The organism is Niabella beijingensis, from assembly GCF_020034665.1.
GTDB lineage: Bacteria > Bacteroidota > Bacteroidia > Chitinophagales > Chitinophagaceae > Niabella > Niabella beijingensis.
In genome coordinates this window covers 1088027-1145697 of sequence record NZ_JAIQDI010000001.1, presented here as the reverse complement: position 1 = coordinate 1145697, position 57671 = coordinate 1088027, and the positions used below count along the sequence as shown (strand labels likewise).

The 57671-nt window shown below is 46.7% G+C and carries 40 protein-coding genes (2 of these 40 running past the window's edge); 23 read left to right on the top strand and 17 right to left on the bottom strand.

The window, feature by feature from the left end; genetic code table 11:
• Positions 1-312 carry the final stretch of a hypothetical protein gene (locus tag K7B07_RS04785; protein WP_223707909.1) on the top strand. The gene continues 3177 nt to the left of window position 1, outside the view, so the window shows 312 of its 3489 coding nt (coding positions 3178-3489); its start codon lies off the left edge, out of view; its stop codon occupies positions 310-312.
• Here the strand turns inward: K7B07_RS04785 and K7B07_RS04780 are convergent.
• The 3 genes from K7B07_RS04780 to K7B07_RS04770 all read right to left on the bottom strand — a co-directional run bounded on the left by K7B07_RS04780 (position 309) and on the right by K7B07_RS04770 (position 2704).
• Complete coding sequence (locus tag K7B07_RS04780) at positions 309-758, bottom strand: cytochrome d ubiquinol oxidase subunit II (protein ID WP_223707907.1); 450 nt, start codon at positions 756-758, stop codon at positions 309-311. The genes K7B07_RS04785 and K7B07_RS04780 overlap by 4 nt on opposite strands.
• A 143-nt stretch (positions 759-901) precedes the next feature.
• Complete coding sequence (locus tag K7B07_RS04775) at positions 902-1783, bottom strand: TraB/GumN family protein (RefSeq protein ID WP_223707905.1); 882 nt, start codon at positions 1781-1783, stop codon at positions 902-904.
• A gap of 84 nt (positions 1784-1867) precedes the next feature.
• A complete protein-coding gene (locus tag K7B07_RS04770; protein ID WP_223707903.1) occupies positions 1868-2704 on the bottom strand; it encodes a DUF6515 family protein in 837 nt (278 codons plus the stop codon).
• Between the two features lie 86 nt (positions 2705-2790).
• Between K7B07_RS04770 and K7B07_RS04765 the strand changes: the two genes are divergently transcribed.
• Positions 2791-3279, top strand: coding sequence for a DUF1801 domain-containing protein (locus K7B07_RS04765; RefSeq protein WP_223707901.1), 489 nt, complete (start codon positions 2791-2793; stop codon positions 3277-3279).
• A gap of 40 nt (positions 3280-3319) precedes the next feature.
• Here K7B07_RS04765 and K7B07_RS04760 read toward each other — a convergent pair whose 3' ends face one another.
• From K7B07_RS04760 to K7B07_RS04740, 5 genes are all read right to left on the bottom strand, one after another.
• Entirely contained in the window at positions 3320-3886 is a 567-nt protein-coding gene (locus K7B07_RS04760; RefSeq protein WP_223707899.1) for a hypothetical protein, read from the bottom strand.
• A gap of 30 nt (positions 3887-3916) precedes the next feature.
• A complete protein-coding gene (locus tag K7B07_RS04755; protein WP_223707897.1) occupies positions 3917-4144 on the bottom strand; it encodes a hypothetical protein in 228 nt (75 codons plus the stop codon).
• A gap of 133 nt (positions 4145-4277) precedes the next feature.
• Positions 4278-4583 (bottom strand): hypothetical protein, encoded by a 306-nt coding sequence (locus tag K7B07_RS04750; protein WP_223707896.1) that lies wholly within the window; start codon positions 4581-4583, stop codon positions 4278-4280.
• A 97-nt stretch (positions 4584-4680) separates the two neighbouring features.
• Positions 4681-6483 carry an ABC transporter ATP-binding protein gene (locus K7B07_RS04745; RefSeq protein ID WP_223707894.1) on the bottom strand — a complete coding sequence of 601 codons (1803 nt, stop codon included), beginning with the start codon at positions 6481-6483 and terminating at the stop codon, positions 4681-4683.
• Between the two features lie 196 nt (positions 6484-6679).
• Positions 6680-7855 carry an acetyl-CoA C-acyltransferase gene (locus tag K7B07_RS04740; RefSeq protein WP_223707892.1) on the bottom strand — a complete coding sequence of 392 codons (1176 nt, stop codon included), beginning with the start codon at positions 7853-7855 and terminating at the stop codon, positions 6680-6682.
• A 194-nt stretch (positions 7856-8049) separates the two neighbouring features.
• Here K7B07_RS04740 and K7B07_RS04735 point away from each other — a divergent pair, with 194 nt between their 5' ends.
• From K7B07_RS04735 to K7B07_RS04700, 8 genes are all read left to right on the top strand, one after another.
• Positions 8050-8799: a DeoR/GlpR family DNA-binding transcription regulator gene (locus K7B07_RS04735; RefSeq protein ID WP_223707890.1), complete on the top strand. Its 750-nt coding sequence runs from the start codon at positions 8050-8052 to the stop codon at positions 8797-8799.
• A gap of 35 nt (positions 8800-8834) precedes the next feature.
• Positions 8835-12260 carry a SusC/RagA family TonB-linked outer membrane protein gene (locus K7B07_RS04730; RefSeq protein WP_223707888.1) on the top strand — a complete coding sequence of 1142 codons (3426 nt, stop codon included), beginning with the start codon at positions 8835-8837 and terminating at the stop codon, positions 12258-12260.
• An 11-nt stretch (positions 12261-12271) separates the two neighbouring features.
• Positions 12272-14101 carry a RagB/SusD family nutrient uptake outer membrane protein gene (locus tag K7B07_RS04725; protein ID WP_223707887.1) on the top strand — a complete coding sequence of 610 codons (1830 nt, stop codon included), beginning with the start codon at positions 12272-12274 and terminating at the stop codon, positions 14099-14101.
• 713 nt (positions 14102-14814) lie between these two features.
• The gene (locus K7B07_RS04720; RefSeq protein ID WP_223707885.1) at positions 14815-17976 is read left to right on the top strand and encodes a SusC/RagA family TonB-linked outer membrane protein; all 3162 of its coding nucleotides are present in this window, start codon (positions 14815-14817) and stop codon (positions 17974-17976) included.
• 20 nt (positions 17977-17996) lie between these two features.
• Complete coding sequence (locus tag K7B07_RS04715) at positions 17997-19988, top strand: SusD/RagB family nutrient-binding outer membrane lipoprotein (protein WP_223707883.1); 1992 nt, start codon at positions 17997-17999, stop codon at positions 19986-19988.
• 473 nt (positions 19989-20461) lie between these two features.
• The gene (locus K7B07_RS04710; RefSeq protein WP_223707882.1) at positions 20462-23581 is read left to right on the top strand and encodes a SusC/RagA family TonB-linked outer membrane protein; all 3120 of its coding nucleotides are present in this window, start codon (positions 20462-20464) and stop codon (positions 23579-23581) included.
• A gap of 18 nt (positions 23582-23599) precedes the next feature.
• Positions 23600-25321: a SusD/RagB family nutrient-binding outer membrane lipoprotein gene (locus K7B07_RS04705; RefSeq protein WP_338041142.1), complete on the top strand. Its 1722-nt coding sequence runs from the start codon at positions 23600-23602 to the stop codon at positions 25319-25321.
• Positions 25322-25375: 54 nt separating this feature from the next.
• The gene (locus K7B07_RS04700; protein ID WP_223707880.1) at positions 25376-26143 is read left to right on the top strand and encodes a DUF4397 domain-containing protein; all 768 of its coding nucleotides are present in this window, start codon (positions 25376-25378) and stop codon (positions 26141-26143) included.
• A 123-nt stretch (positions 26144-26266) separates the two neighbouring features.
• Here K7B07_RS04700 and K7B07_RS04695 read toward each other — a convergent pair whose 3' ends face one another.
• Positions 26267-26698, bottom strand: coding sequence for a hypothetical protein (locus tag K7B07_RS04695; RefSeq protein WP_223707879.1), 432 nt, complete (start codon positions 26696-26698; stop codon positions 26267-26269).
• A 200-nt stretch (positions 26699-26898) separates the two neighbouring features.
• Positions 26899-29745, bottom strand: a complete 2847-nt coding sequence (locus K7B07_RS04690; protein ID WP_223707877.1) for a DEAD/DEAH box helicase — start codon at positions 29743-29745, stop codon at positions 26899-26901.
• A gap of 200 nt (positions 29746-29945) precedes the next feature.
• On the opposite strand from K7B07_RS04690, the gene K7B07_RS04685 reads away from it, so the two are divergent.
• From K7B07_RS04685 to K7B07_RS04665, 5 genes are all read left to right on the top strand, one after another.
• Positions 29946-30695 (top strand): DeoR/GlpR family DNA-binding transcription regulator, encoded by a 750-nt coding sequence (locus K7B07_RS04685; protein WP_223707875.1) that lies wholly within the window; start codon positions 29946-29948, stop codon positions 30693-30695.
• 20 nt (positions 30696-30715) lie between these two features.
• On the top strand, positions 30716-34132 hold the full coding sequence (locus K7B07_RS04680; RefSeq protein WP_223707874.1) for a SusC/RagA family TonB-linked outer membrane protein: 3417 nt from the start codon (positions 30716-30718) through the stop codon (positions 34130-34132).
• 33 nt (positions 34133-34165) lie between these two features.
• A complete protein-coding gene (locus K7B07_RS04675) occupies positions 34166-35968 on the top strand; it encodes a RagB/SusD family nutrient uptake outer membrane protein (protein WP_223707872.1) in 1803 nt (600 codons plus the stop codon).
• Positions 35969-36000: 32 nt separating this feature from the next.
• On the top strand, positions 36001-37440 hold the full coding sequence (locus K7B07_RS04670) for a DUF4623 domain-containing protein (protein ID WP_223707870.1): 1440 nt from the start codon (positions 36001-36003) through the stop codon (positions 37438-37440).
• 66 nt (positions 37441-37506) lie between these two features.
• Positions 37507-38952, top strand: a complete 1446-nt coding sequence (locus tag K7B07_RS04665) for a glycoside hydrolase family 10-like protein (RefSeq protein WP_223707869.1) — start codon at positions 37507-37509, stop codon at positions 38950-38952.
• A gap of 134 nt (positions 38953-39086) precedes the next feature.
• On the opposite strand, the gene K7B07_RS04660 is transcribed toward K7B07_RS04665, so the two are convergent.
• From K7B07_RS04660 to K7B07_RS04650, 3 genes are read right to left on the bottom strand one after another with little or no spacing between them, the layout of a single operon-like run.
• Complete coding sequence (locus K7B07_RS04660) at positions 39087-40196, bottom strand: carboxylate-amine ligase (protein ID WP_223707868.1); 1110 nt, start codon at positions 40194-40196, stop codon at positions 39087-39089.
• Positions 40197-40249: 53 nt separating this feature from the next.
• Complete coding sequence (locus K7B07_RS04655; protein WP_223707867.1) at positions 40250-41197, bottom strand: ATP-grasp domain-containing protein; 948 nt, start codon at positions 41195-41197, stop codon at positions 40250-40252.
• Positions 41194-41340 carry a hypothetical protein gene (locus tag K7B07_RS04650; RefSeq protein ID WP_223707866.1) on the bottom strand — a complete coding sequence of 49 codons (147 nt, stop codon included), beginning with the start codon at positions 41338-41340 and terminating at the stop codon, positions 41194-41196. The genes K7B07_RS04655 and K7B07_RS04650 overlap by 4 nt, the downstream gene beginning before the upstream one ends.
• A 174-nt stretch (positions 41341-41514) precedes the next feature.
• On the opposite strand from K7B07_RS04650, the gene K7B07_RS04645 reads away from it, so the two are divergent.
• From K7B07_RS04645 to K7B07_RS04620, 6 genes are all read left to right on the top strand, one after another.
• Positions 41515-42324 carry an alpha/beta hydrolase gene (locus K7B07_RS04645; protein WP_223707865.1) on the top strand — a complete coding sequence of 270 codons (810 nt, stop codon included), beginning with the start codon at positions 41515-41517 and terminating at the stop codon, positions 42322-42324.
• 94 nt (positions 42325-42418) lie between these two features.
• Positions 42419-44482 (top strand): thioredoxin domain-containing protein, encoded by a 2064-nt coding sequence (locus K7B07_RS04640; protein ID WP_223707864.1) that lies wholly within the window; start codon positions 42419-42421, stop codon positions 44480-44482.
• Positions 44469-45035, top strand: coding sequence for a DUF1543 domain-containing protein (locus tag K7B07_RS04635; RefSeq protein ID WP_223707862.1), 567 nt, complete (start codon positions 44469-44471; stop codon positions 45033-45035). Before K7B07_RS04640 ends, K7B07_RS04635 begins: the two co-directional genes overlap by 14 nt.
• A 161-nt stretch (positions 45036-45196) precedes the next feature.
• Positions 45197-48544 (top strand): vitamin B12-dependent ribonucleotide reductase, encoded by a 3348-nt coding sequence (locus K7B07_RS04630; RefSeq protein ID WP_223707860.1) that lies wholly within the window; start codon positions 45197-45199, stop codon positions 48542-48544.
• Positions 48545-48711: 167 nt separating this feature from the next.
• Positions 48712-51663, top strand: coding sequence for a sensor histidine kinase (locus K7B07_RS04625; protein ID WP_223707858.1), 2952 nt, complete (start codon positions 48712-48714; stop codon positions 51661-51663).
• 26 nt (positions 51664-51689) lie between these two features.
• Positions 51690-52310, top strand: coding sequence for a response regulator (locus tag K7B07_RS04620; RefSeq protein WP_223707856.1), 621 nt, complete (start codon positions 51690-51692; stop codon positions 52308-52310).
• Positions 52311-52408: 98 nt separating this feature from the next.
• Here the strand turns inward: K7B07_RS04620 and K7B07_RS04615 are convergent, their stop codons facing one another.
• From K7B07_RS04615 to K7B07_RS04605, 3 genes are read right to left on the bottom strand one after another with little or no spacing between them, the layout of a single operon-like run.
• Positions 52409-53317: a DUF4097 family beta strand repeat-containing protein gene (locus K7B07_RS04615; RefSeq protein ID WP_223707855.1), complete on the bottom strand. Its 909-nt coding sequence runs from the start codon at positions 53315-53317 to the stop codon at positions 52409-52411.
• Positions 53292-54020 carry an anti-sigma factor gene (locus K7B07_RS04610; protein ID WP_223707853.1) on the bottom strand — a complete coding sequence of 243 codons (729 nt, stop codon included), beginning with the start codon at positions 54018-54020 and terminating at the stop codon, positions 53292-53294. The genes K7B07_RS04615 and K7B07_RS04610 overlap by 26 nt, the downstream gene beginning before the upstream one ends.
• Entirely contained in the window at positions 54010-54567 is a 558-nt protein-coding gene (locus tag K7B07_RS04605) for an RNA polymerase sigma factor (RefSeq protein WP_223707851.1), read from the bottom strand. The genes K7B07_RS04610 and K7B07_RS04605 overlap by 11 nt, the downstream gene beginning before the upstream one ends.
• Before the next feature lie 226 nt (positions 54568-54793).
• On the opposite strand from K7B07_RS04605, the gene K7B07_RS04600 reads away from it, so the two are divergent.
• Positions 54794-56104 (top strand): sensor histidine kinase, encoded by a 1311-nt coding sequence (locus K7B07_RS04600; protein WP_223707850.1) that lies wholly within the window; start codon positions 54794-54796, stop codon positions 56102-56104.
• A gap of 46 nt (positions 56105-56150) precedes the next feature.
• On the opposite strand, the gene K7B07_RS04595 is transcribed toward K7B07_RS04600, so the two are convergent.
• Positions 56151-56372 carry a PspC domain-containing protein gene (locus K7B07_RS04595; RefSeq protein WP_223707849.1) on the bottom strand — a complete coding sequence of 74 codons (222 nt, stop codon included), beginning with the start codon at positions 56370-56372 and terminating at the stop codon, positions 56151-56153.
• Positions 56373-56708: 336 nt separating this feature from the next.
• On the opposite strand from K7B07_RS04595, the gene K7B07_RS04590 reads away from it, so the two are divergent.
• Positions 56709-57671: the start of an aconitate hydratase gene (locus tag K7B07_RS04590; protein ID WP_223707848.1), read on the top strand. It continues 1314 nt past the right edge of the window; 963 of the gene's 2277 nt are visible here — the first part of the coding sequence; it begins with the start codon at positions 56709-56711; its stop codon lies off the right edge, out of view.

Genomic DNA, 57671 nt, shown 5'->3' with positions numbered 1-57671 from the left:
GATTATGGCGGCGAAAAAGCAGTCTCCAATGCCCTAACAGCAGAAACAAAATATAACATTCTGCAAAGCGCTGCAGTTACTGCCCGCTTTACGCTGGATAATCTGAATTATCAGTCTGCAGCATCAAACACCACAACGGTCAGCTATATCATGCTCGACGGATTGCTGCCAGGTAAGAACTATCTCTGGAACATCATGCTTACCAAACGGCTGATGAGCAACCTGGAACTGAACTTCCAATACGATGGTCGAAAGCCGGGTACCACCAAAACCATCCATACCGGAAAAGCTTCGCTGACCGCGATTTTTTAAAGTTCTTCTGTCGTCGCCGGCAGATCTGCAATGCCCGACGGCGGTGTAGTGGTAAGAAAAAACAGGTCGCTGATGCAAAAGCCAATCCAATAGAGGTAGACACCCAGGTGAAAACGTTCACCCAGCCACCGATGTGAGAGCGCGTTGCGGAAATCGGAATAGGTCAGGTACAGGCCTACCAGGAACAAGAACAGGAAGAACGTCAGCAACAGCACACGTCTGCTTCCTTTGAATTTTTTGTCGATCCAGTACAACAGCAGGGTCACAACTACAAAGAGTATCAGACATACCAGCGCCGCCTGCCACCAGGTTTTAAAAAAGCGGTAGTTTTTGTAAAACGTATTGACACCGACACGGCCTACAAAAGAAATTCCGGATGTCAGTATCCCGGACAGCAGCGAAAAGAGGAGCAATAACCCGGAGAGAAGGTAATAGTTTCGTTTCATAAATTTTTTAATATCCTGTAAACCCGTTTAGGGCGGCTGTGCAGCATTATTGTTTTTATCCGGGGAACTATAATGTGGTGATTATGCGTGGCGCCCGGAATGCACCATTGCAGGATCTGCACAAAGTTCTATAAAAAAAATGATCAGTCAAAAACAGGCGTAACGGTATAGCCTTGTTTTTTCAGCAGGGCGATCAGACCATCGGTACCGCCGAGGTGTCCGGCGCCAACGGCGAACAGTGTGGCTGATTGCTGCATTTTTCCGGGCAGCAGCTTTATCCAGTTGTGATTACGTTCTTTTAGCAGCAGGCTTTGCTGATCAGTGCTTATAAACCGGGGATCGCTCATTAATGTGTTTAACCGGGGCAGGTCTTCCGATCGATACACGCCCACCAGGTCCTTCATGAAATAGGGCGCTTCCCTGATGCCTTTCAATGTCGTCAATAATTCGTCGATCGTGTTCATGGAGCGGATCATATTGATCTGGAATTCGATGGATTCCAGGTGATCGATGCGCAGGGAATCGTCTACAGCCAGGTTATAGAGTTCTTTTTCCATCATTTTTACATTGGCCCTGTCATCGCAGTTAAAGGCCTTTATTGTTAAAATGGACGTAACGCCAAAGGGAGACATATGATTCAATACATCCAGCGTGAGCTGGTTCTCTTTAAACAGACTATCGAGTGCGGTCAGTTGTTCCGGCCGGGCCTGTTTCAGAATACCGGGTACGGGTTGCACCAGCTCCATCAGTTTTTCAGATCCTTCCATGTTGGCAATATCTGCTTCAAAAGTTACCGTATGTACCTGACTGAGTGCTTTTTTAATCTTGGGTGTTATTTCAAAATCTTCCCCGCAAACCATATGCATGGTGCCCAGCAGGTAGGAGGGCGCTGAAAGGTTATTACCGCTGATCTTCCAAAGCATTGAGCGGGCTTCCTGCGCGTTTAGAAAAGTGGCAGAGAGCGTTAACGCTGTAAGCATAAACAAGAGGCCACTTCTGGCAATAAAATATTTAAATCGGTTCATACGGTTTTATATTTTAATGAAAGGCCGGTGCACATCAAAAAAGCGGCCACAAAGGGACCGCCTTTATATTTGCAATTGCCAGAACTATTTTGAACGTACCACTTCATACAACAGCTTCCCTTCTATAGTTACTTCCTTATAGTAGGTCCCTGCCGGTGAACGGTACTGTTTTTTTCCATCTACTGTAACGGCCTGCGAATTTTTGGGCAACTGATCAAACTGATCGCCTACCTGCGGGTGGTTGTAATAAGCATTGCCGGTTGTAGTATCATCCGTATCGCCGGCTGCATCTGCTGCATCATAGGGAGCCTCCGCATCTGTTTCATCGCCGTCATTATTTTCATAATCCCCGGGATAAGCGTTGTCACTACGTGTTGCACTGGCCGCATCGCCGGTATTTAGCTCACCATTTCTTCCCACTACTACGTAAATACGGTCGCCGTTATCATCAAGATCCGGTTTATAATAAGTACCATTGTATTCGTAGTAAGTAGTTCCGTCAATTTTGCGCATACGTGCTCCGTTAGGCAGCCGTTCTGAAGTTGCTCCAAGCGGAGGGGCCACTACTTCATATCTGCCCTTATCGCGTTCCGTATAATAGGTATTGTTTCTGTAGTAGTAAGGCACGCCGCCATAATAAACCCTCCGTGATCCGGGAGGAAGGGCATAGATCGTGGCTCCGATCGGCGGAAGGGCGATACCTACTGAAACACCCACATTTGGTCCGTAGCCGTACCGGTAATAAGGCGCCGGCCAGCCAAAAACCCCACCGATACCCACAGAAACCCGAGGTGCGCGGTGGTAGTGGTAGCTTCTGTAAACACGCTGCGGGTAGCGCCGGTATTGCCCAAAACTGTCAATAGCCAGCAAAAGACTGGCACCCAGCAGGAACATGCCAAATTTTATAAAATTGCTGTTCATTTTTTTATTTATATTTATAAGACGACAGAACCGCGTAAAATGGTGGCAGCGGCGGCTGTTATTGTGTAAAAAAAAATGCTAAAAAATTGGCTGTTCAAAAACAGGAAATCAAAACCGTTGCGGCCTACCTGGAACAGGTGCCCGAACCGTACCGGCTGGCGCTGCAACGGCTGCGGGAGGTGATCCTGGCGCACTTGCCAAAAGGATATGCAGAGGTCATCAGCTATGGAATGATCGGCTATGTGGTGCCACATGCAATTTATCCGGACGGGTACCACTGCACGCCTGCATTGCCATTGCCCTTTATGAACATTGCCTCCCAGAAAAGCGGACTGGTACTTTATCATATGGGCTTATATGCTGACGCAGGTTTAATACATTGGTTCGTAACCGAATACGAACGTGTGACAGGAAAAAAGCCGGATATGGGCAAAAGCTGTATCCGGTTTAAAAAACCGGACCAGCTGCCGTTTGAGCTGATCGGTGTACTTGCGGGAAAAATGCCGGTGGATGACTGGATCCGGCTGTATGAGAAAAACCTGCTACCAAAAAGCCGCAGGTCCTCAAAAATATGACCTGCGGCTGAAAAGGATCTATCCTTCGTTATTGATCGATCTACCTTCTGGAAGAACGGCTGTTGCTGCTGCCAGACCGGCCCTGATTATAACTGCCCCTTGATGAAGCGGGCGGTGCCTGCCGGATGCTCCGGGCAGGCGGACTGTAGGAACGCTGCGGTGTTGTAGTACGTGAGCGCACCTCAGTAGAGCGGGAGTTCGAATTGCTGTTACTCCGTGATCTTGCCTGGGCCGAACGGGAATTCGAATTTGTATTGCTGTTTCGCTGGCGGTAATATTCTGCATTGCTCCGGCTGTTGTTAACGCGGTAATCCCTGTTATTCGGGGTTCTCCTTTTGTCATCATACCTGCGGCGGTCATCGCGTCTGTAATACCTGCTATTCCTGTTATTCCGGTAATAGCGGCTGTTATTGTAATAACCATTGCCATAATAACCGTAGTATCCCGGGGAGTAGTAATAGTAATTGGGGTAATACCCATAATATCCGTCGTCATAATAGCCATTGGATGGATAATAGGCATCCGCACAGGAGCTCAGACCGGCAACGAGAACGATTAAAACACCGGCAACCAGCATACGGTTTTTTTTAAATAGCTGTAGTTTCATTGCCTTGTTTGTTTAAGAATTATAAAAAAATTAATACCTGTAATAACGTTTATTATGTCCCGGCGCAAAGTCTCTTGCCGATTTTGCACCATAGTATTTTTTTGCCTGTCCCGGGGGCATCCTTTTGTAGCCGGATTGCCGGTAGTAATTATTCGGGTAGTAAACATCGCTGCAGGAACTCAGACCTATTGCGAAGAGTACGGCAATGAACAAAAACAGGATCCCGGACCTGCCCCATTTTAAGTTATACATTTTCATATTTACGGATTTAAACGGGTAGTATTCAAACTTTGTACCAAACAGTCAGGCCACCTGGAAAGGTGGCGACTGATAAATCAATTTTAAACCTTATGAATCACTCTCTTATCTTTTTTACTGTTTATTCTGATCCTTAGTGCCGGTGGCTTTTATGGTGCCTGTGCGCACTGTATCTGTATGATTTGTGATGATGATACTTTTTTGCAATTCCCGGAGGTAGGTGCCGTACACGATGATAACGGCTGTACCTGTAGGACGGATAGGTACTGTAGTACCCGTAGGTAGCAGGATAGTACACTACCCGCGCCGGACGGCTGTAATAATGTCCTTTTTTGTAATACGTATAATGCCTTTTTTCATAACGGGAGTGCTGCGCGTTCGACTGTGTAACGCCTACCACCAGGATTATAAATGCCAACAGGGCCAGTTTCACTTTCATAACAATTTCAATTAGGGTTATTGATTAAAATGTTTTCATTTATAGGACGCTAATGTGCGACTAACGTCTGTTAATGAAAGGTAAATGTTTGAAACTGCTAGTTAAGCGATTGGGCGATCCTGGAGATATTAAGACTGCGTGCGGAAGCGTTGAATATTTCGCGATAGGTTCCGTTCAATCCGATGAGCTGCTCATGTGTGCCGGATTCGACCACATGTCCCTGCTTCAGTACATAGATCATATCGGCATCAATGATCTGTGAAATGGAATGAGAGATGATGACAACGGTCCGGTTCTTTTTAATGGCATCCAGGCTGTTCTTTATCTGTTCGGTTGCAATGGCATCCAGGCTTGCCGTAGGCTCATCCAGGAAAATGACCGGCGGATCTTTTAAGAAAAGGCGGGCGATGGCGATGCGTTGCTGCTGTCCGCCGCTGAGCAGCTGTGCATCGCTGTTGTACTGAAGCGGAAGCTCCATGATCTGATCGTGCAGGTAAGCTTTTTGAGCAGCAGCAATGATCTCTTCTTTTGTAGCATTCATTTTTCCGTACCGGATATTGTCTTCGATCGAGCCTTTGAATATATGGTTCTTTTGCAGTACCAGGCCGATCTCCCCGCGTAATATCGTATTGTCGTAGTCGTTCAGACCGACTCCATCCAGGACGATGGTACCATTGTCGGGAACATAAAACTTATTGAGCAGGTTGAGTATGGTGCTTTTGCCGGCACCGCTCAGCCCTACCAGTGCCGTGGTTTTACCGCCTTCGATTTTCAGGGTGATATCATGCAGTGCTTTTGTGCCGTTCGGATAGGTGAAGTTTACCTGCTGCATTTCAAAGTCACCCTTTACCACTTCTTCCGTATAGGATCCGGATTGTTCGGTAGCTTCTTCTGCATCCAGGATCTGGAAATAGGCTTCTGCATAAACAAAGGCATCATTTACCTCGTCGTAGATGCGGTGCAGCTGGCGGATCGGGGCAGACACATTATTGAACAGCATGATGTGCAGCATAATGGCGCCGATGCTGATCTGGTGGTCCAGTACCAGGTAGGTGGTAAGGATAATGATGAGCACCACCCCGATCTGTTCGATAAAAGACTTTATACCATCGTAACGAAAATTTGTTTTACGGGTATATAGCTGGTCCTGGGTAAGCTGATCCTGGATCTCCAGCTGTTTCTTTTCTTCGTAGGGTTCACGGGCAAAGCTTTTGATAACGGTGATCGATTCGATCAGGTTCAGCAGTCCGTTGTTCTTATTCTCCCTGCCGCGCCGCAACTGCCGGCGCACTCCCTGCAGTTTTTTTGCCTGCCGGCTGCTTACGTAAAAATAAGCAGGCAGGATAACCGTAGCTACCACGCCTACCGAAACATTGGCCATATACATGATCACCAGTGCCAGCAACGCATTGGAGAACAGGGGCAGGATGTCGATGAAGAAGTTCTGAACCAGGCGGGTAAGACTTTCCACGCCGCGATCGATCCTTGTTTGCAGTCTGCCGGACTGGTTTTCGGGGGCCGCATAGAAGGCCATCCCGTAGGAAAGTATCTTTTCAATAGCCGCTTCCGAAAGGCGGTTACTGACATTGATCCGTATTTTTTCGCCGTAAAATTTTTGTCCGAACTGGATAAAGATATTGACCAGCTCTTTGGTAAAGAGGATGATGGAGATATACAGCAGCAGCCGCATTCCTTCCTGCATCGGGTCCGGTACCTGCAGCAGGGTATCTACATGATCTACTGTATACTTGAGAATGAGCGGGTTTACCTGGGCGGCAAGCGACCCGATCAGTGTGAGTCCCAGTGTGCCCAGGATCATCGTCCGGTATGGCTTTACAAACGGCCAGAGCTGTTTTACAATATTTACCAGATTGAGTGTTTTTGTAAAGGGTTTGGACATGGTTGAAATGTGAAAAGTGAATGGTGAGTAGTACCCGTTTGACAGGAGCCTGCTTTGTTCCGGAGCCGGCTGCTGCCCTTTGCACTGAAGATGAACGGAGCGCCGCAACACTGCTGCCCTTTGCACTGCTGTCCGGTCAATAAAAATCCGGTTTACCGTTATACACAGTGAACCGGATTTTTAGACGACAAAAAAATTAAAAACGTTCGATGATACCTGCGATTCCCTGTCCGCCGCCGACACAGGCGGTAACCATTCCGTATTTTTTGTTCAGGCGTTTCAGGTCTCCCAGTATCTGCATCGTGAGCTTGCAACCGGTGCAGCCCAGCGGGTGTCCCAATGCTATGGCACCGCCGTTTATATTCACAATTTCCGGATTCAATCCTGCCTCCTGTATCACAGCCAGTGCCTGTGCTCCGAAGGCCTCATTCAGTTCGATAAGATCAATATCGTTTAAGGATAGTCCGGCCCGCGCCAGTGCTTTGGGAATAGCGGCCACGGGACCTACGCCCATGATACGCGGGTGCACGCCGGCCACAGCGCTGGCCACCAGTTTTCCGATGGGTTGCAGCTGCAGTTCGTTCATCATGGATTCACTCATTACCACCACAAAGGCAGCGCCGTCGCTGGTTTGGGAAGAATTTCCTGCCGTTACCACGCCGTTGGCCGCAAATACCGGTTTCAGTTTTTGTAATGCCTCCATCGAAGTATCGGAGCGGGGGCCTTCATCGGTATCCACCACAAATTTTTTCACCTGGCGTTTTCCTTTGTTATCTACGTATACCTCTTCCACTTCAATGGGAAGGATGCCCTCTTTAAAATAGCCGTTCTGAATGGCGTTGATGGCTTTCTGGTGCGACTGGTAGCTGAAGCTGTCCGCGGCTTCGCGGGTAATATTAAATTCCTTTGATACGGCTTCTGCGGTCAGTCCCATATTAAGGTAATAATCCGGTTCATCGCTGGCGATGGAATAGGAAGGTACGGTTTTCCATCCTGATGCAGGTACCAGGCTCATGCTTTCGGTGCCGCCGGCGATAATGCAGTCTGCCTGACCGGTGCGGATCTTGGCCGTTGCCATGGCGATGGTTTCCAGTCCGGAGGCACAGTACCGGTTGACGGTTGCTCCGGGAACTTCGATGCCCAGTGCGCGGGCGGAGATGATGCGTGCCACCTGCAAACCCTGTTCGGCTTCCGGTACTGCATTTCCCACCAGCACGTCATCCACCCGTTTGGGATCCAGTTGCGGCACGGATGCCATCAGTCCTTTGATCACAGTGATCGCCAGGTCGTCCGGGCGATAAAAACGGAACCCGCCTTTTTTGGCTTTGCCGACTGCGGTACGGTAACCGGCGACGATATATGCTTCCTGCATGATCTGTGTTTTTAGTGAATCAGAATAAATAGTTGTTTATGCAACTTCTTTGATCAAATATAATCAATTTTCAGCATACCCCAGGGGCTGGCAGCCATTATGTTTGCGGTATTTTATTTTTTTCTGCAATTTTTTTTGAGATTTTGCGACTTTATGCTGTTTTCCTTTTTACCTTTAGGAATAAATTAACGATTGTGTTAAAGAAAGAACGACAGGCATACATACTTCACCGGCTGGATCTGCACAATAAAGTACTCAGTGCCAAGCTTTGTGTTGATATGAATGTATCCGAAGACACTGTACGCAGGGATCTGCAGGAGCTTGCGGAGGCGGGGAGGCTGATCAAAGTGCATGGCGGAGCGCTTTCACTGGCTTTTAATGAAGTGCATTTTACTGCCAGTCCGGTGTACTCCCAAACGCAGAAAGCCATTATTGCGCAGAAGGCGATCGGGCTGATCAAAGAACAGATGTATGTGCTGACGAGCGGGGGGACCACCATCCTGGAGCTGGCCAAGCGGCTGCCGCCCCAGCTCAGGGCAACATTTATAACGGGGAGTATTCCCGTGCTGAACGCGTATATCGCCCATCCGAACATCAATGTGGTGGTGGTGGGTGACAAGGTGAATAAGGAATCAAAGATCACTGTGGGCGCCAGTGCCATTGCCAAGATCAAGGAAGTGAATGCGGATCTGTGCATCCTGGGAACCAATGCCATCGATCTGCGGCGGGGCATTACCGACAGCGACTGGGAGGTGGTGGAGCTGAAGAAGGCAATGGTAGCGGCTTCCGCCAGAACCGTTTGCCTGACGATCGCCGAGAAGCTGAACTCCTTTGAAGCCCTGCAGGTATGCACGCTGAAGCAGATCGACTACCTGATAACGGAACTGGATCCGGAAGACGAGCTGTTGCAACCTTATGTAGACGCCGGGATTACTGTTTTATAACAAGTATTAAAATAGATTTTTAAATAGAAGTACATATGAGAAAGAGTTTTTTCAACAAGGTATTCCTGCTTTTTATGCTGCTCTGCTTATCCCTCCTGGGGCAGGCGCAGGTAAAAACGATTACAGGAACGGTTACTTCCGGAGAAGGTGCTCCGCTGGCCGGAGTTACGGTGACTGCAGGAACTGCTGCCACAGCAACAAACGACGCTGGTGCCTATAAGATACAGGCTTCGGAAGGCAGTAGCATGACTTTTTCTTTCGTTGGATATGCTAGTCAAACAGTTGTGGTTGGTAGTGAGGATACGATCTCGATTGTACTGCAGTCCGGACAATCTAATCTGGATGAGGTTGTGGTAGTAGGTTATGGTACGCAAAGAAAAGGGAACCTCACTGGTGCTGTATCAACGGTGGATCTGGGTAAATCACTTTCCAGCAGACCGATTGCAGATGTGGGAAGAGCGCTGCAAGGTGCGGCATCCGGTCTCAGTATTACCGTTCCCAGTGGTGAGGTGGGTTCAGATCCACTGATTAAAATAAGAGGGCAGGTAGGTTCATTAAATGGAGGCAGCGCGCCGCTGATCCTCTTGGATAATGTGGAGATACCCAGCATTCAGGTAGTGAATCCAACAGATATTGAATCCATCACTGTGCTGAAAGATGCAGCTTCAGCATCTATTTATGGTGCGAAAGCTGCTTTTGGTGTGATACTTATTACTACAAAGAAAGGATCAGGCACCGGGAAACCTATTGTTTACTATACCAACAACTTTAGCTGGCAGAATGTATGGAAAGATCTGAAGATGGCCGATGTGAACGGTCTGAGATATACCGTGGATGCCGCAGAGCGAATTGGGACTTTTACCCCTGTAGGTGCTTTTTATTATGTAGACAGGGCCAGTTACGAAAAGGCCGTGGAATGGAAGAACAAATATGGCGGCAGTATCGGACCGGATGATCCGACCGTGTTTGGCCGGGACTGGTATGTGCAGGGAGCTAGTAATCAAAAAATGGGAGTAAGAACTTATGATCCTTATGATTATATGGTAAGGGAATGGGCGCCCACGGCACAGCATAATTTATCCATTGGTGCCCGAACAGGAAAGACCTCATACAATATTGGTCTTGGAACATTAGATCAAAGTGGCATGCTGAAGCCCGCTAAATTGGATAATTTCAGGCGGGATAACGCGTCTCTGCGAGTATCGAGCGAGATAAATAAATACCTGACTGTTCGCGCCGGTGCTATTTACTCTGCAAGGAATAAGCAGTATGCTTACGCGACCAACTCTACTACTGCAGACCCCTGGCTTTACCTGTACCGGTGGAGTTCTTTGTACCCGCTTGGCAAAGATGAAAATGGTGATCCCATACGCAGCCCCGAAAGTGAGATAGCTGCAGCCAACACAGCTAGTATAAAGACAAAGTATATGAATTTGAACCTGGGAGCTACTGTTCACATTATGAAGAACTGGAGGTTTGATTTTGACTATACCTATACCGATCAGGATGAAATATGGAGCAGGCCTGGTACCAGGTTTACAGCACGAAACTCCTGGGTGGCGCCGAAAGAACGACTCGATGCCGATGGAAATCCTGTGTATGTAAACAGCGAAGGACAGATTGTTGCTGCCACTGATCCCGGAGCCATAAAGGCTTTTGATCTTTCTTCAGAAACGTATACAGCTCCCGGTTCAAATCCTGATCATTTTGCGCGCACCGTCACAAATTTTTACAGCAGCACTATTAACGCCTATACGACCTATAATTGGAAAATAGAAGACGATCATAATTTTAAATTTTTACTAGGTGTTAACCGGGTGGCCGGTACAACAGAATGGCAGTCTTCACAAATAAACAACTTATCTAATATAGAGAACCCCCAATTCCCCTTTGGTACGGGTACAGAAACGGTGGCCGGCGACAAAACCTGGGAGGCTCAACTAGGCTATTTTGGCCGCATTAACTATGCATTTAGGAATAAGTACCTGTTGGAAGGCAACCTGCGTTATGACGGATCTTCTAAATTTCCGTCTGATTTATGGTGGAGATGGTATCCATCATTTTCCGCAGGCTGGGTAGCCACAGAAGAAACATTTATGAATTGGGCAAAACCCGTACTAAGTTTCTTAAAGATCCGGGGTTCATGGGGGTCTATCGGTGATCAAACAGTACCTAATAATTTATACCTTCCCATTATGCCCAGCGGCAAATCAACCTGGATCAACGCAGTTGGAGCCAGAGTGCCATATGTTGGGTCACCTTTGGCCATCGATCCCAATATCTACTGGCAGAATATTGTAAGTTCAAATATTGGTTTCGATATGGGTTTCTTCGAAAATAAGATCAATGTATCCTTTGATCTGTTTAAAAGAAATACCGATGATATGATCGTCCCTCTTGAAGGCATCCCCTTCACTTTTGGCGCTACTCCGCCCTTAGGTAATTATGGCTCATTAAGCACAAAGGGCTGGGAGTTAACAGTAGATTTTAATCACAGGTTTGAAAACGGGCTTGGCATTAACCTGAGAGGAAATATTTCAGATGCAAGAACTATTTTAACTAAGATAGGTACCGGTAAGCAGGTCAACGGAAATTATGATGGAAAAGATATCGGAGAAATATGGGGATATCGTACAGACAGGTTATATCAATACGCTGATTTTGAACTGGATGGTAATGGCAAACCTATCCTGATAACTCTTACCGCGGATGAAAGCCCATTATATGCCGGCAGAAAAGCATATAAACTAAAAGCAGGCCCGAACGGAGAAAAGCCCGTATATCAACCTTACTTACAAAACTCTGATAATTTCTTTTTCGGCCCGGGTGATGTGAAATTCAAGGATATTAATGGAGATGGTGAAATAAATGATGGTAAAGGATCGCTGAGCGATCATGGTGACCTTCAAGTGATAGGGAATTCAACCCCGCGTTATGAATGGGGTGCATGGGTGGGATTGGATTACAAAGGCGTTGATATCAGTGCATTCTTCCAGGGTGTTGGTAAGCGCGAGATATGGGGGGTAGGCTTTTTAACCACTCCTGGTTTTAATGCGAGTGATGGTGCAATGCCTGAAGCTATTGCAAGTAATTACTGGCGGCCTGATAATACGGGCGCTTTTTATCCGGCTGCTTATAATAATGCCGGTGCTAATAATTCAAATAATATGCAGGTACAGGACAGGTACCTGCTGAATATGGCATACACCAGGCTGAAAAATCTTACATTGGGTTATACGCTGCCGGAAAGTTTAACGAAGAAAATTTGGGTCAACTCGTTAAGAGTGTATGGCGCATTAGAGAATTTCTTTACCTGGGATCACCTGGGCGATCTCCCGATAGACCCTGAAAGCATTAGCGGTTATTCTATGTGGAATACGAGCAATTATAACTCAGGCCGCACCGGAACCGGTATTCCTGCATTTAAATCCTTTTCATTTGGTCTTCAATTGATTTTTTAAAAACAGCAATTATGAAATACTTCTATGGTATCACCATCTGTCTCGTTTTCATGGCTTGTAATAAAAACGTGCTTGATAGACCGCCTCTTACTAACTATATGGATGACAAGTACTGGCGTAACGAAGACGATGTACGTATGTATGTAAATACTTATTACCCTAATTATTTTAACGGATACAATAGTTCTTTTACTGTAGACTATGCACCGGTAAGGGGATATACATTCAACGATGATCTGACAAAGAAAAATGTACAGACAAATTTTGAGAGCACGATTCCCAACTCAAGAGGTTCTTATTCAGAAAGTGCAGAATGGCTGCAGAATTATGGAGGACCAACATGGGATTTTGCGTGGGTACGAAAATCAAACGTGCTGCTTGATCGGCTGGAGAATGTTCTTAAAGCAAAAATTCCTGATGAAGCGTACAAACACTGGGCTGCTGTAGGCAGATTCTTTCGTGGGTTTGAGTATAGTCGTTTGGTGAGTGTGTTTGGTAATATACCTTATTATGACAGAGTGATTGAGCAAAGTGATTTGAATGCCTTGTACAAGGATAGAGAAAACCGTGGCTTGGTGATGGATAAGGTGTATGATGATTTTAAATATGCGTTGGCTAATATGCGCGAAAATGACGGAGCACAGCTCGTGAATAAATATATCGCAGCCGCATTTATTTCCCGATTGATGCTTTTCGAAGGCACGTTTGAACATTACCACGGAATCGATGAGGCTCGCGCAAAAAAATACCTGGAATTTGCCGCAGAAGCTGCGGATATAGTAATGACCAGCAATAAGTATCAGTTTGGAAGTGATTTTAAAGCGCTGTTTTCATCAGATAATCTTTCCGGAAATCCCGAAGTCATACTTTACAGATCCTATGACGCGGGTCAAAGTATCACGCATGCCATAGGTTCTTATCAAAACGGAACGGAAGTGGTGGGTGTGGATGCCAATCTTGTTCTTATGAAATCATTTATTTTAAATGATGGCAGGGTTTGGCAGGATTCTGCCTCATCATCTCTACCCCATACAGGCAGCTTTGCCATTGCCGATCTCATAAAAACCCGTGATCCACGTTTTGAGGCGTCATTTTTTGACAAGCCGTTGGGCAGTTCCGCTACACTTTTGTATGGTTTCAAGTTTGCTTCCCGTGAAGCACTCACTTATATTGGTAAGCCTTATCCGCCGGCATGGGGCAGTAATACCAATACCAGTGATGCTCCTGTAATACGTTTAGCCGAGGTAGTGCTGAATTGGATAGAAGCAAAGGCCGAGTTGGCGGAACATTTTGGCGGCTCTGCAGTAACGCAAAATGATATTGATAAATCTATCAATGCGATACGGGACCGCCCGCTGGATGGGGCGGCTATTGCCAAGGGTATTAAAAAAACGGCCCATTTATCGCTGGCTTCTCTTCCAAATGATCCTGCGCGGGATGGCGATGTATCCCCTCTACTTTGGGAAATACGACGTGAAAGAAGAATGGAATTTGTATTTGAGTTTTCCAGATTAATGGACCTGAAAAGATGGAAAAAAATTCAATACATGAATTTTACCAATCCTGACTATTTCCTTGGACCATGGGTGAATGTACCGGTAGAAATTCCTTCTGCTTTGAGCACAACGACTATTGGTAAAGCCCGGGTAAAAAAAGCCGATGGTACTGTAATTACCTACGATGGTACCAATGCGGCGAATATGGTAGGGTACTGGATGGTAGAAAATGCATCCAACAGAAATGCTTTTACAGACAGGGTATATACGTCACCTGTTGGTACCTCGCAGATCCAGGAATATGAGTCAAGAGGATATAAGCTCACTCAAACTAATGGCTGGTGAGTTCGACAGCTCCTGTGTTGCATTTCCGATCTCAACAATAAGTTTTCTGAAGCTGTCCTTGTGGCGGCTTCTTCTTTACGTTAATTAATGGCCGCCTCGAAATAGTGCAATAATTTGCAGGTTTTTTAGAGAAATTGCTTGTTTTTGAGGGAATTTTACATATCTTTAACACAGACATTCAGAAGAAGATTGACGATCTGATTGGTTCATTTTTGATTCACTGTTACGGATTGAGGCTTTGTTGTGAGAAATGCAGAGAAGTGTTTTGCCTGGGTACCCATTAGATAGAGCATAATTTGTTTGAGAGCTGCAAAGGGAATCAAAAACCTGCAAACCCACCGCAGATGGGCATTTAATTGGCGGTGCAACAGGACGATTGTATTATATAAGAACAGAGAGTTGTATTTGCTGAATAAAAAATAAATAGAAGGATCATTATGGGAAGATGCGCTTTACCAGGAATGGCGCTGTTCAAACTTTTCTTTTTTACTTCCTTGCCCGGAGGCCGGGCAAATAAAAACCATCACAGAAAAAGCAACCGGCAGAACGAAAGTGTCGGAACCAGGCTTTACTGTCGTGAACTGCCGGTGCAGCGATCATGACGGGGTATGGGATCTTTCCCGATTTAATGCGGCAGGTCCCCGTTGCTTCATTATACACCAATCATTTTTAAAGGAGTTTTTTAAGAATCATTCAATAAAATCTAAAAACTGATGAAACGTTTAGTGCTTTTGGGTTTGACACTTCTGCTGTTGGGGGTATCCCCGGCATGGCTATTAGCGCAAACCTCCCGAATCTCAGGTACTGTAACCACCGATGACGGCGCGCCGCTGTCCGGTGTAACTGTATCCGTACAGGAAACCAACAATGCGGTAGTCACTGATGCCGAAGGCCGGTTCACAATTTCTGTTCCGGATGGCAGGATGCTTGAAATAAGCTATGTAGGTTACCAGACAAAAATTGTGAAACCTTCCCAGGGTATGGCGGTAACATTAATGCCGGGTACATCCATACAAATGGAAGATGTAGTTGTTACGGCGATGGGCATAAAAAGAGAGCGAAAGGCGCTGGGGTACTCGGTTTCCGACCTGAGTGCGCAGGAACTGATGAAGAATAAGAATACGAACATCGTCAACTCGCTGGCAGGCAAAGTACCGGGGGTAAACATTACACAGTTCAGCGGTTCCGCAGGTGCCGGTGCGTCGATCACCATCCGTGGAGGAAACTCCACATCAGATGGCCGGCAAAACCAGCCCTTATTTGTTATTGATGGTGTTATCTATGATAACTCCACTACCGTTACCGGTAACACGGCAACGGATGGCTCATCCCGCAGCAATACCACGTATTCAAACCGCATCATGGATATCAACCCGGAGGATGTTGAGACCCTGTCGGTACTGAAAGGCGCTGCAGCAGCGGCATTGTACGGATCCCGCGCAGCGGATGGTGTTGTGATCATTACAACAAAAAAAGGAGCCGCGGGCTCGGTAACAGTAAATGTGAATAGCAAAATAAGCACCTCCTGGGCCAACAAACTGCCGCAGGCGCAAACCCGGTTCGGTATCGGTTCTTATGCCAAGAACGGAGTTTTGAATGAAATTACTTATGATTCCTGGGGAGAAGAGATCCCGGCAGACAGTACGCTATACGACAACATCGGCAACTTTTTTCAAAACGGCATTATATACGACAATAATGTCAACGTTTCCGGAGGGACGAAGAACAGCTCTTTTTATTTATCGGGATCCAATTTTAACCAGACGGGTATTGTGCCCAACACCGGTTACCGGAAAACAACGTTCCGTTTTAACGGGGAGCAGAAGTATGGGCACTTGACCCTGAACGCCAATGCGGCGTATTCCATTGCCAATACCGACAGAACGCTGACCACTGCAGGCCTTTACAATGGCGGAGGGAACGGAGCGATGGGCGCAGTATACAGCTGGCCGCAGGTATTCGATATGAAACGTTATATCAATCAGGATGGTACCCAATACCGTCCTTTTGCGGGAACACGTGAACTGGAAAATGATACAGACAACCCTTACTGGATCATCAATATGGATAATTTAACTTCCCAGACCAGGCGGTTTACCGGTGGTATCAGCGGTAACTATAAAATAGCAGACTGGTGGGATGTGATCGCACGTCTGGGATACGATCAGTACTCTACGAATGACTATACTTATATTGCTCCGGGCTCCGCCGTGATCCCTTTATACCAGAACGGACGGCTAAGTAAAAATCTGAATGACTATTCGTACACCACTACAACTGTAATGAGCAACTTTCATAAAACCTTTGGCGATTTTGATACGCGGCTGATGGTGGGTACTACTTCGGAAGACACAAAGATCATTAATCAAAATCACTGGGGCTACAATTTTACCAGTGATGTGACACAGAGCTTCAGCACCATTGCGCCGGAAAATCAGCGGTTCAAAGATGCGACAGTCAGAAAACGCCTGGTAGGGGCGTACGGAGAGTTTGGAGCTTCTTATAAGAACATTGCTTTTCTAACGTTAACGGGCCGCAACGACTGGACCTCCACCTTACTCCCGGCGCCGACCAATTCCTATTTTTATCCTTCTGTAAGCGGATCGTTTGTCTTTTCAGAACTAATGACCAGGACCGATATACTTTCTTTTGGTAAGATCCGTGCAAGCTGGGCACAGGTGGGTAAGGATGCAAATCCCTATGCGACCCTCACTTACGTAAATCCGCCCATCAGTATTGGCCCTTTTACAGGGATCGGTAACCAGTATACCCGGGGGAATGATCTGCTGAAACCAGAGATCCAGCGATCCTGGGAAGTAGGAGGTGAGTTCCGGTTCCTGAAGGGCCGCATCGGTCTGGATTATACCTATTACCACAGCGAGACAAATAACCAGATCGCCCAGCCGCGTTTGTCCAATGCCGGGGGCTATATTCTTGTTTCGATCAATTCCGGCTCCGTAATTAATAGGGGTATGGAAATAGCGCTTACCGGTAAGCCGGTGGTACAAACAGATTTTGGATGGGATGTAGTGCTGAACTTCTCCTATAACAAAGGGCGGCTGGGAGATTTTCTTCCGGGCGTAGCCTATTTTTATCCAACAGACGCCCAGTTCGGAACCGTAAAGGCGGCGTCCATTCCCAATGGTGGCTACTTCCTCGGGATGACGGGATCCCGTTACCTGCGTGAGGCAGATGCAAATGGAAATGAGATAGAGAACGGCCGCTACCAGGTAGATCCGACCACCGGTCTGTATAAATTTTTTACAGGGACCAACGCAGCGATCGTAGGAAACCGTGAACCACAGTTCATCGGTGGGTTTAACAATACGTTCCGGTACAAGGATCTTTCCTTATCCTTCCTACTCGACATCCGGAGGGGCGGAGATGTATATAACGGTACAGAATATGCAATGGTTGTAAACGGTCTGAGCAAAAGAACATTGCAGAATGACCGGCAGTCGGTGACCGTAACCGGGGTCAACAGCCAGACCGGAGCCGACTTTACACAAACCTATAATGCCGATGAAACCTATATGATCAACGGAACAGAAGTTGACGGCCGATCGATGATCCAGCAATATTGGGCCAATTACGCGGCCAACTCCTTAAATTTTATTACCTCCGTAAACTGGCTGAAGCTGCGTTCCCTGTCATTGACGTATGACTTCACCCGTATGCTGAAAAGTCAGAAAGTAATCAAGGGCATATCGGCAACAGCAGTGGGTACGAACCTGCTGACATGGACAAATTACAAGGGAATGGATCCTGAGGTGAGTGCTGCGGGCGGAACCGGCGGTTCGGGCTCTACCGGTATCGATTACCTGGGCGTGCCGGCAGTGGCAGGTTTTACATTCGGGATAAATCTTACGTTTTAATTAAATGAAAACAACGGATCATGAAAAATTTAAAATATATCATATTAGGCTGCATACTCATAGCAGGTTCCACTTCCTGTAAAAAATGGCTGGATGTAAATACAGATCCGGACAATCCGAACAGTGCCAACATCTCTGTTCAGAACCGGCTGCCCTGGATCCAGCATTTTTATACTTATACGGCAGGAGTGACCAATTTCCGCACGGCTTGTCAGGCTGGCGTTTATTACAGCACCACTGCATCGGCCAATACCTTAAGTACTACCTGGACCGCATCGTCAGGTAATGTAACACCCTACCAGACCTGGTTTGTGGAAGTGTCTTCCAATATACACGATATGTATATTGCTGCCGAGAAAAAAGGAGCTTATCATTATATGGCTGCGGCCAATGTTTTTTCGGCGTTGGGTTTTATGCAGATGCTGGATGTTTATGGCGAAATGCCTTATACACAAACCCATGCAATATCCGGGGTGGCGGTTCCAAGTCCGGCCTATGATGACGGCAAAACGATTTACAATGGCTGTATGACCAAGTTGAATGAAGCGATCAGCCTGTTCAGCCGGGCACAGGAGGCGGGAGCTCCTTCCTTTTCTTCGGGCGATATGTGGAACGGCGGCGATGCCGGTAAGTGGATAAAGCTGTGCTATGGATTAAAGGCCCGCTATATGCTGAAGCTCTCGAAGAAAGCGAACCTCTTCAATCCGGATTCTATTTTATATTGTTTGTCTAAAGGGCCTCAGTCGAATGCAGACAATATAGTACAACCGTGTTACAATAACAGCACGGAGCTCGATTACCTGTTAGGGGATCCTGTTGTAACAAACGGTAACTGGGATTATGCGGGATACGGCAGTAATCAACGGATCACACACTACTATTACAACCTGCTTACCAATATGCGCAACGAGGGGATCACAGATCCGCGGATGACCAAAATCGTTCCGGCTTCCATGGCAAATGTAAAACTGGATAAAAATGGTAAAGCGACGTCTTATACCTGGAACCGCTCTATAGGCGTCGACTCTTATGGACCGTCTGACCGGTTAAAAAAAGGAGGTCCTGCCTCGATTGTAACAGTAAGCTATGCTACCGATACAACCGATATAAAATATGCCATCGAAAAAGCGTCAGAACGTGCCGATTTTATCGCTGCCCAGGTGCAGGCGGGGCGTGCGTATACCGTTAATGGAAATGATGTGACCGTTACTTATCCTGCCGGCTCCATCTATATCAATAGCACGAACTACCTGTATGCAGGAGATACCGATTATGTAAACCTGCGCAGTTTTTCCATCGCAACGGGAGGGTTAAGCGAAAAGGACCTTAACTGGTACCCGTCGGCAGATGCCAATGCTGCGGGTGTGGTGGGCTCTACAGGGTCGTTCCAGATCCGCCCTGTTTCTGATCAGGAGATATTGACCTATCATGAGATGTGCTTTATTAAAGCTGAAACTTATATGTGGAAAGGGGATCAGGCCAATGCGCAGATCGCCTATAAAGAAGGGATCCGGGCACATCTGAATATGATGCAGGCCAAGCTGACTGAATGGAAGGCCGGCGGATATGATAATAATCCCGATATGTGGCCGATGGATCAAAATGCGATTGATGCGTATCTTCAGAGTGCTGCCGTTAGCCAGAGTGCAGGGACCTTGACAATGGCGGATATTATGTTGCAAAAATATATTGCTATGGGTTGCAGTGTGGAGAACTGGAATGATATGCGCCGGTTCAATTTCAGCACAGGAAATGTAGGCGGCTTTGGTGTGGTGTATCCCGGGTACGACAGAGGCCCTTTATTTGCGGGTACTGCTTTATACACCGGTGGTTCCAAAACAGATCCCCGGTACTGGCAGCGCCGGTGGATGTTGCCGGGAACCCTTGAGCTCAACTACAACTCGGCAAATGCACTTGCTATGAACCGTCATGCCGCAGATCCCAATATATGGAGCATGCCGGTTTGGTGGGATTGCGCCACAGATGATGAGTATTACGGATACCTGAAATAGCAGCAGACGGACAGCCCTTGGTGAAAGGAATAATGTGAAGTTTTGCCATCCTTCTTCTATCAGGATAAAAAATGCGGATAAGACCTTATCCGCATTTTTTATAGCTATAAGGGATAACCAGACTGCAATTTTATATAACTGTTTTATTAGGAGGGTGTTAGAGATTGCGATTAGAGGCCGGGCAGAAAAAAATGCCGTTAAATGCTTTTAGTTGCTGCGGGATTGGCAGGTTTATGCCGTATTTTCTGCATGTTTTTTTTTGTTTTTGCAGCTTTTTTTAAAAGAATTTGCATATTTTTAACACTAGAGTTGACTGGATGATGAGAAAAATGAACCTGCTCCTTCTTTGGGAGTAACAAAAGACTGTAGTGAATTCCATTTTAATAAGTGTAGAGAGAAGCGTGCTGACTAGTTGTTGCAACCTTATGCGGATGCCAAAATAACTGTTCTGTGATAACGTAAAACAAAATCTTATGATGAGAAAATTGCTAGCTGCGGTAGTTGTCTTTACTGCCGGCCTATTCATTTCAATACATGCTTTCGGGCAAACAGTTTCAGGCACTGTCGTTTCCCAAGATGACGGAGCAGTCATGATGGGTGTTACGGTTAATAATGAAACTTCCAAAGGTGCAACTGTAACTAATACCTCAGGGAACTTCTCTATAAAAGCTGTAAAAGGAGATCAGCTGGTCTTTACATTTGTGGGTTATACTGCCCAAACAGTGACTGTAGGTGCCCAAACAGTGATTGCAGTAAAAATGGCCCCCGATAACAGTAATATGGATGATATTATAGTAACGGGTTATGGTCAGAGCAGAAGCAAACGCTCCCTGCCGTATCAGGCGCCCAGTGTTTCAGGCGAAGAATTGGCTGATACGCGAAGAGACAATTTTTTAAACGCTCTTGCTGGCCGCATTCCTGGTCTGCAGGTGACTTCAACATCCGGTCTGCCCGGCTCAAGCGCGCAGATCATGCTGCGCTCTGGTACATCCATTGGTGGTAATAATGCTCCGCTATTTATTGTAGACGGATTACCGCTGAACGATGGGGCGCTGAACCAGGAAGATCTGGCACAATCTTCAGGAGCGGCATTGGCAAATCGAAACAGTGATTACTCCAACCGGATTGCCGACATTAATCCGAATGATATTGAAAGCGTAGTGGTATTGAAAGGGCCAGAAGCAACAGCACAATACGGATCGGACGGAGCAAGCGGTGCTATAGTAATTACCACCAAAAAAGGAAAAGCCGGCAGGGCTACCATCACTTATAATGCATCAATGGGGCTTTCAAAGGTATATCGTTATCCGCAATTGCAGGAAGTATATACTCGTGGTTCGGATGGTGTGTTTAATCCGGACTCATACAACACCACGTATGGTTACCGGTTCTTTGGTCCCCGTTATCCGGAAGGGACAAAGTTTTACGACAATATGCGTAATTTTTTTCAGACCGGCGTAAACCAGAATCATAACTTGTCGATGACCTCGGGGACGAATCAGTTAAACTACCGGCTTTCAGCAGGATATTTCGATAGTAAAGGTGTTGTACCGAACTCAGGACTTAGGCGATACACGTTTAATTTAGATGCGTCAGCGGAACTTCATAAGAATGTTAGTTTAAGAGCAAAAGTTTTTTACACCAATCAGGACAATGATAAAGTGACAAAAGGCATGGGTTCTTACTATCTCAACCTGATGTTGTATCCTCGTGATATCGATGCTACAGATTATCTGAATCCCAATGGTACCCGTAAGTTATTACGTTCTGCTGGTAATGGTAGCGAAATCAATAATCCATACTGGGATGTAAATAAGAATAGTTCAAATGATCTTACCAATAATTTTAACGGGCAATTAAATCTGGATGTAAAGCTGGCAAAAGGGTTGACGGCCTCCGGTATTTTTGGAGTAAACAACGCTAATTCGCTGGGATACCTTGTATATCATCCTGAATCAAAAGAGTATTTTTCTGTGGGTGGATATTTATCTACTTACCAGCGCGTTTATACCAATATTACCGGAACCGGCCGGTTAACATATAGCACCGTCATTGCAAAGAACTTTACAAGTGATCTGAATGTCGGAACTTATTTTGAGAATAACAAAGGCTGGCTTAACTCACAGCGGGGTGAGCGGTTTTATGAGCCGGATTTTATTTCTATCATGAATACAGACCCCACTTCGCGACTTGCAACTTTGGCTCAAACGCAAACTCGAAAAGCACGGTTTTATGGTAGCTATTTGCTGGGCTATAGAAATATTGCCTTTCTGAGTCTGACAGGTACCCGCGAAGGGGTTTCTACCTTTATGTCGAAGTTCAGGGAGAACCAACCCTTTTTTAACTATGGATCGGCATCGGGTAGTTTTGTTTTTTCCGACCTGGATTTTATGAAACGGGCCAAAACCTGGCTGAGCTATGGTAAGCTGCGTTTTTCCTATGCAACCTCTGGTAAAGGCCCAATCCTGCCTTATGTAATAGATAATCTTTTCCGAAGTGTGACTTCTACCGGCGGCGGCTTTGCATTCGGTTTTTATGCAAATAACTATAATTTAAAACCTGAGATTTCAAAGAACATGGAGATTGGAGGTGAAATGAAATTTCTTAACAACAGACTGAGTCTGGATGTGGCTTGGTTTCAAACAAGGGTTAAGGATAATATTTATGCAACAAGAATTAGCTATGCAACCGGTGCTATCTTGAAGTATGTAAATGGAGGAACACTTCAGGCGAGGGGCTGGGAGATCCAGCTAATTGGTAAGCCCGTAAAAAGCAGGGACTTTGATTGGGAAATGATAGTGAATTTTGACAAATCCCGTTCTATTGTCAAAACACTGCCGGGTGGATTACCTTTTTATTATGATTCCGATACCTGGGTGTTCGGGAATTCCCGTTCTCAGGTGGCTGCCGGGCAATCGCTGGCTTCTATATCGGGAAACACTTTTGAACGAAACAGCAAAGGACAATTACTGATTAATCCGTCAACCGGTCTTCCTACAACATCGCTTGCAAACTGGGATCAGATAGGCGATCGTCAGCCGGATTTTAAGCTGGGGATTGTTAATAATATTGGATACAAAAACGTTTCCCTCTCGTTCAACCTTGATATCAGAAAAGGAGGAGATGTGTTTAATGCTAACGAAATGTTTATGACCATTATGGGAATCAGCACACGGACGTTGGATCGTGAAACGCCGCGTGTGATACAAGGTGTTTTAAAAGATGGATTAGAAGAAACAGATAATCCTACAGTAAATACGATAGCGATCACACCATACTTCCGATCCGGATATTATAATGGTGTTTTTGCGGAAGCGGATTATGTGGAAGAAGTAAACTGGCTGCGCATGCGCGATATCACATTAAGTTATAGATTGGGCTCTAAAATCATCAATGCACAACGGGTGTTTAAGTCAGCGTCGGTGTTTGCCACCGTAACAGATGTATTCATGATTACCAACTATACAGGTATGGATCCCAACACGAACGCACTCAACTCTTCAAATGCACGAGGCTATGGCGGTGCGGGATTTGATTTTGGCGCTATACCTAATCCACGGACTTATAATTTTGGTTTAAAACTCACCCTGTAATTTAAAATCGACTGTAATATGAAAAATAGTTCAATAATATTAATCATTGTTATACTGATGGCTTTTGCAGGATGTAAAAAATGGCTGGATGTTAACTCCGATCCAGATACCCCGCAACAGCCTTCCGGTGGTTCTGTATTGCCGCAGATTCAGGCCTCTATGGCTACCTCATTACAATCGGATGGCGGTTTATATGTAGCGAAGTATACCCAAAACTGGTTAACGAATGCGGTATCCAATAATAATACCTATGATCTTCAGGGATACGTATTTTCGGGAGGTACTATGGCTTCCGCCTGGGGGATGATCTACAATGCGTTCGGATTGAACATGGAATATCTTTTAGAAAGTTCTGCGAAGAACAATCAGAATGATTACATAGGAGCAGCCCTGGCCTTAAAAGCATGGAGCTATCAGTACGGTACCGATTATTTTTCTGATTTGCCTTTTTATGAAGCTTACAGACCTGACACTTATAAATTCAGGTATGAAACCCAGGAAACCATTTATCGTGTAGTAGATTCCATGTGCAAAGCAGCACTGGTTTATTTAAGAGCGGCAGACGGCGATCCCACAAATACGCTTGCCAAAGGAGATCTGGTGTATGGCGGCGATATACAGAAATGGAAACGTTTTGTTTTTGGTATCTTGGCCCGCAATCACAATCATCTTTCGAAAAAGTCATTTTACAATGCGGATTCCGTGATCAGTTATTGCGATAGCGCGTTAACAGTAGTAGCAGATGACTATTGTGTACCTTTTGATGCAACTTTTAATGATAATTCTAATTATTTCGGCCCTTACCGGGATAATATGCCGGCACTCAGACAAAGTAATTTTATTGTACATCTGCTGGATGGTACCATTCTTTGTGACTCTACTGTCAGTCATAAAGTAAACAGAGACCCGCGTTTGGCCCATATGTTGACCTGCTCGCATGATACTACGAATGGTAACGGCGGTTACCGCGGAGTTGATCCTGGCGCAGGAGATCCGTTTTCAGCACTCAACCCGCCTGAAGAGTATTATGAAAATGGTCAGCCGCCTACTTCTGATCCTAAGTTGACCAACTATAATAATGCCCGCAAGAAGGTCTCCATTGCATTTGGCGATAGTCTCTATGTCAATCCAAGCAGAGCAGCCTTTGGAAGCCAGGGCAAATATTTGTTCAAAAATAAATCCGCCTTTCCGATTATGACTGCTGCGGAAATCCAGTTTATTAAAGCAGAAGCAGCATTTAGGAAGGGTGATTTGGGCCTTGCACATACAGCTTATCGGAATGGAATCCGTCTACATTTTGATTTTATTAACAGGGATTACTCTCGGGTGCGCGGTTCTTTTAGTCTTTATAATATTAATCCGATCCAGCAGGATGCAATTACCGCTTATATGGATGGAAAGAATGTAAAACAATCACCCGCGACCCTTACACTATCTGACATCATGCTTCAGAAGTATATTGCCCTTTGGGGGTGGGGATTTGTGGAAACCTGGGTGGATTTTCGACGTAATGATTTTTATGATCCTGCGGATGAGGCTGCATTTGGAAACTTTATGTCGATTTATAAAGGGTTGTATGGAGGCACAATCCCGCTTGCGGGAAATAACGAAGGAAAGTTTGCACAACGGGTTCGTCCGCATTATACCTCTGAAAATACCTATAATCTGGACGAGATTACCAGGTTGGGGATTTTGCAAACGGATTGGCATGTGAAAAAAATGTGGTTTTCCGAGCCTTAATTATTTGATTTAAAAAAATTATAGCATATGATGAAGCATTTTAAACCACTAATAATGACTATTTGCCTCACAGTTGCACTGATGATGGCCTGTAAGAAAAACGTACTTAGAACATCACCTTATGATTCCGTAGACGGAAAAGCCTTACTGAAAGTGAACTATGCCTGTCCTTACAGAAATAACCCGGGGGTACTGATAAAAATTAATGATCAGATAGTAAGCAGTCTTGTTACTTACACAACGCCCTATCCGGGTGGCGGATTGAATACCGGAGGCAATAGCTATGGTGATTATCTTTCTGTAAATCCAGGTCAGAACAAATTCAGCTTGGTTATTCCTTATAAAGGCACCGGCAGAGATTCTGTAGTGCTCTATTCAACTTCATTGGATCTTAAGCCCAATGAATACCAGACTGTTCATGTAACAGATACGCTGAAGGATGGCTCTATCAATAACACAACCCATGTGATGACAACAGACCTGTCGCAAAAGCCAGATTCCGGATGGGTTATATATAAGTTTGTGAATTTGATCCCTAATGCGGGCCCGCTGGACCTTTATTATGGCCCCAATAAACTGGTTTCAGGCATTGAATTTAAACAGGCATCGGATACATTTAGGTTACAGGCTGGCCAAATACAAACCACGGGATGGACAATAAGGATGAAAGATAGTACGATTACATTGGGTTCTGCATACACAGCAAGTGCTGCCTCTACCGTGGCGAATCAACGGGTGTTTACCGTTTATGCTAGAGGATATGCTGGTCTGCCTACAACGGATATCCGAAATCCGCGTGTATCGCTTCTGTATGTTAAGTGAACTGCAGGACACATTATTGATAATGCATATGACTTTATAATAAATGTATCTTAATTAAAAAGCCGCATTTCAAGCAGCTTTTTAATGAGTTCTGTTTTTCTAATGAATTATATCTGACTGTAATTATGTCCAAAAGAAGCGCATCATTTTTTGATATGACCAATAGTAATTATCGATACTCCTAAAACTGGCAAAGCAGGGAGAATAGGGGCAGGGGGTGATGTCGGTTACAACGACAATTCCCGATGAAGCCGGGCCCGTTTGGAAAATAAATCCACTATAAGCTTCTGTATCTCCTTTTGGAACAACAACAGTGAATGGTGCATTAGGGGTGCTGGTCCCTCCATCTTCTCTGATGTAACCGGTTACGGTAACGTCGCCATCACAGGAGGGTGAAGCGAGGATTACCTTTGCGCCAAAATAGTTGTACATACCTAATTGAGGGTCGGGAGCATAAACATCAACAGAGACACCGTCGCAATAGTCTGTTTGGGGATAGGCGTGCAGCTGAAATAAGAGAAACGCAAGTGATAAGCTGAGCAGTTTTCTTTTCATGGCTTTGTTATTTAGATGGTTGAGTAAACAGTATAATTTAAAACTATTTGGGGTTATTAACCTATGTACATAGTCTGACTGGAATGATGGATTAATTATATTGTAGCAGGCTATTGGTAGGCTCTTTATTCCTTATAAAAGTAATCAAAATAACAAGGTGGCCCAATTTATTTTTAGGGAAGGATCTTCTGATTTCGTCTTTACTCAAACAGCCATTCCAAATCTTCTTTTTCAAGGTTCCGGATAAAGCCTTCATCGGTGCCGATCAGATCCGCCGAGAGTTGTTTTTTGCGCTGCTGTAATAAGGTGATCTTTTCTTCAATCGTATCCTTGCAGATCAGTTTATAGGCAAATACATTTTTGGTCTGGCCGATGCGATGGGTACGGTCGATCGCCTGCTGCTGCACGGCTTCATTCCACCAGGGGTCAAACAGGAATACATAGTCGGCAGCGGTCAATGTAATACCTGCATTACCGGCCTTGAGGCTGATCAGGAACAAACCTACCGGGTTGTTCTTGTCCTGGAAGGCCGTTACCATTTCCATACGCCGGGCTGCCGGGGTTTGTCCGTCAAAATGATAATAAGCAATGTCTTTTTGATCACAGACCTGTGCAATCAGGTTCAGCATACCGGTGAATTGGGAAAAGACCAGCACCTTGTGTCGTGGAAGCACCTGTTCCAGTTCTTCAAAAAGCCGCTCCATTTTTACAGCGTCTCCGCCCCGGTTCCGGTTCTCCGCCAATAGCCGGGGGGCGTTACAAAGCTGGCGGAGCTTTAGAATGCCCTGCAATACACCCAGTTTTGCTTTGGCCATTCCATTTTTTTCAATATCCAGGAAGAGGCTGCTGCGGATCTGTTCTTTTACTTCATTATACAGCTCGCGTTGTTGCTCGCCCATCTCACACCAGAGGGTGATCTCGGTTTTTTCGGGCAGGTCTGTTGCTACCTGTTCCTTTGTCCTGCGCAGGATAAAAGGGGCTATGAGTTTTTGCAGCCGCTGTTTTTTGATGTCATCGCCGTAGCGGTCGATGGCGTCTGCATACTCCCGTTTAAAAAATTCCCGTGTACCCAGCAAACCGGGCAGCGCCGTATTTAATTGTGCATACAGGTCGAAGGTATTATTGACAACGGGGGTTCCGCTAAGCGCAAAGCAATAGACCGATCGGATGTTTCCTGCTGCTCTTGTGATTTTTGCAGCCGGATTTTTTATGTTATGACTTTCATCAATAAACACGGTCAGATAGGATTGTGCATTGAATTTCTCTTCTTCACTGCGCAGGGTGCCATAACTGGAGATGATCACCTGTTGCTGCAGATCGCCGATCACCGTTGCATCCTTTCGCGGGCCGTGATAGACCGTTACGGACAATGCGGGGGCAAACTTTTTTAATTCCTGTTCCCAGTTATAGACAAGTGAAGCCGGGCATATCACAAGACTTTGCATACCAGGTTGCTTTTCGATGGCCCTTGCAAGAAAGGCGATCGCCTGAAGGGTTTTTCCCAATCCCATATCATCGGCCAGACATCCGCCGGCGCCTGCATCTGCCATAAGGCACATCCATTCATATCCTTTTTGCTGATAGGGCCGGAGTGATGCCTGTAACAGACGGGGCAAGGGATACACTATGGTTTCTTTCTGCCACTGCTGCCAGTGTTGCCACCATTCTCGGGTATTGGTATCGGAAAAGGCAGTATCCGTATCACCGGCCTCCTGCAGCGAAAAGCCAAGCCAGCGCGGAACGGCAAGTTCCTGTTTGTTCACTTTGGCATGCTTTACCGATGTCGCATACCGTTCCATCCATTCTTCATTCAGAAGCCCCAGCGTTCCGTCTTTTAGGAGTACGGCGTTCTGACCGGCCCACAGAAGTTTTTGAAGTTCGGAAAGCGCGATCTTTTCCTTGCCGAAGCGCACCGAGAAATGATAGATCAATTGCTGACCGCTTTCGCGTATCAATTCCATTTCTGTTTCCGGCAGGTGCGATGAGTACCTGAAATGCTGTAACAGGTCCATACCCTTTAATTCCACACCGGATAACAGCAACTGGTGGTAGGTCTTCGGGAACCATTGCCGTTTCTGTGCATCGGAAAAAGACAGGTAGTAGTATCCTTTGTGCTGATCGGGGAAACGCGGATGAAATGATTCCAGTAATAGAATGAGTTCATTCTCTTTTTCCCGGTTGCGCCGGATAATGATGCGTTCCCCGTTTTGCAGGATCGCGGTTTCCTGTTCCCAGGGATTTTCAACCGTATATCCGTCATAGGACCATTGAGGTGTCAGCATAAGGAAGGTATTACTGAGTTCACTGAGCAGCACGCCAGGCACGGGTTCCGCGGTTATGGTCTGGCTGCTCCGGAGCAAATCCTGTTTTACCGGATATTTTTCTTCCAGCAGCAACAGCTGCGTTTTTACATGTGCTTCATTACCGGGTTGCAGACCATTTGTTTTGGAGAGTTCCTCCAGGGTATGATGATCGGCAAGGGAAAGCAGGAAGTATTCCTGATCCTTCCGCAAAAAAAAGTAATGGCGTTCCAGTTCCCTGAGTGAATAACAGGCACCGTTTATTTCAGCAAATCCTTCGAGACAATACCCCTCACCGGATTGTTGCACCTCAAACTGCAGTGAAGGACGGTAGGTACTGAGCGCGCAGGGAGCCGTAAGCCAACGGTCATTCGGGCCCCTGCGGCTGTGGTACCATTTAATGGTATTGAAATGCGGCTTAACAGCACGGAGCAGGTCGTAATGATGTTTGATCAGTTCTTTCTCCTGAAATTCCCGGTAAGAAAGGGTTCCTTTCTGTACTTCAAAGTACTGTTTGACAGCAGCAAGCGTTTTTGATAAATGTGTTTCGCTGAAAGCGGTTAATGCCTTTAACAGCGGATCGGGCAGCCGCCCGAAGTTCCCGAGTAGGGACCTGGAATCCAGTGGCAGGGTTTCATATGCCGGAGGTTTACTGTTTTTATCGATCGATAATACCTGTAAAAGCCCCTGTTTTTCCCCGGCTTTGTGGGGCGATATAAGAATTGCGGTGGTACGTTGCGCTGCCATTATGATTCGATATAGAGCCGGGCAAGATAGGCAAAACCCTGCTACATAAAAAGCCCGGGGCGGGGATTCCTGCCTGAAAAATGCGAATAATTTGCATCTTTTTGCAACTTAAATTGGTGTTATTTTGCAGGTTTAAATAAAAAAATGCGGTTTTTTGCAAATTTGATCCTATCTTTAAGCAAACTTTAAAACTGATTGACTTGCTAAAGAAAGAACGACAGGCTTATATACTGCATAAACTGGATCTGCATAATAAAGTAGTTAACACGAGTTTGTGTACCGACATGGGCGTATCGGAAGATACCGTCCGGAGGGATCTTCAGGAGCTATCCCAGGCAGGCAAATTGATCAAGGTACATGGCGGAGCATTATCACTGGCATTTAATGAGGTCCGGTTCGACTCATCCAATGTGTACTCCCAGTCGAAGAAAGTACGGATCGCAGAAAAAGCGATCCGGCTCATCCAGAACAACATGTATGTGCTGACCAGCGGGGGGACCACCATCCTGGAGATGGCAAAACAGTTGCCGCCGCAGTTAAAAGCAACTTTTATAACCGGAAGTATACCTGCACTGAATGTTTATATCACGCACCCCAATATCAATGTGGTGGTGGTGGGCGACAAGGTAAACAAAGTAGCCCGGATCACCGTAGGTGCCAGCGCCTTATCAAAGATACGCGAAGTGAACGCAGACCTTTGCTTTTTGGGAACCAATGCGATCGATCTGCAACGTGGGATCACCGATAACGATTGGGAGGTGGTGGAATTGAAAAAGGCCATGGTGGCGGCTTCTGCCAAAACGGTATGCCTGGCCATCTCTGAAAAACTGAACTCTTTTGAGGCCCTGCAGGTATGTGTACTGAAACAGATCGACTATTTGATAACAGAATTAGATCCGGACGATCCGTTGCTGCAGCCGTATGTAGCAGCAGGGATAACTGTTTTGTAGAAAATAAATATCAGAAAATAATGAGAAGATTACGAACCTATGTACTGCTTATTGTAGTGCTTGCACTTTCTGCGCCGTACAGCTTATGGGGTCAGCAGCAGCAGCTATCCGGGACCGTGGTTTCGGAGTCAGGTAACCTCATGCCGGGGGTGACCATTGTTGTCAAAGGAACAGGTGTTTCCACGCTTACAGACATTGCAGGTTTTTTTTCCATCCAGGCCGGCGAAGGTCAGGTACTGCAGTTCAGTTATGTGGGGTACCGGGATCAGGAGCTGCAGGTAGACACAGCCCGTTCGATTAAAGTGACGATGCAGCCGGGAACAAATTCCCTGGATGAGGTGATCGTAGTGGGTTATGGTAAACAACGCCGCGGAAATATTACGGGAGCAGTAACCAATGTTAATATGGACAATTTAAAAAGCCGGCCGATAGCTGATGTAGGCAGGGGCTTACAGGGAGTCGTACCCGGCCTTTCCATACGTATCCCCAGTGGTGAAGTAGGCTCGGATCCGCTGATCAACATCCGTGGCTTTATCGGTTCTGTCCAGGGATCCAGCCAGCCGTTGATTCTCGTAGACAACGTGGAAGTGCCCAGCATACAGGACCTGAATCCCAATGATGTGGAAAGTGTTACAATACTGAAAGATGCGGCATCCGCATCCATATACGGAGCCAAAGCCGCATTCGGCGTAATCCTGATCACCACGAAACAGGGCACAAGAAAACAGGGGACAGATCTTACCTATAGCTCCAATCTGTCGTGGCAAATGCCTTTTAAAGACCTGGAGCTGGCGGGAATCGACGGCTTGCAATATACCCTGGATGCGCAAAAGAATATGAAGGGAACGGGGCCTGCCGGCGGATTCTGGCGCCTGGACAGCGCGAGCCTGGAAAAAGCCCGCGAATGGCAGCGGCTGTATGGAAATACGGTAAAGCCGACGGATCCTGTAGTATATGGACGCGATTGGTATTTTAATGGTACAGACAAATACGGTTACCGGATCTATGACCCCATTGGCACAATGATCAAGAAATACAGTTTTACGCAAAATCATAATATTTCGCTGAACGGAAGAGCGAATAATACTACTTATAATATTGGTTTTGGATACCTCGGTCAGGAGGGGATGATGAAGCCCGCCAAGCATGACGATTTTACGCGGTATACCGCCAATCTTAAAGTAGCCACAAAAGTCAACGATTTTATTACTGTAAGAGGCGGCGCTTTATATTCCGACAGGGCCAAGCGGTATCCGAATTCAACCAATACCTCCGGTTTTGGAGCAGATCCCTGGCTTTACCTGTATCGCTGGAGCCTGTTATTCCCGACAGGGGTGAAAGAGCTGGGTGAAGAGATCCGGGATCCTTATTGGGATGCTAAAAATGCAAACACCGCCACACTTGGTAATAAGTATGCCAATCTGAGTTTCGGAACTACCATCGACGTAACAAAGAACTGGCAGATCATTGCGGACTATACCTATGATTATCGTAATGAAACATTAAATTCTTCGCTGCCCACCCTTAGTTTACGCGAACCCTGGTACGCTGGTGTACCCTGGCTGGACGAAAACGGAGACCGTGTATATGTGGATGCGGCCGGAAATGTCACCGACTCAGCGGGCATACCCGGCTACCGGTTCCCGCTGGTGAACTATGTTACCAAGGATCAGAGTAATGTATACCAGTCTACATGGGCTGCACAGCGCCATACGGTAAATGCCTACTCCGTATACAATCTGAAATTAAACGCTCAGCATGATTTTAAATTTACCCTGGGTACCAATATCGTGGCTAATAAGTGGAAAAGCCACTGGTCCAGAAAGACGGATCTGATCAATAGTGATAACCCGCAATTTGACTTCGCAGTAGGTTCGGAAACAACCGGTGGGGATGCCAACTGGGATGCATTGCTGGGCTATTTCGGAAGGGTGAATTACGCATTCAAAAATAAATACCTTCTTGAGGGCAATCTTCGCTACGATGCTACTTCCAAGTTTCCTGCTGACCTGCGCTGGAAATGGTATCCGTCCTTTTCAGCGGGTTGGGTCATCAGTGATGAAGAATTTATGAAAGGATTTGAACCCGTCCTCAGTTTTGCAAAGTTCCGTGGCTCCTGGGGTGCTATCGGCGATCAGTCGGTACCTAACACGCTCTACATGTCTACAATGGATATATCCAAAAACTCCTGGCTCACCAGTGCCGGCAAGCAGTTTGTTCAGCTAAGTACGCCGGGGCCGGTTTCCCAGGGTATAACATGGCAGAATATCCGGACGATTGATCTGGGAGCTGATCTCCGGTTTTTTAAGAACAAGTTCGGTATTGTGTTTGACTGGTACAGCAGGGAAACAGAAAACATGATTATCAGCGGTGAATCAATGCCCGCAACCTTTGGCGCCGCTGCCCCTCTGGGCAACTATGGGAATTTAAGAACCAACGGATGGGAGGTCGCCTTTGACTTTAATCACCGGTTTGAGAGTGGCCTCGGGTTGAATATTACAGCCAACCTGTCTGACGCCATTACGATGATCACCAAAGCTCCCGACTGGAATACACCCTGGGGAGACCGCAAGGTCGACAATACATTTACAACCGGCAAGCGGTATGGAGATATTTATGGATACGTAACAGACCGGTTGTATCAAAAAGAGGATTTTGTATATGATGACAATGGCAAATTTGTACAGGAAACCATTATCTGGGAGGGAACGGCCAAGCGCACCAATAAGTTAGCTGGTAATAACCCTGTATACCAGACCTTCTTTGAGGATGGCAACCAGATATTGCTTGTCAGCCCGGGTGATATAAAGTTTGTGGATGTAAATGGGGATGGCTATATCACACCAGGAAAAGGAACGTTCGGCGATCCGGGTGACCGGGTGGTGATCGGGAATATGATGCCCCGGTATGAATATGGCTTCCGTATTGCGCTCGACTATAAATCATTTGATTTTTCTGTGATGGGACAGGGGGTTGGCAAAAGAAGCATATGGGGATCCGGCCAGCTGGCTATTCCTGGTTTTTTTGCCAAAGAAGGCGCCATGCCGCAGGCTATAGCGGCCGACTACTGGCGACCGGATCGTACGGATGCTTTTTATCCCCGTGCCTGGGATATGGGCGGCTCAAACTCCGGTTTTGTAATGGTGCCACAAACGCGTTACCTGCTCAATATGGCCTATTTCAGGGTAAAGAACATTACGTTGGGATATAGTGTAGCGGAAAACCTGCTGAAGCGGGCAAAACTGAAACAGGCACGCTTGTATGTGTCGCTGGAGAATTTTATAACATTTGACAAGCTGAGAGGGTTGCCCATTGATCCGGAAGCGATCTCTGGCTATTCGATGTTGCGCTCCGATGGCAACTACAACCTGGGCCGCACCGGTGCCTCAAACCCCACATTCAAGATCGCATCAATAGGGATAAATATAGGATTATAATGCTTTTTTATATTTCGCTATAAAACAAAGAAAATGAAACTGAAGTATACTTTTATATGCATAGTTTTAATTGCTGCCACTACCGGCTGTAAAAAATTTTTAGACAGACCCCCATTAACCAGTCTGCCCGATGAAACGGCCTGGAGTTCTGAAGATAATCTAAGGTTGTATGCAAACAAATTTTATTCGGGTTATTTTGTGGGATATGGCACGCAGTTCAGTGCTGAAGCAGGGGCCGCTTTGCTTGGTTTTAGATTTAGTGATGATGTGTTCCTCATGGGCAACCAGAGCAATTTTTCGCGGGCGGTACCCAACAGCGGGATCTGGAGTATGACAACCCTTCGCTCGATCAACATCATGCTGGACCGGATAAAGAACCGTATGAAGAATGTTTTGTCGGAGGAGGCCTATAACCACTGGACCGGTATCGGTCGTTTTTTCAGAGCCATGGAGTATGCCGACCTGGTTTCCGAATACGGAGATGTTCCATATTTTGGCTATGTGCCGGTAGAAACGGATCTGGCTGATCTGTATAAGCCCCGTACCTCCCGCAACCAGGTAATGGATTCAGTATATGAGGACCTGAGATTTGCGATGAGCAATGTAAGAAAAACCGATGGCGACCAACAGGTAAACCAATATATTGTAGCAGCTTTTGCTTCCCGTATCGCACTTTCCGAAGCCTCCTGGCAAAAATATTATTATAATGATCTGGCCCGGTCCGGTAAGTTTTTCAGGTTGGCACAGGAGTCGGCAGACCTGGTGATCAATAGCGGTAAGTATGATATAGTGACTGATTTCCGGTCGTTGTTTACATCCAATTCGCTATCCGGAAATAAAGACGTGATCCTCTACCGGCAGTACGACCCGGCTGTAGGTGTTACACATTCAATCGCAACCAATAATAATCTTTCGGAGTCCGTTGCTTTTGGGCCCTCTACAGATCTGATCAAGTCGTTTATTTGTGTGGATGGAAGCACCTATCAGGAATCTGACATCGCCCATGCTGATGACTTCTCGTTATCAAGTATGATCAAAACAAGGGATTCGCGACTGGAAGCTACCTTTTATGATAAACCCAACGTAAGGAACCGGGCGTCATACTGGTACATCAATAAGTTTCTGCCCCGTAGTGCCGCGGCCATAGTGGATGCCGGCAGTACGATTCCTGTTGAATTCACATCCAATAAAAACCAGACCGCCTACCCGGTGTTCCGGTATGCTGAAGTGTTGTTGAACTGGATCGAGGCCAAGGCCGAACTGGGTATGGCTACACAGGCGGATATTGAGGTTTCCATCAACAAGATCCGGAAACGGCCGCTGGCGCCGGAGGCTACTGCAAAGGGAGTAAGCCAGACGGCTCCGCTAACCCTGGCCAAGCTTCCTGAAGATCCATCACGTGACCCCTCGGTGCCGGCATTATTATGGGAGATCAGGCGGGAGCGGAGGATGGAATTTGTTTTCGAATATTCCCGCTATCAGGACCTGAGGCGATGGAAAAAGCTGGAGTATATGGATACTGATAATAAACCGGACCTGCTGTCGGGCGGCTGGGTGAATTTTATCACGGAATTGCCGAAAGAACTGGTTGCCGCTAAGGTAGGGCTGATTGCTGTAGTGCCGCTTGAGGGCGGCAGCCCTGTTGTGTATAACGGAAGTAATGGGGCGTTAATGAACGGGTTTTACCGGGATGTGAATACCAATGGCCGTTTGCCTTTCCTGGATCAAACAGGAGTGAATCCTTATCTGTCGCCTGTGGGCAAAACCCAGATGGATGATTACAAAAGCAAGGGCTATAAGCTGGAACAAACAACGGGATGGCCGGCATATGAATAAGAATATGATTCGTCAACGAAAAATTGCATAAAATGAAAAAAAGCATTTCAAAATATCCAGTGATGATACTGGCACTGCTGGTACTATTGCTGGCGGCTTCCTGCCAGAAAAAATATCCGGAGAACGTGGAATCTTCCGATGAAGTGGTATTGAAAACCATAAAAATTGTAAATGCCGGCGCTAACGGGAATACGGTACTGGAAGGTACGATCGATGAGAATAGGAAGGCGATCACTTTTCCACGCCTCGATACCATGAGTGATTTCAATAATATTAAGTTTGAAGCCACTATGTCTGATGGAGCGGTACTGGAAACAACCTCTTACCAGCTGGATTTCAAAGATGGCAGCGATTATTTTATTGACGGTAAATCATCGCTTACCAAGGTTATTAAGGTAGTAAACAGCGCACGCTTCCGGGAGTATTTTGCAACGCTGATTTTAAAGATTCCTCCTTTTGGAGCTGATTTCGGAAAGCCCCAGATATACGATTATACGAATAACGAATTGGGTAATCCGATCTATCCAACCTTCACAGGTGGTTCAACAAGAGGATCGGGCTTTGACGGGGAGCATATATTGATTGTTACGAGGGCTTCCGGTGGTTCGCATCTTCTGAAGGTATCAGATATCCGGAATAATGTGATCGCTCCCATACCGCTGAACCAGGCAGGGGTGAGCGGTGGTACTTTTGCGGTTAACGTTGGCGCACAGGTGAACGGCCATTCATATATTGCCAATCTTTCCGGTAATTCGGCTGGATCCCCATTGAAAATTTATCACTGGACCACTCCTTCGGCAGCCCCTCAGCTGATCGGTAGCCTGGTGGTGCCGGACGGAGGCGTCCGCCTTGGCGATAATATGTCAGCGAATCTCGACAACGACGGAAATGGATATTTCTTTTTTGGTGATAATGCAGCAACACGAGTTGTAAGGGTAAAAGTGACGGGCTATACGCAATTGTCCGAGCCGGCCGCATTTGTAAGTGCAACCGGTTCAAGTTATACAATGTCCCTGAACAGGGTAGGGAATACTCCTGATTATATCTATACCGGTTACGATGCTCCTATCAGGCTGGCCAATGAGTCGGCCGTCGTCTCTTATGCGTTAAATGATGATGCGGTGCCTAAAAAAGGATCCGATGCGCATGTGATCACCTTCAACAGGGAGCGCTATCTGATCATGACCACTGCTGCGCGATCCGGATCGGATCCGGTTGTATTGTACGTATATGATATTACAAAGGGAAAAACAACAAGGGAAGCATTGGAACTGTTTAATGGAAGACCCGATAAAGCAGCGGTATACCAGTACTCTTTATTAGGGCCGGCAGGACCCAACTGTTTTTTGCAGACCCGGTGGTATATAACAAAAGATGGCGAGGGAAGGGATGAGAAATTGACCTTGTACGCTGCACATACGGATGCCGGTTTTGTAATGATCGATTTTCCCACAAAAACCTCAGAGGATTAAATGAACGGTTATTGTAGAATAGGAATACATCCCGCCCCGGGCGGAACAATTAAATACATGTCTGATATGAAAAAGATGATCTGGTTTTTTATAATTACGGTACTTCTAACCGGGCTGAATGCATGTAAAAAAGACGATAGCAGTATAGATGATACTAAAACCCCGGATAATGGCTTTATCCTGCCAAAAAAAGAAATGCGGGCTGTGTGGGTGACCACTGCCTGGGGGTTAGACTGGCCGCAGGATCAACACAGTGCGGCTGTGCAGAAGCAACAGTACATTGATTATCTTAACAAGTTTAAAGCGTTAAACATTAATGCCGTTTTTGTACAGATAAAAGGCATGGGCGACGCTTTTTATAATTCACCGTACGAACCCTGGAGTGCTGCAATCACGGGCACAAGAGGAAAAGACCCGGGATATGATGTACTGAAATTTATGCTGGATGAAGCACATGCGCGGGGAATGGAATTTCATGCCTGGCTGAACCCTTACCGTATTGCAACACGTGCGGGCAGCAGTACGGCCTATCCGGATCTGCATCCTTCAGTAGAACCGGACTGGGTCGTAAGTCATGAAAAGATCCAGATATATAACCCGGCTGTTCCGGAAGTGCGTCAGCGGCTGGCAGACATAATAAAGGATCTTATCACAAAGTATGCGGTAGATGGAGTTCATTTTGATGATTATTTTTACCCGGATCCTTCGGCAGCAGGTGTAATGGTTGCTGATAAAGATGACTATGAAAAATACGGCGCCGGCATTGCTTCTATAGAGGACTTCAGGAGGGATAATGTGAATAAAGCGATCAAAGCCGTGCATGATATCATTGTGACTACCCGGCCGGAAGTGGTGTTCTCTATTTCGCCGGCGGCAAGCGACACCTATAACTACAATACCTTATATGCGGATGTATTAAAATGGAACCAGGAAGGTTGGGTGGATATCATCATTCCCCAGCTTTACCAGCAGGTTGGTGCGGCAACCAGCGACTTTAAGGAGCGCCTGCATTGGTGGCACCAGTTCCGCTATCAGGCTACTATGATGGTGGGATATGCTTACTACCGGTTTGGAGATCCTGCTGCACCATCTGCTTTTCAGTCAGCAAATGAGCTGAAAAAACAGTTGGAGCTAACAAAAAAATACAGGGCTTCACTGGGGCATGTGCTGTACAGTGCCAAATATATCTTGCAGAACCCGGTGGGCGTTACCGATACGCTGACCAAACTCTGGAATACCCCCACCGTAATACCTTTTTTAGGCCGGAGTGTAGCAGCCGATCCCGGTGAACCACAAAATGTACGTTTTGAAGGCGGCAGTCTGAAATGGACCACCAATGGAGCGGTACGATCCGTAGTTTATTTTACACCCGATTTAAAGCAGGAAGCGAAAGTGTTCACTATCACCACTGAAAATACAGCGGTGACGCCGGCTGCCGGATATTATTGCGTAACTACGATCAACAGCGACAATAAAGAAAGTAAGGCATCAGATGTGATCCGGAAGCAGTGATCCTGTTCTGTAATAATCCCGTTTGGGAATTTGCCGGGTTTGCTGAATAAGAGGCCGTCTTTTATGTTGGTGGAAATCAGCAGGAAAGACGGCTTGTTGTTCAATCGTCGTTTTAGCCTGCCCGGGATCGGATGTTACACCCCCTCCAGGAAACTTTCACTGATATACCGGCCCACATCGGTCAGGTTTTTCGTCTGTTCAAACAGCGCCAGCTGGCGGTCTGCCCCGGTGCCCCTTTCCAGGATCTTATGAACATGTTCGATACGATGTCGGCTGCCAAGATGATCGATCACCGGATCCAGGAAGTCGAGCAGCTCATAGATCAGCGCCCTTGTGTTCACTTCTTCTTCTTTTCCAAAATCGATCAGGTAGCCATCGATCCCGTAACGGCTGGCCCGCCATTTGTTTTCATTGATCAGGGGCCTTGAATACTGGATGAAGTTCAGGTTCTTGCTGCGCAGCATATAGATACGGGCGCAAACTGCCTGGAACAGGGCAGTGATAGCAATGGTTTCATCCACCGTCATAGGAATATCGCAGATGCGGAACTCCACCGTATTAAAAAAGGGATGTACCCTGAGGTCCCACCAGATCTTTTTGGCGTTATCAATACAGTTGGTTTTGATGAGCATTTTTACATAATTATCGTATGCTTCGATGCTTTCAAAAGCATCCGGTATCCCTGTACGGGGAAATTTATCGAACACTTTTGTACGGTACGATTTATAACCGGTGGTGCGTCCTTCCCAAAACGGGGAATTGGTACTCAGTGCGAAAATATGCGGCAGGAAATACCGGGTGGAGTTGGCAATATGGTTGGCCAGCTCCCTGCTTTCCATCCCCACATGCACGTGCAGTCCGAAAATAAGATTGCTCCGGGCGGCTTCCTGGAGCTCGGCTACAATTTCATTGTACCGTATGTGATCGGTGATCAGCTGTTTTTCCCAATGGCTGAACGGGTGGGTGCCGGATGCTCCCAGTGTGAGATCCAGGGTACCGGCTATCTCTGAGATCGTTTTCCTGAGCAGCGACACATCTTTGTAGGCTTCGTCTATATCCTGGCAGATATCGGTGCCCACTTCCACTACGGCCTGGTGCATCTCTGCCTTTACCTTGTCTTTAATGATTTTCTGCCCTTCCTGTACAATGCGCTGTTCATGACTTTTGAGTTCAAAACTGTCTTTGTCCAGCACCATGTACTCTTCTTCCACACCAAGGGTAAATGTTTTGTAATTAATACTCATGTAGCGATTCTGATTTATAAAGACCGTTCCTGTTTAAAGGCAACGATATGATCCTAAAGCGCTGTTTTCCCGGCGCTTGCTTTTACATATTCCCCCCAGGTCAGGTTATCTCCGGCCTGGTTGGTTTGTGCCTTTTCAATAGCATAGCTGGCTGCGGTTTCCACCACCCATTCAAAGTTTTCGGGTCCCACGCTTTTCAGGTCGGCATCAGGTGCCGGGTTGCAGAAGTCAATGGCATAGGGTACTCCGTTGCGTAAGGCCAGCTCCACCGTATTGAAATCATATCCCAGGTACCGGTTGATCTTAAGGACGATCTCCGTCATCTCCTGCAGCTTTTCGGGGGAAGGGCGGAAGTCGGCCACATACCGCAGGTGGTGCGGATTACGGGGCTCATAAGGCATGATCCGCACATGTTTGCTACCGATGCAGTAACACCGGTAATATTCCTCAAACACGATCTCCTCCTGCAGGAGCATTACCAGCTGCCCGGTTTCGCGGTGTTTATCAAAGAATTCCTCTTTGTTATGCAGCTTATAAACATGCTTCCACCCGCCGCCGGCAAAGGGTTTCATATAAGCGGGGAATCCCACTTCCTGAAAAATGCCCTCCCAGTCCAGCGGATAGGCCAGATTGCTGAACGAAGCATCGGAAGTGTCATCCGGCCGGTCGTGGGAGGGGACGATCGCGGTTTTTGGCACCGGTATTCCTATCTGTGTCATCAGGCAGTTATTGAAATATTTATCATCGGCGCTCCACCAGAACGGATTATTGATGACTGCTGTTCCTGTTAACGCAGCGTTTTTCAGCCAGGTACGGTAAAACGGAACGTCCTGGCTGATCCGGTCGATGATCACTTCATACCCAGATGGTTGCCCCTGTAATGCTTTGTCGATGCGGACCGGTTCTGCCATGATCCCATCTATATTCTTACTGTTCACCCGCTGCACAAAAGCTTCGGGAAAAGAGCGCTCCTTGCCAAAAAGAATTCCGATTTTTTTCATTTTCTGTTTTTTAGTGTCCGTTCAGCAGACAGGTTTAATGATTGTTCTGCAGGCAGTGTAATCAATTCAAACGATACGGAGAAGATGGCCGGGATCCCGGTACTGACATTATTTTGCCGGTTCTTCATATAAAGTGCTTTCATGGTCTGGTAGTAAAACAGTTCCCGGTATTCTAATGTGAATGCCGCCCTTTGCCGGTCCCATATACGTTTGTTTATTTTCGATTCAATTTAAGTTATTCTCAAGTACCCGCAAAAAATTATTCGGCATGAAATATTTCAATCAGGAGATAAGCGTATTTCACTACTTTTGAGCCGATGAATACAGTAGAAGATCCAGGCTATTTGACCGAACAGGCAACTCTTTTTTCGGTCCTGCTGGAAAGGTCCGTGACAGTTGATTTTTACCTGCCTGCCGGCGTGCGCGATGTATCGGAGATCAGCCTGCTGCTGATCAATGACGGACAGGATCTGGCAGTGATGAATTTTCAGCAGTTACTGACAGGATTATATCATAAAGGGGCCATTGCTCCGGTTTTATGTGCGGGAATTACCGCGGGTAACAACCGGAAACGGGAGTACGGAGTGGCCGCTGAACCGGATTATCTCGGACGCGGTGACCTGGCGGCCGGTTATACCCGTTTTATTCTGGAAGAATTGATGCCCTATATCTCCGGTAAATATAAAGTCGCAACATTTAAAGACATTGCATTTGCAGGTTTTTCCCTGGGAGGGTTAAGTGCACTGGATATCGTGTGGAACCATCCGGAGGTCTTTTCAAAGGCAGGTGTCTTTTCGGGATCGCTCTGGTGGCGGAGCAGGGATCAGGAGGCCGCGGGTTATGACGACGACCGGCATCGCATTATGCAGCAGCAGATCCGGAACGGAAGCTACAGGCCGGGACTGAGGTTCTTTTTACAATGCGGGCTGATGGATGAAGCACATGACCGGAATAACAATGGCGTCATCGACGCTGTGGATGATACGCGGGATCTGGTAAAAGAACTGATCAAAAAAGGATATACGCCGGAAGATGTGGCTTATCTCGAACTGGAAGAAGGGAAGCATGACATAGCCACCTGGGGAACAGCAATGCCGGTTTTCCTTAAATGGGGATGGGGCCGGTAGCAATGTGAGAATGAGAATCCGGGATCAGGAAAAGGGCTTCAGGTAATGCAGGGATCTGACCTGAAACATTAAATCTGGAATTTTAAACGCATTTATGTCCAATCATCTCCTATACGAAACAAGTCCCTATTTATTACAACACGCCCACAATCCGGTGGATTGGTATCCCTGGGGGGCCGAAGCGCTGGAACGCGCCGTAAAGGAAGATAAACCGATCCTCGTCAGCATCGGTTACGCCGCCTGTCACTGGTGTCATGTAATGGAACGGGAAAGTTTTGAAGATGCGGTTACTGCGAAGCTTATGAATGAGCAGTTCATTAATATTAAGATCGACAGGGAAGAGCGGCCGGACCTTGATCATATTTATATGGATGCGGTACAGACCATGACCGGCAGCGGGGGCTGGCCGCTGAATGTTTTTCTGACCCCGGCAGGAAAGCCTTTTTATGGCGGCACTTATTACCCGCCGCAGGCCTATGCAAACCGGCCCTCCTGGAAAGATGTACTGACCGCTGTTGCAGCTGCTTTTAAAGAAAAAAGGGAAGAAATCGAAAAACAGGCGGAAGGACTGACGGGTCAGCTGGTGGAGGCCAATGCTTTTGGGATCAACGATACTGCGACTGTCTCATTTACACAGGATGAGGCCGATGCTTCCGGTTCCAACATTCTGAAGCAGTCGGATACGGTCTGGGGTGGGTTTGGCCGGGCGCCGAAATTCCCCCAGACACAGACCATCCGCTACCTGCTCCGGTATTCCGTTCTGGAAGCGGCGCGGCCCGAAAGCCTCGCGATAAAGGCAAGGGACCAGGCATTGCTGAGCCTGGATAAAATGATCGAAGGCGGTATTTACGACCAGGTTGGAGGCGGGTTTGCCCGTTATGCGACTGACACCGAGTGGCTGGCCCCTCATTTTGAAAAAATGCTTTACGATAATGCCTTACTGGTGACAACGCTCAGTGAGGCTTTTCAGGTAACACAGGACCTTCGATACCGGCAATGCATCCAGGAGACAATCACTTTTATTGAACGGGAATTGCTGCACCCGCAGGGCGGTTTTTATGCAGCGCTGGATGCCGATAGTGAAGGGGAAGAAGGTAAATTTTATGTTTGGGACAAGGAAGAAACCGACCGGCTGCTTGGCGCTGATGCCGCACTCTTTGCTGCTTACTATGATATATCCGAAACGGGGAACTGGGAAGGTAAAAACATCCTCAGGATCTTGCGGTCCAAAGACACGGTTGCTGCTGAGCAGGGGATCTCCGTGCAGGAGCTGGATGCGGTACTGGAGAGAGGGAAGGCCCGCCTGCTGGAAGCGCGTGCTGCACGGGTGCGTCCGGCGCTGGATGATAAAGTATTGCTGGGCTGGAATGCCCTCATGAATACGGCATACGGTAAGGCATTTGAAGCTACCGGGGATGAATCCTATAAGACCCGGGCGGTTTCCAATATGGAATTTCTTCTGGAAGCCTTTGCCAGAAAAGACGGCCAGCTTTTGCATGTGTGGAAGGACGGGAACGCAAAATACCCTGCTTTTCTGGATGACTACGCGTATCTGATCGAAGCGCTGCTGCAGTTGTACCGGATATCGGCAGACAGCCGGTGGCTGTTTAAGGCAAGGGAGATCGGTGAAAAAGTACAGCGTGATTTTGTTGAAATAGCCACCGGGTATTTTTACTACACACCTGAAGGGCAGCAGGATGTTATTTTCAGAAAAAAAGAAGTGTACGACGGGGCCACCCCTTCGGGAAACGCTGTTATGGCAAAGAACCTGCTGGAGCTGGCAGTGCTGTTTGATATTCCCGGCTGGCAGTTGCAGGCAGAACGGATGATTGCACAGCTGAGCCATGCCATTATCCGGTATCCGACTTCTTTCGGAGGATGGATGCTCAATTTTTACCAGGTACATAAAGGGCTGAAGGAAATCGTTTTGTCGGGTAATTATCAAGTTCCCCTGCAAGCCCTGCTGCAGCAGTTTCTGCCTCACAGCGTAATTATGGCCACCGCACATGCTGATGAGCGATTTCCGCTGCTCTCCGGCAAAGAACCGGGTGATCCGCTGTGGATCTACCTTTGTGAGCATTATGCCTGCCAGCAGCCGGTGCGGACAACAGACGAATTATTTCAGCTGATCAATAACAAAAAAGATGGAGCCGCATAAATTATTTTTTCTGCTACTGGGTTGCACACCGCCGGGAAGACATACGGAGCAGCATGATGTTTTTTTCTGTATCGGAAGGAGCCTGTCGGAAACAGTTCCGCTCATACAGGCATTCTGGCCGGAGGCTGCGGGCGGCATCCACATTGATGCCTGGCGGGAAGTAACGGCGGTGGACGGATATCGCATCCGGGTGACGGAACGTACCGGGGCGGAGCTTCGGAAAGACCAGCTTTTTTTTATCAACCTGGGCGGATATTTACCCGGTGTTTTTGAAGAATACCATCATAAAACACTGATCGTTGCGCAAAGTATGGGGGCCGCGGTGCAGCAGGCCCGGCAAACGGCTTTTTATAAAGACTACAACGCCGCTGCAAATGCGGTAAGCCATGTAGACAACAAATACGGGGTAGATATTGACGAAATCTACAATGTGGAGGAGATCCTGCCGCCCTTCCAGAAGCAGCGGTTTTGCCTTTTTATTGATAAGGAGGCATCGCTTTCCGAAGATATTACGGAGATCGGCTATCTGAAGCTCGACAAGCTCCGCGGTTGACACGGTCCTTATAAGCTGCATCTCATAAATTGTATATCGCTTCCGCAGTCCAAATTGTTTTATCCACAACTGTGCATATTTAGGGCTGGGAATCCTGGTTTTGTAAAAGTAAATTCGTTAAAGTCTCCTTTAAGTATAACCTTAACCAAACTTTTATAAAAATGGCGTCAGCGAAAAAACAAAACCAGAACGGTCTGGGTTTTTCCAGGAAGTTCACCCGGGACGGAATTAGCCCTTTTGATATGTTCGAGTATGATTACCGTACCTCTGTGATCAAGAACCCCAGCGGAGAGGTGGTGTTCCAGGTAGACAACGTTGAAGTGCCAAAACAATGGAGTCAGATCGCAACGGATATACTGGCTCAGAAATACTTTCGTAAAGCAGGTGTTCCGCAGGCGGATGGAAGTACCGGCCGGGAAACCAGTGTGAAACAGGTGGCCCATCGCCTGGCCCATTGCTGGCGGATATGGGGAGAGCGGTATAATTATTTTGCCACTCCTCAGGACGGTCAGGTTTTTTATGATGAGCTGGTTTACTCCATCCTGAATCAGTCCTGCGCACCTAACAGCCCGCAATGGTTTAACACCGGTTTGCATGAAGTATATGGGATCACCGGCAAACCGCAGGGGCATTACTATGTGGATCAGAAGGATGGAAAATTAAAAAAATCCACATCGGCGTATGAGCGGCCGCAACCCCATGCCTGTTTTATATTAAATGTGGAAGACGACCTGGTGAATGATGGAGGTATCATGGATCTTTGGGTGCGGGAAGCGCGGATCTTCAAATACGGCAGTGGTGTAGGTACCAATTTCAGCAGCATCCGCGGTGAAGGCGAACGGCTTAGCGGCGGCGGAACCTCCAGTGGCCTGATGAGTTTTCTGAAGATCGGGGACCGCGCAGCCGGGGCCATAAAAAGCGGTGGCACCACACGGCGTGCGGCAAAGATGGTATGCCTGGACCTGGACCATCCGGAGATCGTCGAGTTTGTAAACTGGAAGGTTGGGGAAGAAGATAAAGTGGCTGCATTGATCGCTGCCGGCTACTCCAGCGATTATGAAGGAGAAGCTTACCGGACGGTAAGCGGGCAAAACAGTAATAACTCAGTGCGTATTCCCAATGCTTTTTTTAAGGCGCTGGCAGCGGATGGTGACTGGGAGCTTAAAGCGCGTAGCACCGGCAAGACCATGCGCACGGTGAAGGCAAAAGACCTCTGGGATCAGATCAATTATGCTGCCTGGCGTTGTGCAGACCCGGGAACACAATATGATACCACCATTAATGAATGGCATACCTGTCCCGAAGGTGGCCCGATCCGCGCCAGTAATCCCTGCAGCGAATACATGTTCCTGGACAATACCGCCTGTAACCTGGCAAGCGTCAACCTCCGCAAATTTTTTGATGAAAAAGAAAACCGGTTTGATGTTTCCGGTTTTGAATATACCTGCCGGTTATGGACCGTAGTGCTGGAGATCTCTGTGCTGATGGCACAGTTCCCTTCAAAAGAAGTGGCCCGGTTAAGCTACGACTACCGGACGCTGGGTCTGGGATATGCCAATATCGGATCGATGCTGATGGTAAGCGGGATCCCCTACGACAGTGAAGCAGCAAGAGGCATTGCAGGAGCTATTACTGCTATCATGACCGGTACGGCCTATACGGTGTCTGCGGAGATGGCGGGCAACCTCGGCGCCTTCCCCCGCTATAAAGAAAACAGGGAACATATGCTTCGGGTGATGCGCAATCACCGTGCGGCTGCCTATGATGCAGGAGCTGCCTATGAAGGCCTGGAGATCCAGCCGCAGGGCATCAATGCTGCGCATTGTCCTGACTATCTTTTAAAGGCTGCAACCAGGGCGTGGGATACAGCAGTGCAGTTGGGTGAGCAATATGGCTACCGCAATGCCCAGACCACCGTGATCGCACCCACCGGAACGATAGGACTGGTAATGGATTGCGATACTACGGGTGTAGAGCCTGATTTTGCTTTGGTGAAGTTCAAAAAGCTAAGTGGCGGCGGTTATTTTAAGATCATCAATCAAAGTGTGCCCCAGGCATTACAAACCCTGGGCTATACCCGGGAGCAGATCACTGCAATTGTTAACTATGCAAAGGGCTCTGCCACGCTGAACGGAGCGCCTCACATTAATAACGAGACCCTCGCAGGGAAAGGATTCACTGCTTCAGAGATCGAGAAGCTGAATGCCGCCATGGCCACTGCTTTTGAAATTTCTTTTGCTTTTAATGTATTTACACTGGGTGAGGATTGTATGCAGCGGCTGGGCTTTAAGCCGGAGCAGTATAACGACTTTGGCTGGAACATGCTGGAGGCCCTCGGCTTCACAAAAAAGGAAATAGATGCTGCCAATACCTATGTATGTGGCACCATGACCATCGAAGGCGCCCCGTTCTTGAAAGAGGAGCATCTTCCTGTTTTTGATTGTGCCAATAAGTGTGGTCAGATCGGTAAGCGTTATATCCATGCGCACGGCCATATCCGGATGATGGCAGCAGCGCAACCCTTCCTGAGTGGCGCCATCAGCAAAACCATCAACCTCCCTAATGAAGCCACGATAGAAGAAATTGCGGATGCTTATAAACTAAGCTGGGAGCTGGGTCTGAAAGCATGTGCCCTGTACCGGGATGGGTCCAAACTGAGCCAGCCTCTGAGCAATAAGGCGGATACAACAACGAAGAACGAAGATGAAGAAGAAGCCGGACAACAGGAAACCGAAACTACCATTATTGACCTGGGAAAACTGACGATCGATGAATTGCTGGAAGAGGTGAATCACCGGGTACAGAATAGTGCTGATACTTCCCTGAAGCGCCAGCTGGCAATGATCGTGGAACGGAGATCGCTGCCGGCCAAACGAAGGGGATTTACGCAAAAGGCAAAGATCAACGGGCAAACGCTTTTTGTGCGCACAGGGGAATACAATGATGGTACTCTGGGTGAAATATTTATTGATATGGCCAAGGAAGGCGCCACCATGCGCAGCATGCTGAACTGTTTTGCTATTGCCGTTTCCATAGGGCTGCAGTACGGTGTGCCACTGGAGGAATTTGTGGAGAAATTTGTATTCACCCGGTTTGAGCCATCCGGAATGGTGCAGCACCCCAATATAAAATCCACCACTTCCATTATCGACTTTATGTTCCGCTCACTGGCATATGAATATTTGGGTCGCACGGATCTTGTACATGTGCTGGATAACTCTAGGGAACCGGTACCGGATGAGGAGGACTGGGATGACGAAACACCCGTTATCGGCGACCGGATACCCGAGCTGAGTGAAGTAAGGGTGGTGGGTAAGGCCGCTACACGGTCCTCGGCGGGTGCCGATACGATCAAAGCCGGCAGCCTGAGCAGCCTGGATGCGGTGAATGCGGCTGCCAAAAGCATGCAGGGAGATGCTCCTGCTTGTAATGTATGCGGACATATAACCATCCGTAGCGGTACCTGTTACAAATGCCTGAATTGCGGCAACAGTCTCGGGTGCAGCTAAGGGTATCAGTAAACAATAGATAAAGGATGCGGCTCAGATGCGCATCCTTTTTTTATGATAATTTGTAAAACAGAAGAATGAAAACCTATGATTTCTGCCCGGATTTATGTTAGAAATTGTATATTTTTGACTGAGAATACACGTGTTATAAAAATCGCCTGTCTGATATGAAACAGAGGGAAGGCCAATGCCCCTATACTGCTATCCTGTTTTTTCTGGCCCTGATGGGTTCGATCATTACCGGAAGTGCCCAGAATCTGAGAATGGTACGCTCGTTTACGATGAATGACGGACTGCCCAGCAATTATATTTATTCCTGTGCGGAAGACGATAAAGGATTTTTGTGGGTGGCTACGGATAATGGCGTATGCCGCTTTGATGGCCGGTATTTTAAAAAATACGGCAAACTGGAGGGGGTGCCGGATAACGATGTGCTGGAGGTGGTAAAAGAAAAGGATGGTACTATCTGGATCAACAGCTTTAAGAAAGGTCCTCACTATTATGATGAGATGAAGGACCGGTTTATAAATCCGCTCAGGGATACAGAAGCCTCAAGAGCTATAATCAATCTGCCAATGTGGTCAAGACCTTTGGATAAAGGCGGTATCGTATTTTACAATATTATCGGAGAATTATTTTTTAAGAACAGACAATTAGTTTCCACTCATGATAGGGTTGCATATCAATGCGATGACGAAAATGAAAAATACTGGATGTATTCTGCGCCAGCAATTAATGGAGACCCGGATCGAAATGTTTATTTAGAAAGAAAGAATCCGGCTAGTAAAGACAGTGTGCTGTTATTCGTTATGGATAAAAAGCGATTACGAAATGAATTGTTCGCTGTAATTAAAAATAAATTATACATGTGCACCAGTGCGGGCGACATATATATAGGTCAAAAAGGATTTGGGAAAAATGCCATCAGGGTGACAAAAAATAAAATTGAGGAAGGTCCGTTGATGGTACGGAAGAATAGGGATGAACTGAATGTATCAACTTCAAAGGGCTCTATTTATGTCTTTGATTTTGCTACTGACACATATAAGTTCAAAATATCAGGAAACTTTTTTGCAAATTCTTCTTTCAGGGATAGATATAACAATATCTGGGTGTCTACTGTAGATAAAGGACTGCTTTTGTATCGTAAAGGTGGGTTAAACATTTTGCGGCCGTTTCCTGATCCGCCCACGAGAAATAATTTCAGATGTATTTTTATCGATGATTACGGAACGATTTATGGTGGAAATAACTATGGAGAAATAATTGAAAAAAACAGAAATGGCGAAATTCGATTTCAAACAATCAATAATAAGCAAGGGTCAACCAGGGTTTTGGGAATTCTTTCATCACAGAATAAGATCTTTATTGCTTCAGAGTGGGGATGTATTGTCGATTATAAACGTTCGATTATTGAAGAGAAAACGGGAAATGCTATTGGACAGATAAAGAGGATCGCTGTGTTCAATGACAGCATCATTCTTGCTGCAAGCATGAGTGCCGCTGGGAGTCTGTATAAAATCAATACAATAACCGAAAAAGCGAGGCGTCTGAAAATCCCGTTAATGCGTATTTCAAGCATCACCGTGAAGGAGAAGATGGTTTATCTGGGAACAATGGATGGATTGTATGTATATAATTACGGTCATGATACTATGAAACACGTTGCTGAAAATACACTTTTGAAAGGTTCACGTATTTTGTCAGCAACGCTAACGCCGGATGGCCTGCTTTGGGTCTCCACAACAAACAATGGGATTTTTGTACTGAAGGATAACCATGTTATTTATCAGTTAACAGATCCACAGCTGATAAGTTTTGCAGCGGTCAAACTTCAGAGCGCGGAAAAATCAGGTATTGTATGGGCTGCTACCCGGAGGGGAATGTCCTATATCCGATATGAAATTAATGGAAGCTGGATGCGACATACCATTACAAATTTAAATCACGAGGAATGGATATCTAATAATGTTATTGGTGATATTGTTTACAAAAATGACTCTGTTTACATAGCCGCTGAAATGGGAATGGTCAGTATTCCTGCGAATGTGAAAGTTCCCCAGCTTAATATAAAAACTTATCTTACTGATATAAAGGTCAACCAGGGCGCTATACCCATTGCAGGTTCCTATAACCTTTCCAGCAGCGAACGTACCATCACACTTACTTTTGCGGGAGTCAACCTTTCCGGTTATTTTGATCATTTTGTTTATTCCCTCGATGATGATTCGACCCTTTCTGAAATTGTTGGCAATACCTTAAACCTCCGGTTAGAGCCGGGAAGTCATGCCATCAGGGTAAGAGCCGTTGATATAAATGGCGTGATCAGCCAGTACACGCTTCCGTTGCGCTTCAACATCAATGCACCCTTTTATCGTAAGGGCTGGTTTGTTTTTTTGACCACATCATTATTTATGGGGGCATTCTTTTTTACCCTGTACCAGCTGCGGATCATGAAGCAGCGGCGGATGTATGCGCAAAGAGCACGGATCGAGAAAGAGCGGAACCGTATTACGGAAGACCTGCATGATGATATCGGCTCTACATTAAGCAGTCTGAAAGTATATAGTGATGTGGCGGGCCGACTAATGGAAAAAGATGCTCCGAAAACAAAATACCTCTTGCGGCAGATCTCGGAGAATTCCTCGAAAATCCTGGAAGATATCGGCGACATCATCTGGAGTATGCGTACGGATAAGTTCAATACGCTTTCTATCGACAGCCGGATCAAGAACTTTGTAAGTGAGGTATTGGGGAGCCGGGAGATCGGATACGAAGTGAACATACCCCAGGAAATCAATGAGCTGGTTCAGAACATTACGGCAAGAAAAAATGTGGTGCTGATCGTGAAGGAAGCGATCAATAATATCGTAAAATACAGCAAGGCCAGTTTTGTATCCATCCATATTTACACCGGGGAAGCGCTGCTTAAAATAGAAGTGGCCGATAATGGTGTTGGGTTTTCCGCCGGGATGCAGCCGGCCGGGAACGGATTGCGGAATATGAAAAAGCGCGCCGAAGAGCTGGGTGGTACCTTTACCCTGGAAACTGATCCGGAAAACGGTACCCGCATCTATGTAACAGTTCCTGTCACGAATATTCATGACAAGGAAGTATAAGTATCTCATTTATATTTGCCGAAGCAATGCCGATCAGAGTTTTTATATACGATGATAATATGGCCCGGAGGGATAGCCTTAAAACCCTGATTCAATTGACAGATGACCTCGAATATGTGGGCGCTGCAGAAAATTGTAAGAATGCCGTTGCGGATATGGAAAACACACTGCCCGATGTGGTACTGATGGATATCAATATGCCGGAAGTAAATGGATTGGAAGGACTGAAGACGATCAAGACCAGACGCCCGGAGATCAAAGTGCTTATGCAGACTGTGTTTGATGACAACGAAAAAATCTTTACCAGTATCCGGAATGGAGCCAGCGGTTATGTTTTAAAAACAGATTCCTCCCAAAAGCTGTTGCAGGCGATCCATGATGTACATGAGGGAGGTGCCGTTATGAACCCCGGTATTGCCCTGAAAGTGCTGGAGTACTTTAAACCCGCCACCGTTACCACTACATTGAGTGAGAGGGAGATGGAGGTTTTAAAATTGCTGGCGGACGGGTTGAGTTATAAGATGATCGCTGATAAGCTCAAGATCACGTTTAACACAGTGGGCACTTACACCCGGAGGATTTATGAAAAGCTGCATGTAGCTTCTCTCGGAGAAGCCATATCATATTATTATAAACATCTTAAATGAGAGTAACCGGTTAATGAAAAATACCTTTTAACCTTTTACTGAAAAGGCCATCTGAAAATGGCCTTTTTTATTTTTTGCAGCTTACAACAGCGCGCAGGTTATTTGAGCTGGATCTTTCCAAACTCGCTTCGGATCGATACTTTACGGTCGGCCTTCGGCGCAGAAGCGCTGTATTTTGTTTCCGTCATTTTTCCGCCGTCCCGGTCCACCAGTTTTAAGTCACTGTTATTGGTAACACGCCCGAAGTTGGTGACGATATCGAAATTGGCATCAAACGATCGGGGTATGTGAATAGTAAGATCTGAATATTTGGTCTCTATGGTTATATTGCGTATGGCGGTGGTGAACCCGATAGTTGGTTTTGAGCAGAACTGGAAGTTGCCGTCAAAATTCCCGGAGAGCTTACTGATCTCCACTTCTGAAAATTTTACAAATACCTTGGTGTTTTCCAGCTCTTTCGCCGCAAGCCGCCCAAATTCAACAGAGAGCCGGTCGATATTGGTTAAACTGCCGGTGGTAAGGTTTCCGTAGGCCTGGGAGAGCTCTGTGCTCCCGTTGCGGTCGGGTATAAAAGTGTTGCCAAACGAATTCATCACCTTTAAAGTGGTGGCCGCAGGCAGGTATATCACATAATCGATCTGCATGGAGGAGCTTTTATTGCGCCCTGAACTTCTGCCGTTGCCGGACCGGATCCTGGTTTCAAAGGATACTGTACTGCCGCCGCTTTCTTCGATCGTGATGGCATCCAGAAGAGCTGTTGCCGCTTCATCGGTGGAAGCTTTTACCGTGACGGTTATATCTACTTTAACCTCATCCTTACTCCAGTTCAGCACATTTACATTTCCGAATGAATTTTTTACAGAAACCCTGGACCGGTCGGATAGAGAATAGGACTTTGAGATGGTCTTTTTTCTTTCCACGTTCCAGTCGTCCGGCGCAGCGTAGGCATTTATGTATACAGCCAGCAGCAGGAGGAACAGGCTAAATATTTTTATATGTCGCTTCATTTTTCTGTTGTTTGAGTTTTTTTGTGATCTCCAGCTGCCGGTTTAAAAGTTCTGTTTGCAATTTAAGATTTTCGATCATCGCACTCAGGAGCTGTTCACTGTTCAGTCCTTCATCATACTTGTGTTTTAATGTAGTGTAGGAAGTATTCAGCGTTGTAAGGTCTTCTGAAAACTGTTCAAATAGTTCCGGATAGTTATTCTTTAAAGTAGCTATTTCTTTTTGTTTGATCTCTATCAGGCGGGCATAGTGGAAGAGCTCTTCTTTTACTTCATTGGCCGCTGGCTGTGGCTCAGTACCCGTCTGGTTCCGCTGCAAATTTCTTTCACTGCCGTTACGCCGGCGGGCCTCTTCTTCATCACCGGGTTCCGTTCCGGCTGTAGCATTTTCATTGCTGTCCCGGCGTTCGCCCTGCAATTGTCCGGAGTCGCCGGAATGGGCGTAATAAGGAGGTGCAGTAGAGGTAGAGGTCCTCCAGTAAGGCCGGCTCAGCACACCCGCAGTGATAAGGATCATGGCGGCAGCTGCCCATTTCCACCAATTGATTTTAACCACTTTTGAAGCTGGAGGCTTCTGGTCGCGGACAGGCTGCGGAGCAGATTCCTGCATTTTTTTTTCCAGACGCTTCCAGAGAGCCGCAGAGGGCTCCTGGTCGTCAAATGCGGCCTTGTTCTTATGGATAAAATCTTCTAATTTACTGTTCATTATCATCCGATTTTAAAATGTCCAGCACTTTTTTCTTTGCGCGGTGATAAATAGTTCTGACATTATTATGAGAAATATTGAGGAGCGCAGCAATTTCATCCTGCTTCAACTCATCTATAACAAACAAATTAAAAATGATCCGGTAATTTTCGGGGAGCGTACGGATTGCTGTTCTTATTCGTTGTACATCAAATTCAAACTGCTCCTCATTTGTTTCGCCGGATTCCTCAGCCGCAGTACCGGAAAGATCAACAACGGCCCAGGTGATTTTGCGCTTTCTGAGCAGGCTGATGGACTTGTTGATAACAATCCTTCGCAGCCATGCTTCAAATGAGCTTTTATAGGTAAAGGACTCCAGGTTGTTGAATGCGTCAATAAATGCCTCCTGTACCATGTCCTCCGCGTCTGCGATATTGTTTACGATCCGCATACTGCTGTTCAGCATGGGTTTGGCATATCGCTCATAGATGGCAAAATAGGCGCTGGTGTCACCCTTTCTGCAAAGTTCAACCTGCTCATCTCTTGCTATTTCTATGGTGTGGTCCAACGAAGTGATTTACCCTTTACATAATAATAGCAAAAACTTTTAAAATGTTACACATTGTATTCGCATTTTTTCCGTATCGTTATAAGTTGTTAATAAATAACAGTATGCAACTGAAAACTGCAGGAGCAGGTGCTCTTTCCATCCGTACAGGTGCTGTCCGCAAACGGAACCGGCCGCACTTTTCAAAATCATCAGATCAAGGCGGTTGATTTATCTTTGTGCGATTATGGCCATAAGAGCAAAACAATTGTTGCTGAGGAATATAAAACGGGTTTGGGACAATATTGTGAATGTAGGGATTCAGCCAGCCATGCCCTATATCGAATCCCGGCGTACCAAATTGTTGAATTTACTGGCGCTGCCCTGCATCCCGTTTATGCTTTTTTATGCGGGGGTTAACCTGCTTCAGGAGCGGTACGTGCTGGCGGGCCTGAACCTGATGAGCACTGTCTCTTCGCTGATGGTGCTGATTATGCACCGGTACCGGTTGTATCTGGGCGCGCGGCTGGTGTTGATCGGCGTCAATTTACTCATTTATACTTTTACCGGTCTGTATTTTCATAACGGGGCACAATACTTTTTACTCAATATTCTTATTATCGCCATCCTGGTTTATGACGACCGGAGGGTGGTAACAGGACTAAGCCTGCTGATCATTGCAGCGCATCTCTTCATCATTTTTTACCCACAGCCGCCGCTGTTCGGCCCGCCGGTACCGGAAAAGCGGATGTGGGCCAATATCACCACGGCCCTGCTGTTTGTGATCCTGGCCCTGCTTTTCTTTAAACACATCCAGTCCGACTATGAACGGAAAATTGAAGGGCAACGCCAGGTACTGGCAATGATGAACCAGGATAAGGAGAAGCTGTTCTCCATTATTGCCCACGATATCCGCAGTCCGGTAGTGACACTGGATGCATTGCTCGGACAATTCCGGAGCGGGCTGATGGACCGTGAGGAAATGCAGGAAGCTACCGCATTACTGCAGGACCGCGTTTCGCAGCTGGACAGCACACTTGATAACCTGTTGCGCTGGAGTGCGCGCGGTATGCAGGGGATACAACTGGACCCGCAACATTTTCTGGTTTTGCCATTGATAGAAGAGATCGGCCGCTTTTTTGAACCGGTAGTACAGCAAAAGAAAATCGGGATGGACATCCGTATTCTTCCCGGAACAACCGTATATGCAGACAGGGATCAGGTTTCCGTAGTGCTACGGAATCTTATAAGTAATGCACTGAAGTTTAGTTTTATCAACGGACTGATAGAAATTATTGCCGGTGAGCAGGCCGGCGGGATGTCCGTAATTGTAGCCGATCACGGTATAGGAATTGAAACGGAACGGCTACAAAAAATGTTTTCCGATCCGCTGGATCCGGCTTATGGTACTGCAGGAGAAAGGGGAACGGGTGTAGGCTTACTGCTTTGCAGCGAATTTGTACGGCAGAATAGGGGGACCATCGATGTTCAAAGTACTCCGGGTACAGGGACCCGGTTTACGATCTGGTTGCCTCAAGGTCCGCCATCTGAGGATTAAATAACATGGCTGAAGAATCGGATAATAAAATCAGTTACGTGGTACCTTACAGATAATACCAGGGATTTCTTTTTGAAGAGTGAATATAATTTTTCACATTTTTAAAGAACGCCAGTATCATATAGATCAGGATAGGAGAGCCCATGGTGAGAACGGAGGTGTAAATAAAATATTGCCGTATGCGACTGGGTGAGATGTTCAACCGGTTGCCAATGGAAGAACAAACACCGAACGCATTCCATTCTACAAAACTTTTCAGACGGTTCATAGTTAGTACAATCAAATTGATACCACAAAAATATTTATTATAAACTGATTTTTGCAATTCCGGGAGAATAAAATTGACAGAATATGCGAATTGAGTATAAGATTTTGTAAATTAGCTAGTTATACTTATTCCAGGTAAAGGTTCTTTTAGCGGGGCGCTAAAACTTCTACCGGCTGCTAAAACCCGGATGCCGGATCTGATTTTTTTGTTAAGAATAGCACCAGGCAGCCTGTAACTCCTGTTTTACTGGATAATATTGTCATTTTCAGGTTCTCCAAGACGTGAAAATTTTGTAAATTCGCGGCAATTCATTCACATCCAATTAAATGATTTTTTATGGCATTTGATATTGACCTGATAAAGAAGGTTTACGCCGAATTTGAAGGGAAGGTAAACGAGGCGCGTAAGCTGGTGAACAAGCCTTTAACCTTTACCGAAAAAGTACTGTATGCACACCTGACCTCACCTGCGCAGCGAGCCTACCAGAGGGGTATTGATTATGTAGATTTTGCTCCGGACCGTGTGGCGATGCAGGACGCAACCGCCCAAATGGCGTTGTTGCAGTTTATGCAGGCAGGGCGCGATAAGGCCGCTGTTCCGTCCACCGTGCATTGTGATCACCTGATTATGGCACAGACCGGCGCAGCGCAGGATCTGGCAGTTGCAAAAAAAGACAGCAGTGAAGTATTTGATTTTCTCGCTTCTGTTTCCAATAAATATGGTATTGGTTTCTGGAAACCCGGAGCCGGTATCATTCACCAGGTAGTACTGGAGAATTATGCCTTCCCCGGCGGAATGATGATAGGAACCGACAGCCATACAGTAAATGCAGGCGGTCTGGGAATGATCGCTATCGGTGTGGGAGGGGCGGATGCCTGCGATGTAATGTCCGGGCTGCCCTGGGAACTGAAGATGCCCAAATTAATTGGTGTGAAACTTACCGGGAAGCTGAACGGATGGGCAGCCCCCAAGGATGTGATCCTGAAAGTGGCAGGTATTCTCACTGTAAAAGGAGGAACCGGCTGCATTGTTGAATATTTTGGCGAAGGCGCGCAATCATTGAGCTGTACCGGTAAAGGAACGATATGTAATATGGGTGCGGAGATCGGCGCTACCACGTCTACGTTTGCTTACGACGACAGTATGAGCCGTTATCTGAAAGCAACCGGTCGTGAGGATGTGGCTGCTGCTGCGGATGCTATCAAAGACCAGCTGACAGCAGACCCTGAGGTATACGCCAATCCTGAGCAGTATTTCGATCAGTTGATCGAAATCGATCTGAATGAGCTGGAACCCCAT

Excerpts from the sequence above, each read along its gene's own strand:
- K7B07_RS04730 (WP_223707888.1), top strand. The coding sequence starts at position 8,835 with ATGAGAAAGAGTTTTTTCAACAAGGTATTCCTGCTTTTTATGCTGCTC.
- K7B07_RS04710 (WP_223707882.1), top strand. The coding sequence starts at position 20,462 with ATGATGAGAAAATTGCTAGCTGCGGTAGTTGTCTTTACTGCCGGCCTA.
- K7B07_RS04670 (WP_223707870.1), top strand. The coding sequence starts at position 36,001 with ATGAAAAAAAGCATTTCAAAATATCCAGTGATGATACTGGCACTGCTG.
- K7B07_RS04770 (WP_223707903.1), bottom strand. The coding sequence starts at position 2,704 with ATGAACAGCAATTTTATAAAATTTGGCATGTTCCTGCTGGGTGCCAGT.
- K7B07_RS04775 (WP_223707905.1), bottom strand. The coding sequence starts at position 1,783 with ATGAACCGATTTAAATATTTTATTGCCAGAAGTGGCCTCTTGTTTATG.
- K7B07_RS04615 (WP_223707855.1), bottom strand. The coding sequence starts at position 53,317 with ATGAAGCGACATATAAAAATATTTAGCCTGTTCCTCCTGCTGCTGGCT.
- K7B07_RS04635 (WP_223707862.1), top strand. The coding sequence starts at position 44,469 with ATGGAGCCGCATAAATTATTTTTTCTGCTACTGGGTTGCACACCGCCG.
- K7B07_RS04720 (WP_223707885.1), top strand. The coding sequence starts at position 14,815 with ATGAAACGTTTAGTGCTTTTGGGTTTGACACTTCTGCTGTTGGGGGTA.
- K7B07_RS04640 (WP_223707864.1), top strand. The coding sequence starts at position 42,419 with ATGTCCAATCATCTCCTATACGAAACAAGTCCCTATTTATTACAACAC.
- K7B07_RS04760 (WP_223707899.1), bottom strand. The coding sequence starts at position 3,886 with ATGAAACTACAGCTATTTAAAAAAAACCGTATGCTGGTTGCCGGTGTT.
- K7B07_RS04660 (WP_223707868.1), bottom strand. The coding sequence starts at position 40,196 with ATGAGTATTAATTACAAAACATTTACCCTTGGTGTGGAAGAAGAGTAC.
- K7B07_RS04655 (WP_223707867.1), bottom strand. The coding sequence starts at position 41,197 with ATGAAAAAAATCGGAATTCTTTTTGGCAAGGAGCGCTCTTTTCCCGAA.
- K7B07_RS04715 (WP_223707883.1), top strand. The coding sequence starts at position 17,997 with ATGAAAAATTTAAAATATATCATATTAGGCTGCATACTCATAGCAGGT.
- K7B07_RS04625 (WP_223707858.1), top strand. The coding sequence starts at position 48,712 with ATGAAACAGAGGGAAGGCCAATGCCCCTATACTGCTATCCTGTTTTTT.
- K7B07_RS04700 (WP_223707880.1), top strand. The coding sequence starts at position 25,376 with ATGACTATTTGCCTCACAGTTGCACTGATGATGGCCTGTAAGAAAAAC.
- K7B07_RS04695 (WP_223707879.1), bottom strand. The coding sequence starts at position 26,698 with ATGAAAAGAAAACTGCTCAGCTTATCACTTGCGTTTCTCTTATTTCAG.
- K7B07_RS04690 (WP_223707877.1), bottom strand. The coding sequence starts at position 29,745 with ATGGCAGCGCAACGTACCACCGCAATTCTTATATCGCCCCACAAAGCC.
- K7B07_RS04750 (WP_223707896.1), bottom strand. The coding sequence starts at position 4,583 with ATGAAAGTGAAACTGGCCCTGTTGGCATTTATAATCCTGGTGGTAGGC.
- K7B07_RS04600 (WP_223707850.1), top strand. The coding sequence starts at position 54,794 with ATGGCCATAAGAGCAAAACAATTGTTGCTGAGGAATATAAAACGGGTT.
- K7B07_RS04665 (WP_223707869.1), top strand. The coding sequence starts at position 37,507 with ATGAAAAAGATGATCTGGTTTTTTATAATTACGGTACTTCTAACCGGG.
- K7B07_RS04740 (WP_223707892.1), bottom strand. The coding sequence starts at position 7,855 with ATGCAGGAAGCATATATCGTCGCCGGTTACCGTACCGCAGTCGGCAAA.
- K7B07_RS04705 (WP_338041142.1), top strand. The coding sequence starts at position 23,600 with ATGAAAAATAGTTCAATAATATTAATCATTGTTATACTGATGGCTTTT.
- K7B07_RS04745 (WP_223707894.1), bottom strand. The coding sequence starts at position 6,483 with ATGTCCAAACCCTTTACAAAAACACTCAATCTGGTAAATATTGTAAAA.
- K7B07_RS04780 (WP_223707907.1), bottom strand. The coding sequence starts at position 758 with ATGAAACGAAACTATTACCTTCTCTCCGGGTTATTGCTCCTCTTTTCG.
- K7B07_RS04680 (WP_223707874.1), top strand. The coding sequence starts at position 30,716 with ATGAGAAGATTACGAACCTATGTACTGCTTATTGTAGTGCTTGCACTT.
- K7B07_RS04755 (WP_223707897.1), bottom strand. The coding sequence starts at position 4,144 with ATGAAAATGTATAACTTAAAATGGGGCAGGTCCGGGATCCTGTTTTTG.
- K7B07_RS04725 (WP_223707887.1), top strand. The coding sequence starts at position 12,272 with ATGAAATACTTCTATGGTATCACCATCTGTCTCGTTTTCATGGCTTGT.
- K7B07_RS04650 (WP_223707866.1), bottom strand. The coding sequence starts at position 41,340 with ATGAAAGCACTTTATATGAAGAACCGGCAAAATAATGTCAGTACCGGG.
- K7B07_RS04630 (WP_223707860.1), top strand. The coding sequence starts at position 45,197 with ATGGCGTCAGCGAAAAAACAAAACCAGAACGGTCTGGGTTTTTCCAGG.
- K7B07_RS04595 (WP_223707849.1), bottom strand. The coding sequence starts at position 56,372 with ATGAACCGTCTGAAAAGTTTTGTAGAATGGAATGCGTTCGGTGTTTGT.
- K7B07_RS04675 (WP_223707872.1), top strand. The coding sequence starts at position 34,166 with ATGAAACTGAAGTATACTTTTATATGCATAGTTTTAATTGCTGCCACT.
- K7B07_RS04620 (WP_223707856.1), top strand. The coding sequence starts at position 51,690 with ATGCCGATCAGAGTTTTTATATACGATGATAATATGGCCCGGAGGGAT.
- K7B07_RS04645 (WP_223707865.1), top strand. The coding sequence starts at position 41,515 with ATGAATACAGTAGAAGATCCAGGCTATTTGACCGAACAGGCAACTCTT.
- K7B07_RS04610 (WP_223707853.1), bottom strand. The coding sequence starts at position 54,020 with ATGAACAGTAAATTAGAAGATTTTATCCATAAGAACAAGGCCGCATTT.